53 protein-coding genes (1 of these 53 running past the window's edge) are annotated in these 57,671 nt (G+C 52.1%); 20 read left to right on the top strand and 33 right to left on the bottom strand.

Features of this window, described 5'->3' with window-relative positions:
- Positions 1-292, bottom strand: partial view of a DNA-binding transcriptional regulator HcaR gene (hcaR, locus tag D9736_RS17965; protein ID WP_130214633.1) — the start only. 599 nt of this gene lie to the left of the window's left edge; 292 of the gene's 891 nt are visible here — the first part of the coding sequence; it begins with the start codon at positions 290-292; its stop codon lies beyond the left edge, outside the window.
- 135 nt (positions 293-427) lie between these two features.
- Between hcaR and hcaE the strand changes: the two genes are divergently transcribed.
- The 6 genes from hcaE to D9736_RS17935 all read left to right on the top strand — a co-directional run bounded on the left by hcaE (position 428) and on the right by D9736_RS17935 (position 5,164).
- Complete coding sequence (gene hcaE / locus D9736_RS17960) at positions 428-1,789, top strand: 3-phenylpropionate/cinnamic acid dioxygenase subunit alpha (protein WP_130258868.1); 1,362 nt, start codon at positions 428-430, stop codon at positions 1,787-1,789.
- Positions 1,786-2,304, top strand: coding sequence for a 3-phenylpropionate/cinnamic acid dioxygenase subunit beta (gene hcaF, locus D9736_RS17955; protein ID WP_130222044.1), 519 nt, complete (start codon positions 1,786-1,788; stop codon positions 2,302-2,304). The genes hcaE and hcaF overlap by 4 nt, the downstream gene beginning before the upstream one ends.
- Positions 2,304-2,624 carry a bifunctional 3-phenylpropionate/cinnamic acid dioxygenase ferredoxin subunit gene (locus D9736_RS17950; RefSeq protein ID WP_001080102.1) on the top strand — a complete coding sequence of 107 codons (321 nt, stop codon included), beginning with the start codon at positions 2,304-2,306 and terminating at the stop codon, positions 2,622-2,624. Before hcaF ends, D9736_RS17950 begins: the two co-directional genes overlap by 1 nt.
- On the top strand, positions 2,621-3,433 hold the full coding sequence (gene hcaB, locus D9736_RS17945; protein ID WP_130258867.1) for a 3-phenylpropionate-dihydrodiol/cinnamic acid-dihydrodiol dehydrogenase: 813 nt from the start codon (positions 2,621-2,623) through the stop codon (positions 3,431-3,433). The genes D9736_RS17950 and hcaB overlap by 4 nt, the downstream gene beginning before the upstream one ends.
- Before the next feature lie 9 nt (positions 3,434-3,442).
- A complete protein-coding gene (hcaD, locus tag D9736_RS17940; protein WP_130258866.1) occupies positions 3,443-4,645 on the top strand; it encodes a phenylpropionate dioxygenase ferredoxin reductase subunit in 1,203 nt (400 codons plus the stop codon).
- Between the two features lie 96 nt (positions 4,646-4,741).
- On the top strand, positions 4,742-5,164 hold the full coding sequence (locus tag D9736_RS17935; protein WP_001087245.1) for a DoxX family protein: 423 nt from the start codon (positions 4,742-4,744) through the stop codon (positions 5,162-5,164).
- A 249-nt stretch (positions 5,165-5,413) separates the two neighbouring features.
- Here the strand turns inward: D9736_RS17935 and D9736_RS17930 are convergent, their stop codons facing one another.
- The 6 genes from D9736_RS17930 to D9736_RS17905 all read right to left on the bottom strand — a co-directional run bounded on the left by D9736_RS17930 (position 5,414) and on the right by D9736_RS17905 (position 14,343).
- A complete protein-coding gene (locus tag D9736_RS17930) occupies positions 5,414-6,286 on the bottom strand; it encodes an aldose 1-epimerase (RefSeq protein ID WP_130258865.1) in 873 nt (290 codons plus the stop codon).
- An 11-nt stretch (positions 6,287-6,297) separates the two neighbouring features.
- The gene (locus tag D9736_RS17925; protein ID WP_000700812.1) at positions 6,298-7,392 is read right to left on the bottom strand and encodes a zinc-binding dehydrogenase; all 1,095 of its coding nucleotides are present in this window, start codon (positions 7,390-7,392) and stop codon (positions 6,298-6,300) included.
- A 32-nt stretch (positions 7,393-7,424) separates the two neighbouring features.
- Entirely contained in the window at positions 7,425-8,423 is a 999-nt protein-coding gene (locus D9736_RS17920; protein ID WP_001276664.1) for an ABC transporter permease, read from the bottom strand.
- A 24-nt stretch (positions 8,424-8,447) separates the two neighbouring features.
- Positions 8,448-9,959, bottom strand: a complete 1,512-nt coding sequence (locus D9736_RS17915) for a sugar ABC transporter ATP-binding protein (RefSeq protein ID WP_130222049.1) — start codon at positions 9,957-9,959, stop codon at positions 8,448-8,450.
- A 22-nt stretch (positions 9,960-9,981) separates the two neighbouring features.
- Entirely contained in the window at positions 9,982-10,965 is a 984-nt protein-coding gene (locus D9736_RS17910) for a substrate-binding domain-containing protein (protein WP_130258864.1), read from the bottom strand.
- 96 nt (positions 10,966-11,061) lie between these two features.
- Positions 11,062-14,343: a DUF5107 domain-containing protein gene (locus tag D9736_RS17905; RefSeq protein ID WP_130258863.1), complete on the bottom strand. Its 3,282-nt coding sequence runs from the start codon at positions 14,341-14,343 to the stop codon at positions 11,062-11,064.
- A 117-nt stretch (positions 14,344-14,460) separates the two neighbouring features.
- Between D9736_RS17905 and D9736_RS17900 the strand changes: the two genes are divergently transcribed.
- Positions 14,461-15,654, top strand: coding sequence for an ROK family protein (locus tag D9736_RS17900; protein WP_130258862.1), 1,194 nt, complete (start codon positions 14,461-14,463; stop codon positions 15,652-15,654).
- 197 nt (positions 15,655-15,851) lie between these two features.
- On the opposite strand, the gene glyA is transcribed toward D9736_RS17900, so the two are convergent.
- Positions 15,852-17,105 (bottom strand): serine hydroxymethyltransferase, encoded by a 1,254-nt coding sequence (gene glyA / locus D9736_RS17895; protein ID WP_000919159.1) that lies wholly within the window; start codon positions 17,103-17,105, stop codon positions 15,852-15,854.
- 330 nt (positions 17,106-17,435) lie between these two features.
- Between glyA and hmpA the strand changes: the two genes are divergently transcribed.
- Positions 17,436-18,626, top strand: coding sequence for an NO-inducible flavohemoprotein (hmpA, locus tag D9736_RS17890; RefSeq protein ID WP_130258861.1), 1,191 nt, complete (start codon positions 17,436-17,438; stop codon positions 18,624-18,626).
- 43 nt (positions 18,627-18,669) lie between these two features.
- Here the strand turns inward: hmpA and glnB are convergent, their stop codons facing one another.
- The 5 genes from glnB to purL all read right to left on the bottom strand — a co-directional run bounded on the left by glnB (position 18,670) and on the right by purL (position 27,181).
- Positions 18,670-19,008: a nitrogen regulatory protein P-II gene (glnB, locus tag D9736_RS17885; RefSeq protein ID WP_000717691.1), complete on the bottom strand. Its 339-nt coding sequence runs from the start codon at positions 19,006-19,008 to the stop codon at positions 18,670-18,672.
- Positions 19,009-19,068: 60 nt separating this feature from the next.
- A complete protein-coding gene (glrR, locus tag D9736_RS17880) occupies positions 19,069-20,403 on the bottom strand; it encodes a two-component system response regulator GlrR (protein WP_130258860.1) in 1,335 nt (444 codons plus the stop codon).
- Complete coding sequence (gene qseG / locus D9736_RS17875; RefSeq protein ID WP_130258859.1) at positions 20,393-21,106, bottom strand: two-component system QseEF-associated lipoprotein QseG; 714 nt, start codon at positions 21,104-21,106, stop codon at positions 20,393-20,395. Before qseG ends, glrR begins: the two co-directional genes overlap by 11 nt.
- A 163-nt stretch (positions 21,107-21,269) precedes the next feature.
- Positions 21,270-22,697, bottom strand: a complete 1,428-nt coding sequence (qseE, locus tag D9736_RS17870) for a two component system sensor histidine kinase QseE/GlrK (RefSeq protein ID WP_130214661.1) — start codon at positions 22,695-22,697, stop codon at positions 21,270-21,272.
- A gap of 596 nt (positions 22,698-23,293) precedes the next feature.
- On the bottom strand, positions 23,294-27,181 hold the full coding sequence (gene purL, locus D9736_RS17865; RefSeq protein ID WP_130258858.1) for a phosphoribosylformylglycinamidine synthase: 3,888 nt from the start codon (positions 27,179-27,181) through the stop codon (positions 23,294-23,296).
- A gap of 257 nt (positions 27,182-27,438) precedes the next feature.
- Here purL and mltF point away from each other — a divergent pair, with 257 nt between their 5' ends.
- Positions 27,439-28,995 carry a membrane-bound lytic murein transglycosylase MltF gene (gene mltF, locus D9736_RS17860; RefSeq protein ID WP_130214665.1) on the top strand — a complete coding sequence of 519 codons (1,557 nt, stop codon included), beginning with the start codon at positions 27,439-27,441 and terminating at the stop codon, positions 28,993-28,995.
- Here the strand turns inward: mltF and tadA are convergent.
- Together tadA and yfhb are read right to left on the bottom strand one after the other, a co-directional pair.
- Positions 28,992-29,495, bottom strand: coding sequence for a tRNA adenosine(34) deaminase TadA (gene tadA, locus D9736_RS17855; RefSeq protein WP_240779354.1), 504 nt, complete (start codon positions 29,493-29,495; stop codon positions 28,992-28,994). The genes mltF and tadA overlap by 4 nt on opposite strands.
- A 57-nt stretch (positions 29,496-29,552) precedes the next feature.
- Complete coding sequence (yfhb, locus tag D9736_RS17850) at positions 29,553-30,188, bottom strand: phosphatidylglycerophosphatase C (protein WP_130214667.1); 636 nt, start codon at positions 30,186-30,188, stop codon at positions 29,553-29,555.
- 207 nt (positions 30,189-30,395) lie between these two features.
- Between yfhb and D9736_RS17845 the strand changes: the two genes are divergently transcribed.
- Together D9736_RS17845 and yfhL are read left to right on the top strand one after the other, a co-directional pair.
- Positions 30,396-31,244 (top strand): MurR/RpiR family transcriptional regulator, encoded by an 849-nt coding sequence (locus D9736_RS17845; protein WP_130207550.1) that lies wholly within the window; start codon positions 30,396-30,398, stop codon positions 31,242-31,244.
- Positions 31,245-31,299: 55 nt separating this feature from the next.
- Positions 31,300-31,560, top strand: a complete 261-nt coding sequence (gene yfhL, locus D9736_RS17840; protein ID WP_001196283.1) for a 4Fe-4S dicluster ferredoxin YfhL — start codon at positions 31,300-31,302, stop codon at positions 31,558-31,560.
- A gap of 193 nt (positions 31,561-31,753) precedes the next feature.
- Here yfhL and shoB read toward each other — a convergent pair whose 3' ends face one another.
- From shoB to rseD, 13 genes are all read right to left on the bottom strand, one after another.
- Positions 31,754-31,834, bottom strand: a complete 81-nt coding sequence (gene shoB, locus D9736_RS17835) for a type I toxin-antitoxin system toxin ShoB (protein WP_130214702.1) — start codon at positions 31,832-31,834, stop codon at positions 31,754-31,756.
- A gap of 419 nt (positions 31,835-32,253) precedes the next feature.
- The gene (gene acpS, locus D9736_RS17830) at positions 32,254-32,634 is read right to left on the bottom strand and encodes a holo-ACP synthase (RefSeq protein ID WP_064526159.1); all 381 of its coding nucleotides are present in this window, start codon (positions 32,632-32,634) and stop codon (positions 32,254-32,256) included.
- Positions 32,634-33,365: a pyridoxine 5'-phosphate synthase gene (pdxJ, locus tag D9736_RS17825; RefSeq protein ID WP_130258856.1), complete on the bottom strand. Its 732-nt coding sequence runs from the start codon at positions 33,363-33,365 to the stop codon at positions 32,634-32,636. The genes acpS and pdxJ overlap by 1 nt, the downstream gene beginning before the upstream one ends.
- A gap of 11 nt (positions 33,366-33,376) precedes the next feature.
- Positions 33,377-34,105, bottom strand: a complete 729-nt coding sequence (gene recO / locus D9736_RS17820) for a DNA repair protein RecO (RefSeq protein ID WP_130258880.1) — start codon at positions 34,103-34,105, stop codon at positions 33,377-33,379.
- A 131-nt stretch (positions 34,106-34,236) separates the two neighbouring features.
- Positions 34,237-35,142: a GTPase Era gene (gene era / locus D9736_RS17815; RefSeq protein WP_000020738.1), complete on the bottom strand. Its 906-nt coding sequence runs from the start codon at positions 35,140-35,142 to the stop codon at positions 34,237-34,239.
- Positions 35,139-35,819: a ribonuclease III gene (rnc, locus tag D9736_RS17810; RefSeq protein ID WP_001068343.1), complete on the bottom strand. Its 681-nt coding sequence runs from the start codon at positions 35,817-35,819 to the stop codon at positions 35,139-35,141. Before rnc ends, era begins: the two co-directional genes overlap by 4 nt.
- Positions 35,820-36,091: 272 nt before the next feature.
- Positions 36,092-37,066, bottom strand: a complete 975-nt coding sequence (gene lepB, locus D9736_RS17805) for a signal peptidase I (protein WP_000002532.1) — start codon at positions 37,064-37,066, stop codon at positions 36,092-36,094.
- A 15-nt stretch (positions 37,067-37,081) separates the two neighbouring features.
- The gene (gene lepA, locus D9736_RS17800) at positions 37,082-38,881 is read right to left on the bottom strand and encodes a translation elongation factor 4 (protein WP_000790173.1); all 1,800 of its coding nucleotides are present in this window, start codon (positions 38,879-38,881) and stop codon (positions 37,082-37,084) included.
- Between the two features lie 197 nt (positions 38,882-39,078).
- Positions 39,079-39,558 (bottom strand): SoxR-reducing system protein RseC, encoded by a 480-nt coding sequence (rseC, locus tag D9736_RS17795; protein ID WP_130214671.1) that lies wholly within the window; start codon positions 39,556-39,558, stop codon positions 39,079-39,081.
- Positions 39,555-40,511 carry a sigma-E factor regulatory protein RseB gene (gene rseB / locus D9736_RS17790; protein WP_130258855.1) on the bottom strand — a complete coding sequence of 319 codons (957 nt, stop codon included), beginning with the start codon at positions 40,509-40,511 and terminating at the stop codon, positions 39,555-39,557. Before rseB ends, rseC begins: the two co-directional genes overlap by 4 nt.
- Positions 40,511-41,161, bottom strand: a complete 651-nt coding sequence (gene rseA / locus D9736_RS17785; protein ID WP_130214673.1) for an anti-sigma-E factor RseA — start codon at positions 41,159-41,161, stop codon at positions 40,511-40,513. The genes rseB and rseA overlap by 1 nt, the downstream gene beginning before the upstream one ends.
- A gap of 32 nt (positions 41,162-41,193) precedes the next feature.
- Complete coding sequence (gene rpoE / locus D9736_RS17780) at positions 41,194-41,769, bottom strand: RNA polymerase sigma factor RpoE (protein WP_001295364.1); 576 nt, start codon at positions 41,767-41,769, stop codon at positions 41,194-41,196.
- On the bottom strand, positions 41,766-41,921 hold the full coding sequence (rseD, locus tag D9736_RS17775; protein WP_130258854.1) for a rpoE leader peptide RseD: 156 nt from the start codon (positions 41,919-41,921) through the stop codon (positions 41,766-41,768). Before rseD ends, rpoE begins: the two co-directional genes overlap by 4 nt.
- 255 nt (positions 41,922-42,176) lie before the next feature.
- On the opposite strand from rseD, the gene nadB reads away from it, so the two are divergent.
- Entirely contained in the window at positions 42,177-43,799 is a 1,623-nt protein-coding gene (nadB, locus tag D9736_RS17770) for an L-aspartate oxidase (protein WP_130258853.1), read from the top strand.
- Here the strand turns inward: nadB and trmN are convergent.
- Positions 43,784-44,521, bottom strand: coding sequence for a tRNA(1)(Val) (adenine(37)-N(6))-methyltransferase TrmN (gene trmN / locus D9736_RS17765; protein ID WP_130214677.1), 738 nt, complete (start codon positions 44,519-44,521; stop codon positions 43,784-43,786). The two genes, nadB and trmN, sit on opposite strands and share 16 nt — an antisense overlap.
- Before the next feature lie 131 nt (positions 44,522-44,652).
- Between trmN and srmB the strand changes: the two genes are divergently transcribed.
- Positions 44,653-45,987, top strand: coding sequence for an ATP-dependent RNA helicase SrmB (gene srmB, locus D9736_RS17755; protein WP_000219193.1), 1,335 nt, complete (start codon positions 44,653-44,655; stop codon positions 45,985-45,987).
- A gap of 31 nt (positions 45,988-46,018) precedes the next feature.
- Here the strand turns inward: srmB and D9736_RS17750 are convergent, their stop codons facing one another.
- Complete coding sequence (locus D9736_RS17750) at positions 46,019-46,900, bottom strand: LysR family transcriptional regulator (RefSeq protein WP_130258852.1); 882 nt, start codon at positions 46,898-46,900, stop codon at positions 46,019-46,021.
- A 102-nt stretch (positions 46,901-47,002) separates the two neighbouring features.
- On the opposite strand from D9736_RS17750, the gene eamB reads away from it, so the two are divergent.
- A complete protein-coding gene (gene eamB / locus D9736_RS17745) occupies positions 47,003-47,590 on the top strand; it encodes a cysteine/O-acetylserine transporter (protein ID WP_130214681.1) in 588 nt (195 codons plus the stop codon).
- 55 nt (positions 47,591-47,645) lie between these two features.
- On the opposite strand, the gene grcA is transcribed toward eamB, so the two are convergent.
- A complete protein-coding gene (grcA, locus tag D9736_RS17740; protein WP_000627804.1) occupies positions 47,646-48,029 on the bottom strand; it encodes an autonomous glycyl radical cofactor GrcA in 384 nt (127 codons plus the stop codon).
- A 304-nt stretch (positions 48,030-48,333) separates the two neighbouring features.
- Between grcA and ung the strand changes: the two genes are divergently transcribed.
- Positions 48,334-49,023, top strand: coding sequence for a uracil-DNA glycosylase (gene ung / locus D9736_RS17735; RefSeq protein ID WP_130258851.1), 690 nt, complete (start codon positions 48,334-48,336; stop codon positions 49,021-49,023).
- A 47-nt stretch (positions 49,024-49,070) separates the two neighbouring features.
- On the opposite strand, the gene D9736_RS17730 is transcribed toward ung, so the two are convergent.
- Positions 49,071-50,108 carry a tRNA/rRNA methyltransferase gene (locus tag D9736_RS17730; RefSeq protein ID WP_130222059.1) on the bottom strand — a complete coding sequence of 346 codons (1,038 nt, stop codon included), beginning with the start codon at positions 50,106-50,108 and terminating at the stop codon, positions 49,071-49,073.
- A 206-nt stretch (positions 50,109-50,314) separates the two neighbouring features.
- Here D9736_RS17730 and trxC point away from each other — a divergent pair, with 206 nt between their 5' ends.
- From trxC to D9736_RS17705, 5 genes are all read left to right on the top strand, one after another.
- The gene (gene trxC, locus D9736_RS17725; protein WP_001098726.1) at positions 50,315-50,734 is read left to right on the top strand and encodes a thioredoxin TrxC; all 420 of its coding nucleotides are present in this window, start codon (positions 50,315-50,317) and stop codon (positions 50,732-50,734) included.
- 68 nt (positions 50,735-50,802) lie between these two features.
- Positions 50,803-51,501 carry a tRNA-uridine aminocarboxypropyltransferase gene (gene tapT, locus D9736_RS17720; RefSeq protein WP_130258850.1) on the top strand — a complete coding sequence of 233 codons (699 nt, stop codon included), beginning with the start codon at positions 50,803-50,805 and terminating at the stop codon, positions 51,499-51,501.
- A gap of 31 nt (positions 51,502-51,532) precedes the next feature.
- Entirely contained in the window at positions 51,533-54,193 is a 2,661-nt protein-coding gene (gene pat / locus D9736_RS17715; protein WP_130258849.1) for a protein lysine acetyltransferase, read from the top strand.
- Positions 54,194-54,306: 113 nt separating this feature from the next.
- Entirely contained in the window at positions 54,307-55,662 is a 1,356-nt protein-coding gene (pssA, locus tag D9736_RS17710; RefSeq protein ID WP_130258848.1) for a CDP-diacylglycerol--serine O-phosphatidyltransferase, read from the top strand.
- 43 nt (positions 55,663-55,705) lie between these two features.
- Positions 55,706-56,029 (top strand): YfiM family lipoprotein, encoded by a 324-nt coding sequence (locus D9736_RS17705; protein WP_130214696.1) that lies wholly within the window; start codon positions 55,706-55,708, stop codon positions 56,027-56,029.
- Here D9736_RS17705 and kgtP read toward each other — a convergent pair.
- Positions 56,026-57,324, bottom strand: a complete 1,299-nt coding sequence (gene kgtP / locus D9736_RS17700) for an alpha-ketoglutarate permease (protein ID WP_130214698.1) — start codon at positions 57,322-57,324, stop codon at positions 56,026-56,028. The genes D9736_RS17705 and kgtP overlap by 4 nt on opposite strands.
- Positions 57,325-57,671 lie beyond the last annotated feature (347 nt).

Genomic DNA, 57,671 nt, shown 5'->3' with positions numbered 1-57,671 from the left:
GCACAAAACCGATAGTTAAATGCTTATCTTCCTGAACAATTTTCCGCGCCCGTTGTTTGGCATTTTCCGCTTGTTCGAGAATCGCCTGCGCGTCCTGGAGAAAACATTCTCCCGCCGCCGTCAACGCGACTTTGCGCTTATCCCTCACCAGTAACGGAACACCGACACAGTTTTCGAGATCGCGGATCTGGCTGCTTAACGAAGGTTGTGATGTATGCAGTTTTTCCGCCGCACGAGTGAAGTTCAGCGCCTGAGCTACTGCGACGAAATAGCGTAAATGCCGTAGTTCCATCACCTTCCCCTTGTTATCGAAAAAACGTCTCAGTTGGTAGAAATTAACTATTTCACACATTAGCAACCAACCTGCAACATCCTTATGGCACAAAAATAGAAGGTCAATACATCTTATCTTTCAGGATTAAAAAATATGACCACACCCTCAGATTTGAACATTTACCAACTGATTGACACCCAAAATGGTCGGGTCACTCCGCGTATTTATACCGACCCGGACATTTACCAACTGGAGCTTGAGCGTATTTTCGGTCGTTGCTGGCTATTTCTCGCCCACGAAAGCCAGATCCCAAAACCTGGTGATTTCTTTAACACCTACATGGGGGAAGATGCGGTTGTCGTGGTGCGCCAGAAAGACGGCAGCATTAAGGCGTTTCTCAACCAGTGCCGCCACCGGGCCATGCGCGTGAGCTATGCCGATTGCGGCAATACTCGCGCCTTCACCTGCCCATATCACGGCTGGTCTTACGGCATTAACGGCGAATTGATCGACGTACCGCTGGAACCTCGCGCCTACCCACAAGGTCTGTGTAAATCCCACTGGGGATTAAACGAAGTTCCCTGCGTAGAAAGTTATAAGGGGTTGATTTTTGGCAACTGGGACACCACTGCACCGGGCCTGCGTGATTATCTTGGTGACATTGCCTGGTATCTGGATGGCATGCTGGATCGTCGCGAAGGCGGCACCGAAATTGTCGGCGGTGTACAGAAATGGGTGATCAACTGCAACTGGAAATTCCCGGCGGAGCAATTCGCCAGTGACCAGTATCACGCTCTGTTCAGCCACGCTTCTGCCGTTCAGGTATTAGGAGCAAAAGATGATGGCAGTGATAAACGCCTCGGCGATGGACAAACCGCTCGCCCGGTATGGGAAACCGCCAAAGATGCGCTGCAATTTGGTCAGGACGGTCACGGCAGCGGTTTCTTCTTTACTGAAAAACCGGATGCTAATGTTTGGGTTGATGGCGCAGTTTCCAGCTATTACCGCGAAACCTACGCCGAGGCGGAACAACGTTTAGGTGAAGTTCGCGCCCTGCGCCTGGCAGGTCATAACAACATCTTCCCGACACTCTCCTGGCTCAACGGCACTGCCACGCTCCGCGTCTGGCATCCGCGCGGCCCCGACCAGGTAGAAGTGTGGGCGTTCTGTATCACCGACAAAGCCGCCTCCGATGAAGTTAAAGCCGCTTTTGAAAACAGCGCCACCCGCGCTTTTGGTCCGGCTGGTTTTCTCGAGCAGGATGACTCGGAGAACTGGTGTGAAATCCAGAAATTGCTGAAAGGTCACCGCGCCCGCAACAGCAAACTGTGTCTGGAGATGGGGCTCGGTCAGGAAAAACGTCGCGACGACGGCATTCCAGGTATTACTAACTATATCTTCTCAGAAACGGCCGCACGTGGAATGTACCAACGCTGGGCCGATCTCCTGAGCAGCGAAAGCTGGCAGGACGTGCTCGATAAAACCGCCGCTTACCAGCAGGAGGTGATGAAATGAGTGCCTTAGTTTCGCTGGAGTTACATCACCGTATCAGTCAGTTTCTCTTTCACGAAGCCAGTTTACTGGATGACTGGAAATTTCGTGACTGGCTGGCGCAGCTCGACGAAGAGATTCGTTACACCATGCGCACCACAGTTAACGCGCAAACACGCGACCGCCGCAAAGGCGTCCAGCCGCCGACAACCTGGATTTTTAATGACACCAAAGACCAGCTGGAGCGGCGAATCGCCCGTCTGGAAACGGGCATGGCCTGGGCGGAAGAACCGCCGTCACGCACCCGCCACTTAATCAGCAACTGCCAGGTAAGCGAAACCGACATACCAAACGTATTTGCCGTGCGGGTGAATTATTTGCTCTACCGGGCTCAAAAAGAGCGCGATGAAACGTTCTATGTTGGAACGCGTTTCGACAAAGTTCGCCGTCTGGAAGACGGGAACTGGCGCTTGCTGGAACGGGATATCGTCCTGGATCAAGCGGTCATCTCCTCCCATAACCTGAGTGTACTGTTCTGATGAATCGAATTTATGCGTGTCCCGTTGCGGATGTGCCGGAGGGTGAGGCTCTCCGGATCGATACCTCGCCCGTCATCGCCCTGTTCAACGTCGGCGGCGAGTTTTATGCCATTAACGATCGTTGCAGCCATGGTAATGCGTCGATGTCAGAAGGGTATCTGGAAGATGACGCAACGGTGGAATGCCCACTGCACGCCGCCAGTTTTTGCCTGAAAACGGGGAAAGCGTTATGTCTGCCCGCCACCGACCCGCTAACCACGTATCCAGTACACGTTGAAGGTGGTGACATCTTCATCGACTTACCAGAGGCGCAGCCATGAGCGATCTGCATAACGAATCCATTTTTATTACCGGCGGCGGCTCGGGATTAGGCCTGGCGCTGGTCGAGCGATTTATCGAGGAAGGCGCGCAGGTTGCCACGCTGGAACTGTCGGCGGCAAAGGTCGCCAGTCTGCGTCAACGATTTGGCGAACATATTCTGGCGGTGGAAGGTAACGTGACCTGTTATGCCGATTATCAACGCGCGGTCGATCAGATCCTGACCCGTTCCGGCAAGCTGGATTGTTTTATCGGCAATGCGGGCATCTGGGATCACAATGCCTCACTGGTTAATACCCCGGCTGAGGCGCTGGAAACAGGCTTCCATGAACTGTTTAACGTCAACGTACTCGGTTATCTGCTGGGCGCAAAAGCCTGCGCTCCGGCGTTAATCGCCAGTGAAGGCAGCATGATTTTCACACTGTCAAATGCCGCCTGGTATCCTGGCGGCGGTGGCCCGCTGTACACCGCCAGTAAACATGCCGCAACCGGACTTATTCGCCAACTGGCTTATGAACTGGCACCGAAAGTGCGGGTGAATGGCGTCGGCCCGTGTGGTATGGCCAGCGACCTGCGCGGCCCACAGGCGCTCGGGCAAAGTGAAACCTCGATAATGCAGTCTCTGACGCCAGAGAAAATTGCCGCCATTTTACCGCTGCAATTTTTCCCGCAACCGGCGGATTTTACGGGTCCGTATGTGATGTTGGCATCGCGGCGCAATAATCGCGCATTAAGCGGGGTGATGATCAACGCTGATGCGGGTTTAGCGATTCGCGGCATTCGCCACGTAGCGGCTGGGCTGGATCTTTAAGGAAGCACGATGAAAGAAAAAACGATCATTATTGTCGGTGGCGGGCAAGCGGCGGCAATGTTTGCGGCCTCGCTACGCCAACAAGGATTCACTGGTGAGCTGCACCTGTTTTCCGATGAGCAACATCTTCCTTATGAACGCCCCCCGCTCTCGAAAACCATGTTACTGGAGGATTCCCCGCACTTGCAGCCCGTGTTACCCGCTATCTGGTGGCAGGAAAACAACGTTCATCTGCATTCTGGCGTAACCATCAAAACATTGGGACGCGACACACGGCAGTTAGTGTTAGCCAACGGCGAAAGCTGGCACTGGGATCAGCTTTTTATAGCAACGGGCGCGGCAGCCCGACCACTGCCGTTACTTGATGCACTGGGAGAACGCTGCTTTACCCTGCGCCATGCCGGTGATGCCGCCAGACTACGGGAAGCACTACAAGCTGAACGGTCAGTAGTGATTGTCGGTGCCGGAACTATTGGTCTGGAACTGGCTGCCAGCGCCACGCAGCGCGGTTGTAAGGTGACAGTGATTGAACTGGCAGCAACCGTCATGGGCCGCAATGCGCCGCCGCCCGTGCAACGCTATCTTTTGCAGCGCCATCAGCAGGCTGGCGTGCGCGTCTTGCTCAACAATGCCATTGAGCATGTGGTCGATGGTGAGAAAGTAGAGCTGACGTTGCAAAGCGGCGAAATGCTTCAGGCCGATGTAGTGATTTACGGTATTGGTATCAGCGCCAACGACCGCCTGGCACGTGAGGCCAACCTTGATACGGTAAATGGTATTGTCATTGACGAGGCTTGCCGCACCAGCGATCCAGCCATTTTTGCCGGTGGCGATGTGGCAATCACTCGTCTTGATAATGGTCTGCTGCACCGCTGCGAAAGCTGGGAAAACGCCAATAACCAGGCGCAAATTGCCGCAGCCGCAATGCTGGGGCTACCGCTTCCGCTACTGCCGCCACCGTGGTTCTGGAGCGATCAGTACAGTGATAACTTACAGTTTATTGGCAATATGCGTGGCGATGACTGGATTTGTCGTGGCAACCCGGAAGCCCAGAAAGCGATTTGGTTTAATCTGCAAAGCGGTGTGCTTATCGGCGCGGTAACGCTGAATCAGGGACGTGAGATTCGCCCAATCCGCAAATGGATCCAGAGCGGTAAAACGTTTGATGCGAAACGGCTGACAGATGAGAACATCGCCCTTAAATCACTGTAACCAGGATAATTAGCGAATATCTCAACGCCTGGGGCGTGGCGAGGTGCAAGAGTGTGTATTACGTTTAAATCACATTATCTTGCAAAGGGATTGGTTATGAACTCACTACGTTATTTTGATTTTGGTGCTGCCCGCCCCGTTTTGTTATTAATTGCCCGTATCGCCGTCATCTTAATTTTCATTATTTTTGGTTTTCCCAAAATGATGGGCTTTGACGGAACGGTACAATATATGGCCTCGCTGGGCGCACCGATGCCGATGCTGGCGGCAGTTATTGCGGTGATTATGGAAGTACCCGCCGCGATATTAATCATACTTGGCTTTTTCACCCGTCCGCTGGCGGTGCTGTTTATTTTCTACACGCTGGGAACTGCGGTGATTGGTCATCATTACTGGGATATGACTGGTGATGCGGTTGGGCCAAATATGATTAATTTCTGGAAGAATATCAGCATTGCTGGCGCATTCCTGCTGCTGGCAATTACCGGGCCGGGGGCTATTTCTCTCGATCGGCGTTAGGAAAGATGCCGGATGCGGCGTGAACGCCTTATCCTGCCGACCGTTCCGGCACCGATTGTAGGCCTGATAAGACGCCGCAAGCGTCGCATCAGGCATCGTGCGCCAAGTGTCGGATGCGGCCTGAACGCCTTATCCTGCCTACTGTTCCAACACCAATTGTAGGCCTGATAAGACGCGGCAAGCGTCGCATCAGGCATCGTGCGCCGAGTGCCGGATGCGGCGTGAACGCCTTATCCGGCATTTTATAAATTACAGCCACTCTACCCGCAACGACATCTCTGAGGTTGTTGATTCCCCTGGTGCAAGCGCAATGAGGTCACCCCCTTCCGGGCGATGATGGTCATCCGGCGCATGGCTCATCGGCTCCAGACAGAAGAAATCAAACGCATACCCTTTATCAAACGCGGGATCGGAGACAAAGATGAAATAGCACGGCGCAGGCGGCGTCGTTTCCATGATGACGGCGTAACCCTCCAGCGGCTGCTCGATGCGGGCCTGACCATTCCATCCGGCAAAACCATTGTTCACCCACTGGCGCGGCAGCGGCGCGAGCTGGTTGAAATCCAGTTCCTGCGGTAGCTGCTCGCAAAACTCACCCGCCAGCCACTGCTCCCGCTCCAGCCAGTAACCGCTCGCCTGTGCCTGAATCCGCGTTTGCGGCGACAACGGAAAATAAGGATGCCAGCCGGTACCAAATGGCAGCGTCTCTGCCCCTTGATTGGTGACAGCGAGCGTCACCGTCAGAGTATCCGCCGTTAAATGAAACGCCTGACTTACCCGATAGTGATAGACACCGCTGCGATGTTCATACACCAGACACAAACTATCATCGCTGTGCGAGACACATTGCCACTCGCCCAACCAGCCATCGCCGTGTAGATAGTGCGCATCCCACTCAACATTCGGTTGCAGTTGATACTCACGCCCCTGCCAGACAAAACGGTTGCCGCTCACCCGGTTTGCAAATGGCACCAGCGGAAAACAAGAGGCATCGGTTGCCACACCGCTTTTTTTACCAGGACGTAGCAGCGGCGTCGTATCGCGCCAGAAGCCTTCGATTACGCCGCCCTGGTCAGAGACATCCAGCTTTAGCGGCCCGTGAGATAAGGTATAGATGGTCATCCGCTAACTCCTTAATCCGGGAAGTTAATCACAACTTTCCCGCATTTGCCGCTCGCCATCAGCGCATAGGCATCACCTGCCTGTTCCAGCGTGAAGCGGTGGGTAATAGCGTTACGCGGCCACAGTTTCCAGTCAGTCAAATCGTGGGCGCATTTTTCCATATGGAACAGACTGGTCACCCAGGAGCCAATAATCCGCCGTTGATGATGCATCAGATCGGCGCTGACCTCGAATTCCACTTTTCCGGTTTCACCAATGTAAACCACCCGTCCCCAGTCGGCGGTGGATTGCAATGCCAGCAAGCGCCCCGCAGCATTACCGGAACAATCGAGCGCAACATCCGCGCCGCCGTGGGTAAGTTCAGCGATTATCTGCGGCAAGCCCTCGGTCGTCGCTAAATAACCGTGATCCATCACCCCTAACTGCTTCGCCATCGCCAGACGTTCCGGCAACATATCAACGCCAATGATCCTTTTTGCACCACGACCTTTCGCCAGCATCATCGCCATCATGCCGACCGGCCCCAGACCGACCACCAGCACGTTATCGCTGCCGGAAACTTCGCCGCGCAAAATCCCTTCATAGGCCGTGCCAACGCCGCAACTGATAAACGCACCATCTTCGTAGCTCAGCGCATCCGGCAGGAGGATCAGATCTTTTTCTTCCGCCAGCAGATATTCGGCATGACCGCCGTCACGCTGCCAGCCGTAAGCCGCTTTTCCTTTGCCAGTACAAGAGATAGGAAAGCCGCGGCGGCAGTTCGGGCAAAAACCACAGCCAGAAATGTGATACACCAGAACGCGATCACCCTCTTTAAAATGGCGACAGCCTTGCCCCATCGCCACAATTTGCCCGCACGGCTCATGACCGTTGATAAAGCCCTGGTATAACGGTTTATCGGGCGCCGCCGCCGTGGCGCGGTGTTGATGGTAGATATAGTGGACATCGCTTCCGCAAATCCCGGAGGATTTCATTTTGATCAGCACCTGGTTAATCCCCGGCGTCGGCACCGCAACTTCCCGCAGATCGACGGTCGAATTTCCTGGTAAATAAGCTGCCAGCATCGTTTTCATAAATCCCTCATTAACAATACGATTAATTTTCATCCCTGCCGCACCCGCGCCAGGGGCGTTAAGGTTTAGCGTTTCGCTTTACTGCTTCGCTGGGTCAGCAAGATATTCGCCAGCACCGCCACCACGATGATGACGCCGCGTACCACCTGCTGGAAAAAGGAGTTAATCCCGAGCAATACCAGACCGTTACCGATTAGCGTAATCACCAGCACACCAAGCAATGTACCGAACAGGGAACCGCGACCGCCGGAAAGTGCCGTACCGCCGACCACGACCGCGGCGATGACGTCAAACTCCAGACCGTTTGCCGCACCTGCGTTACCAGAACCGAGGCGCGCCGCCAACAAAATGCCGGTCACCGCCGCTAATAATCCCGAAAGGGTAAAGATAAGAATGCGCACCCGACGAACGTTGATGCCGCACAACTGTGCCGCCGTAGCATTACCGCCAACGGCAAAAACCGAGCGCCCGAAGGCGGTTTTGCGGCTGATGAACACAAACAGCGCAAACAACACCATCATGATCAGCGCGGATACCGGCACCCCGAGAAATTGTCCACCCAGCCAGTCCAGTACCTCGTTTTCGTCAATCGGCACTGGCAGTGCGTTCGTCATAAACAGCCCCATTCCGCGCAGGGCGCTCCACAGCCCCAGCGTGGCAACGAAACTTGGCACGTTAAACACGCCGCGCAGTACCCCGGCCAGCGTTCCCATCAGCGCGCCTAACAGCAACACCAGCAGACAAGCAATCGCCAGCGGAACTTCAAATTGCAGCAAAAATGCCAGGCACACCGAGACAAAAGCCACCATCGGCCCAACGCTGACATCAATTTCACCGGAGATAATAATCAGCGTCATCGCCCAGGCGGCGATCCCGATGGTGGCGGCATCGCGCAGCACGTTCATTTGGTTATTCAATGAGATAAAGCCAGGCGCGTTCAGGGAGAAGACCAGATACAAAATGGCAATCACCACCAGCAAACCGATCTCATTAATATGGCGACTGACAAATTGTTTGAGCGAGACGCTCTTGCCCTGCGGCAATGGTAATGACGAAGCAGACATCTTCAGGTTCCTCGGTAAAATTCATCAGTGCACAGACAGAATGGCGGACATCAGCTCATCCACATTGACCGGAGAGTGAAACTCCTGCGAGAACGTACCGTGCTGTAACAACAGAATGCGGTCGCACACCAGCGGTAACTCCTCCACTTCACTGGAGATAAACACCACGCTTTTTCCTTCGGCAGCCAGCTCGCGGACAATACGGTAAATCTGCTGTTTGGCTTCGATATCGACGCCGCGCGTTGGCTCGTCGAGCAACAAAATCTGGCTGGCGGCATAGACCCAACGACCGATCACCACTTTTTGCTGATTACCGCCAGAAAGCGTGCCGATGGGTGTTTCGCTACTGGCAGCCTTGACCGTCATCCGCTGCATCACCTCTTCGGTCAGGCGGCGGATGGTGGACCATTGCAGTACGCCGTTGGCGCTGATTTTTTGCCGATTGGTCAGCACTGTATTTTCGTCAACGCCCAGCCAGGGAATGATCCCCGCTTCTTTGCGGTTTTCTGGCGTATAGCCAATGCCGCGTTTCAGCATGTCGCCGTAATCGGGGCACGTGATTTTCTCGCCGTTGATAACAATTTCGCCCTGTTCATACGCTTCCAGCCCAACTATCGCTTTCAGCAATTCACTGCGCCCTGCCCCCAGCAGGCCGGCAATGCCGAGCACTTCGCCACGACGCAGTGAAAAACTGATCTCCGTAAGTTTTGGTCTGTGGCGTAACGCGCGAACTTCCAGTACGGTCTGGTCCGCAATCTCCTGAGCTGCAACCGGTGCAATATCAACGTGATCGCGTCCGAGCATCAACGACACAATATGGCGAGTTGAGGTGTTTTCGAGCATCACATCGCCCGCCACCTGCCCGTCGCGCATGACGGTGGCACAGGAAGCGATACGGCGGATTTCCTCCATCCTGTGGCTGACGTAAATCACCGCCACGCCCAGTGCCGACATTTTTTTCACGGCGCTGATCACCAGTTCAACTTCCGCACTGGCAAGCGAGCTGGTGGGTTCATCAAGGATGACCACGCGCGGCTCGCCCTTCATCACCCGCGCAATTTCCACCAGTTGCTTTTGCGCCGGGCTTAGCGTTGAAACAAGTTGTTCAGGACTAACGTCAACGCCCAGCGCCTGTAAGCAACGTTGGGCATCCTGCGCCATTTGCAGGTAATCAATCATGCCGTTGCGGCGAGGCCATTGACCAAGGCAGAGGTTTTCTGCCACCGTCAGCCCTTCCACCAGACTTAACTCCTGATAAACCGCGCGTACCCCCAGTTCAGCGGCACGGCGAGTCAGCGTAGCTTCGTCGCCTTCCAGTCGCGTCTCGCCAATCCAGATATCACCGCTATCCGGACGTTCGCTACCGGTAAGCATTCGAATGAGGGTCGATTTTCCCGCACCGTTTTTGCCTAACAGCGCGCGAACTTCGCCTTTATTGAGCGTGAAGTTAACGTTATCCAGCGCAACGACGCCGGGGTAACGCTTATTTCCTGCCACCACTTTTGCTACCGGGACTGCCTCTGTTGCCGTGAACATAGGGACCTCTGCGAATCAGCTATTAGGGCAGACCATCAACGTGCGTTGCCAGCCACTGTTTACCGTCTTCAGTTTTGGTATAGAGATCGATTGGCACCTGAATCACTTTTTCACCGTCGGCTTGTTTATTGATAACCTTCAATGTTTGCGCGAAAACAGCATTGCCCATTTTCTTACCGGAAATATCCACTACCGCTTTCAGCACCTGGTTGTTTTCCAGCTCCTGAGCAATTTCAGTGGTCATGTCCGAACCGAAAACGGCAATTTTTCCGGCCTGATTTTGATTGCGTACCGCTTTTACCGCGCCGAGTGTCGCTCCGCCCGATTCCCCCATAATGGCGTTGAGATCTGGCGTGGAGATAATCAGTTTTTCACCGACAGAAATCGCTTTATCTAAAACAGTCCCTTCCTGATTAGCGACAATTTGCGCGCCGGGAACGCGGGCTTTTAATACTTCTTCAAACCCTTTACGTCGTTGCACACAAACTTCAAAGGCTTCGCAATTGATGACGGCAATTTTCGGCTGGTCAATTTTGTTGGCAATAAAATAATCGGCGGCAGCGTTACCCAGTTTTTTACCAAATTCCAGCGGGTCACCAACCAGATATGCCGAGACATATTTATCGACACCCTTTTGATTAATACAGGTGTTGTAGCAAACCACCGGAATACCCGCTTCACTGGCGCGACGAACGGTACGGCTACTGCCATTTTCAGACACTGCCGATAAAATAATGGCATCGACATTACGCGCCACGAGGGTATCTACAAAAGTACTTTCTTTCGAAATATCGCCCTGGGCGTTAGTTTCAATTAACTGTACCTGTACTGAAGAATCTTTTGCCGCATCCTGAACGCCCTGACGCACTCCAGCGTAATATCCCTGGGTATCAAGGTATATTGCACCAATGGTCATTTCTTTATCCGCAGCGTTGGCAAATAGTGCGCTACCTAATAGCGTAGCCATTAATAATAGATTACGGGTTGTTCTCATTTTTTTAGGCATAGTGCCTCCTGTAGGGTTTTTATTTACAACGGCTTATTTTAATTATTTGAGCGTGAGCGGCAGCGCGTGCCGCTCAAATATTACAGTTAATAGGGTTTAGTGAACGCGGTTAAAAATAAAAGGCATCACGGTGGTGAATAATGCCGCTTTCGGCCAGGCTGGATTAATCGCCGTCAATTCAGCGCGAGCAGATTCATATTGCGCAATCTCGCCTAGTCCCGCGGCCGCTAGCATCGCCACCATCAGGCATTTTTCTTTATGCTGCTGTTGTAAATCGCCATACAGCGACAACAAGTCAGGTTGCGAGACGGCAAAGAAATCCGCTTCGATACTGGTTTTCGCCATCTCTTGCGCCCACAGTTTCATTTCACTAAACAGTTGCTGTGCGGTGTGTTGTTCGCCCAGCAGTCGCAGCGCCATTCCTTGCCAGAAGAGATAATCAACCGGCTGATCGTTGTAATAACTGTGGATGTTAATGGTGCGATCGCCAGTCGCCGCCAGACGTAAACAACGCGTCGCTTCAGTTTCATCGCCCAGGGCTTTGGCGCATATCGCCTGCCAGAACCAGATGTCGTTGTCAGTTTGCCCCGGTAAACGGCCTTCGCTTAAATTCTCCGGATAATGCAACGCGGCATGAAGCAGTTCGCTGGCCTGCTGCGGCTGTCTGGCATCAAGATGCTGCCAGGCGCGTAACAATTGGTTAAGGATAAACTGACTGGTGACCTTCCCTTCCCCGCCTTCCCACGGGTGGAATTTGCGCGTAGCGAGAATATCCGCCGCTTTGTCGGCCTGACCTGTGAGATGCCACAAATTGAGCAGTTCTGCGGTCATGTCGTCGCGTTTCAGCGCAATTTCCAGATTATTTTCCAGACGCGCCAGTCGTTTCTCCGGTGTGGCTCCGGTTAACTTATCCAGCAAATCCCGTTCGAAAAGCAGACGTGCATCCTGCGGCGCAAGCTGATAAGCATCATCAAGATAGCGCGCGGCCAGCTCATAATCGTGTTGCTTATTCCATGCATGGATCGCCAACCCGCGCCAGCCGTCGGCAAACTCCGGTGACATCTCTACGCAACGCTGCCATAAAGTAATGGCTTTGTTGTAGCTACGCTTGTTGTAGTAGAAGCAGGCCAGTAAATGACGGGCAAACCAGCACTCTTCAAGACTCTCCAGCGCCGCCACTTCTTCCAGCGTATTCGGGAAACGGACAAACTGCGGGAAGACATCAATGGCTTTTGCGACCAGTTCGCCGCGTTCGGCTTTCGGCAGCAAGCTGGCTTGCAGGTAAAGTGGCAGCGTGCGCTGACAGTCCAGTGCGTTCAGCATCTCTGCCGCCAGGGCGGGCATGCCCCAGTTAATCAGTTGCCCGGCGGTCATCAGGGCGTTAACGTCGCGTCCCTGACACAGACCGCGCCACTGCGCGAGGGCTGATTCGCTACGACCATCGAACCAGTTCAGCCACCACAGAGTGGCGTTCAGCGGATAATCACGCAGCAGTTTCTCGCGCTGCAAACGCGCGTTGTCCTGACGACCACTTAACACCAGCAGCAGGTTATACAGGCAAAGCACTTCCTGATTGGTTGGGCAGGCGCGAAGACTTTGTTGGCAAAAATCCAGACCCGCGTCGAAGTTACCATTACGCGCCGCCAGGCGTGCCAGACCATAATAGCCACCCGCTTTGCTGTTCCCGCTCCAGACCGCGCGCCAGAAATCCTCTTCGGCTTGTTGATATTGTCCCTGACGTTCGTAAGCACTGGCGCGAATCAAACTTGCCTGTCCGCACTGCGGGTTTTTGTTCAGCGCATGTGCGCGTTTCAGCGCCTGGCTGGCATACGCCACCGCTTGCGGGAAATCGGCGCGGTTATATTCCAGCATCGCCAGCGCCAGGTTGCAGCGATAATCCAGCGGGTCCAGCGCCACGCCGCGCAGGTAGTAATCGAACGGTGAACGGCTGGCGTGATGATATTGCTCCAGATGCTGACCGATAAACCAGGCTTCATCTGTACTGGTAATGTCTTGTGCTGCCAGTGGCGCTTTGGCGACGTCCGGCAACGGCAACTCTTGCGGCTGATGTTCCTGATAACTCAGTACGATATTGCCGTCGGCATCGGAGAGTTCAATGGTCAGTCTGTCAGGATTGATACCGTGCAACACGCCCTGGATGGCGGTCGCTGGCATCAGGGTCACGGCATCATCGAGTAACGCGTTGCATTTGCCGATTTCGCGGATCGCCAGACGGTATCCTTTCAACGGGGAGATGGCATACAGCCCCCACTCAATCCCCCGCTCGCTACGCTGGAGTTTTATCACCGCATCGCGGGAGGCATTTTGCACCATGCCCAGAGAATGATAAGGCAGGAAATACTGCTCGAAACGCTTCTCTTCGTAAGCATCAAGCCAGGTAAAATCGGGCTGGTTATCGGCAAAAATACCGGTCATCAGTTCGATATACGGGCCGTTATTGTCAGTCAGACTCTTATCCCACGCCTGGCCAAATTCACTGTGTCCCCAACTCCACTGTTTTTTACCTGGCGCAATATGGTGGTTGGCAACGTGCAGCAAACCGCCATCTTCATCGTGACACCACGCGCCGACAAAATCGTACTGCGATTTTTCGGCCATATATGAGGTTGGAACAGGCACATTTTTATAGCGAGAAATGTCCACTCCGGCGGAGTAGTCCACTTTATAATAAGTGCCAGTAGCGATAGGGAAAGCTGAAACAGCCCGTTTGCCGTGATCAAACACCGCAGTCACATCCGGCGGGAAAACGCTCTGATGCCCTTCACCACCTTTCACTGCCGGGTTGGCCCACCACAAGAAATGACGCGGCGTGGCGTTGCCGTTATAGACGCGGCTGGCGATTTCCAGCGCCGCCCGGTCAGGGCGCAGTGTGAAACCAGTCATCACTTGTAAACCGTGCATCGGCTCCGTTTCGCCGACCCACACCGTCTGTGCGCCGTCGTCATGGGCTTCGAGGGTGAAATCAACGGGCATAAAGGTGGTCGGGCGATGGTGTTGTGGCCAGTTAAACTCAATCCCGCCCGAAATCCACGGCCCCAGCAGCCCCACCAGCGCTGGCTTAATGACTTCATTGTGATAGACAAAATCGCGCTGTTTCACTTTATCCCATGCGCGATGCACGCGACCGCCCAGTTCCGGCAGGATCATCACTTTGATGTAGTCGTTTTCCAGCCACACCGCCTGCCAGGATTTCAGGGTTTTCTGCTCACTCAGCGTATCGGTCACGCCATAGGGATAAACCGCGCCGGACGATCCCTGATAAACGCGATTTTCCAGGAACATGGGATGTATATCCTGCGGCCCGGTTTCATAGGTCGGGATCTCAACGCGCTCTTGCCACACTTTTACTGGAGTCATGGTGCCCTCAATATTAACAAGACATACTGAATTAAAAGATTTGTGGCAGTGTATTGAACAATCTGGCAATGTTTTCGCGGAATAATCACGCAATTAACTAAACAAGGTTTAGTGAAGATGAGAGCCTGCATTAACAATCAACAGATCCGCCACCATAACAAATGCGTGATTCTGGAACTGCTGTACCGGCAAAAGCGCGCCAACAAGTCGACGCTGGCCCGGCTGGCGCAAATTTCAATTCCGGCGGTCAGTAATATTTTGCAGGAACTGGAAAACGAAAAGCGGGTGGTGAATATCGACGATGAAAGCCAGACGCGTGGGCATAGCAGCGGCACATGGCTGATTGCGCCGGAAGGTGACTGGACGCTGTGCCTGAACGTGACGCCCACCAGCATTGAGTGCCAGGTCGCTAACGCTTGTTTAAGTCCGAAAGGCGAATTTGAATATTTTCAGATTGATGCACCGACACCGCAGGCACTGCTGTCCGAAATCGAAAAATGCTGGCATCGTCATCGCAAACTGTGGCCGGACCGTACCATCAACCTGGCGCTGGCAATCCACGGGCAGGTTGATCCGGTGACCGGCGTATCGCAAACCATGCCGCAAGCGCCGTGGACAACGCCAGTTGAGGTGAAGTATCTGCTGGAAGAGAAGCTGGGCATTCGGGTGATGGTCGATAATGACTGCGTGATGCTGGCGCTGGCGGAGAAATGGCAAAATAATTCGCAGGGACGTGATTTCTGCGTGATCAACGTTGATTACGGCATTGGCTCGTCGTTTGTGATTAACGAACAAATTTATCGCGGCAGTTTGTATGGCAGCGGGCAGATTGGTCACACCATTGTGAATCCCGATGGCGTTGCCTGCGACTGTGGACGTTATGGCTGCCTGGAAACCGTCGCCTCGTTAAGCGCATTAAAAAAACAGGCTCGAGTATGGCTAAAATCACAACCTGGCAATACTCAACTTGATCCAGAAAAACTGACTACCGCGCAATTAATCGCTGCCTGGCAGAGTGGAGAACCGTGGGTCACCAGCTGGGTTGACCGCAGTGCCAACGCCATTGGTTTGAGTCTGTATAACTTCCTCAACATCCTCAATATTAATCAGATTTGGTTGTACGGTCGCAGTTGTGCCTTTGGTGAGAACTGGCTTAATACCATTATTCGCCAGACAGGATTTAACCCGTTTGACCGCGACGAAGGACCGAGCGTGAAAGCGACGCAAATTGGCTTCGGGCAATTAAGCCGCGCACAACAGGTGCTGGGGATTGGCTATTTGTATGTTGAGGCGCAGTTACGACAGATTTGATGGCGCGATAACGTAACAAGGCTTCCCGAAGGAAGCCTTGACGATCACAAACGTAAGATTGCCTGATGCGCTACGCTTATCAGGCCTACACGGATATTGCAATATATTGAATTTGCAAAGTTTTGTAGGCCGGATAAGGCGTTCACGCCGCATCCGGCATGAACAACGAGCACGTTGTCAGCAAATCACCGTTTCTCTTATGCGTAAACCGGGTAACGTGCGCAGATGTCGAGAACTTTACCTTTGATGCGCTCGATAACCGCTTCATCATTGATGCTGTCCAGCACGTCACACATCCAGCCAGCCAGTTCTTTCGCTTCTGCTTCTTTGAAGCCACGACGCGTAATCGCCGGAGTACCTACACGAATACCAGAAGTTACAAACGGGCTCTTCGGATCGTTTGGTACGCTGTTTTTGTTGACGGTGATGTTGGCACGGCCCAGAGCTGCGTCTGCTTCTTTACCGGTCAGGTTTTTATCTACCAGATCAACCAGGAACAGGTGGTTATCAGTACCGCCGGAAACCACTTTGTAGCCGCGTTCCAGGAACACTTCTACCATCGCTTTAGCGTTTTTAGCAACCTGCTGCTGGTAAGTTTTGAACTCAGGCTCCATCGCTTCTTTCAGCGCTACTGCTTTACCCGCAATAACGTGCATCAGCGGACCGCCCTGACCACCAGGGAAAACGGCAGAGTTCAGTTTTTTGTACAGTTCTTCGCTACCGCCTTTCGCCAGGATCAGGCCGCCGCGCGGACCCGCCAGGGTTTTGTGAGTGGTGGTAGTCACTACGTGAGCATGAGGAACCGGGTTCGGGTAGACGCCAGCAGCAACCAGGCCCGCAACGTGCGCCATATCAACGAACAGGTAAGCACCGATGCTGTCAGCGATTTCACGCATTTTCGCCCAGTCAACCACGCCGGAATATGCAGAGAAACCACCGATGATCATTTTCGGTTTGTGTTCTTTGGCTTGTTTTTCCAGATCTGCGTAGTCGATATGGCCAGTTGCATCGATACCGTAAGGAACGATGTTGTACAGTTTACCGGAGAAGTTAACCGGAGAACCGTGAGTCAGGTGACCGCCATGCGCCAGGTTCATACCCAGAACGGTATCGCCTGGTTCCAGCAGCGCGGTATAGACCGCAAAGTTAGCCTGGGAGCCGGAGTGCGGCTGGACGTTAGCGTAGTCAGCGCCGAACAGCTCTTTCGCACGATCGATCGCCAGTTGTTCAACAATATCAACATACTCGCAACCGCCGTAGTAGCGCTTGCCCGGATAACCTTCAGCATATTTATTGGTCAGCTGAGAACCCTGCGCCTGCATTACGCGCGGGCTGGTGTAGTTTTCGGAGGCGATCAGTTCGATGTGCTCTTCCTGACGTACTTTTTCCTGCTCCATAGCCTGCCACAGTTCGGCATCATAATCGGCAATGTTCATTTCACGCTTTAACATCCGCATCTCCTGACTCAGCTAACAATAAAATTTTTTCGCCTAATTTTGGCGGTCCTGATGGACAACGGCGAACAGTATAACCGAATCATTGTGCGATAACAGGTCTTGACAAAGGAATTTACGCAAACGATTACCTTCAAGCTGTGCAAGGCTTTGGAGAATAAAGGGCCTGCAACCGGAAACGGATTTCTTTTCAGGTTTGTGATGCAAATTTTTCACTTCATCACATTCTTGATGAAAAACACCAAAAGAACCATTTACAGTGCAGGGCTATTTTTTATAAGATGCATTTGAGATACATCAATTAAGATGCAAAAAAAGGAAGACCATATGCTTGACGCTCAAACCATCGCTACAGTAAAAACCACCATCCCTTTACTGGTAGAAACAGGGCCAAAGTTAACCGCCCATTTCTACGACCGTATGTTTACTCATAACCCAGAACTCAAAGAAATTTTTAACATGAGTAACCAGCGTAATGGCGATCAACGTGAAGCCCTGTTTAACGCGATTGCCGCCTACGCCAGTAATATTGAAAACTTGCCTGCGCTGCTGCCAGCGGTAGAAAAAATCGCGCAGAAGCACACCAGTTTCCAGATCAAACCGGAACAGTACAACATCGTCGGCGAACACCTGTTGGCGACGCTGGACGAAATGTTCAGCCCAGGCCAGGAAGTGCTGGACGCGTGGGGTAAAGCCTATGGCGTACTGGCTAATGTATTTATCAATCGCGAGGCGGAGATCTATAACGAAAACGCCAGCAAAGCCGGTGGCTGGGAAGGTACTCGCGATTTCCGCATTGTGGCTAAAACACCGCGCAGCGCACTGATCACCAGCTTCGAACTGGAGCCGGTCGACGGTGGCGCAGTGGCAGAATACCGTCCGGGACAATATCTCGGCGTCTGGCTGAAACCAGAGGGTTTCCCGCATCAGGAAATTCGTCAGTACTCTTTGACTCGTAAACCTGATGGCAAAGGCTATCGTATTGCGGTGAAACGCGAAGATGGCGGGCAGGTATCCAACTGGCTGCACAATCACGCCAACGTTGGCGATGTCGTGAAGCTGGTCGCTCCGGCGGGTGATTTCTTTATGGATGTGACAGATGACACGCCGGTAACACTGATCTCTGCGGGTGTAGGGCAAACGCCAATGCTGGCAATGCTCGATACGCTGGCAAAAGCAGGCCATAACGCCCAGGTAAACTGGTTCCACGCGGCAGAAAATGGCGATGTTCACGCCTTTGCTGATGAAGTTAAGGAACTGGGGCAAGCACTACCGCGCTTTACCGCGCATACCTGGTATCGCCAGCCGAGCGAAGCCGATCGCGCTAAAGGTCAGTTTGATAGCGAAGGTCTGATGGATTTGAGCAAACTGGAAGGTGCGTTCAGCGATCCGGCCATGCAGTTCTATCTCTGCGGTCCGGTTGGCTTCATGCAGTTTGCCGCGAAACAGTTAGTGGACCTGGGTGTGAAGCAGGAAAACATTCATTACGAATGCTTTGGCCCGCATAAAGTGCTGTGATTTGATGTTGCCGGATGGAGACATCCGGCAACCCTGACGCGGTTTAAATCGCCGCGTCGTCCTCTTCGCCGGTACGGATACGAATGACCCGTGCCACGTCGAAGACGAAGATTTTACCGTCACCGATTTTGCCGGTTTGCGCCGTACGAATAATCGTGTCTACGCAGATATCGACAATGTCGTCCGGCACGACGATCTCAATTTTCACCTTCGGCAGAAAATCCACCATATATTCCGCACCGCGATACAGCTCAGTGTGGCCTTTCTGGCGGCCAAAGCCTTTCACTTCGGTCACGGTCATGCCGGTAATACCGACTTCGGCCAGTGCTTCACGGACATCGTCCAGCTTGAAGGGTTTAATAATCGCATCAATCTTTTTCATGCTATTCCTTGAAAAGGTCGCCTGTCTTTTGATCTGCTAAACGTAACACATTACACCGATTCATTCCTTGAAATCGTTTGCATCCAGCTCGTGTCGGGAAAGCAGTTTATAAAATTCTGTCCGGTTGCGCCCCGCCATTCTCGCCGCGTGAGTGACGTTGCCTTTGGTGATTTGCAGCAACTTGCGCAAGTAATTGAGTTCAAACTGGTTACGTGCCTCAACAAAGGTGGGCAGCGCCGTGTTTTCGCCCTCCAGCGCCTGCTCTACTAATGCATCGCTAATCACCGGAGATGAGGTCAGCGCCACGCACTGTTCAATCACGTTGACCAACTGACGCACATTTCCCGGCCAGCTGGCAGTCATCAGGCGTTTCATCGCATCGGTTGAGAACGCGCGGACAAACGGTTTATGTCGCTCTGCCGCCTGGCGCAATAAGTGGTTTGCCAGTAGCGGAATGTCTTCCGTGCGCTCCGCCAGTGCCGGAATTTTCAGGCTGACGACATTGAGGCGGTAATAGAGATCTTCGCGGAATTCCCCGCGCGCCATCGCTTTTGGTAAGTCGCGGTGGGTCGCAGAAATAATCCGCACGTCGATATCAATATCGCGGTTACTGCCCAGCGGACGGACTTTTCGCTCCTGCAATACGCGCAGCAATTTGACCTGTAACGGCGTAGGCATATCGCCAATCTCATCGAGAAACAGCGTACCGCCTTCCGCCGCCTGGAATAAACCTTCGCGATTGCTGACGGCACCAGTAAACGCGCCGCGTGCATGACCAAACAGCTCCGACTCCAGCAACTGCTCGGGCAATGCGCCACAGTTAATGGCAATAAACGGCTTGCTGTTACGCGGGCTGGCGTTGTGGATAGCCTGGGCAAAAATCTCTTTCCCGGTGCCGCTCTGACCGTTAATCAAAACGCTAACGTCTGATTGCGCCACCAGCCGGGCCTGTTCCAGCAAGCGCAGCATCAGCGGGCTGCGAGTGACAATCGCCTCGCGCCAACGTTCGTCGGTGGCTGGGGCAGATTGCTCCAGCGCATCGTCAATTGCCTGATATAGCGCGTCTTTATCGACGGGCTTAGTGAGGAAACTAAACACGCCCTGCTGTGTCGCGGCAACGGCATCGGGAATGGAGCCATGCGCGGTGAGGATGATTACCGGCATACCTGGCTGCACTTTCTGGATTTCAGCAAACAGTTGCATACCATCCATTTCATCCATCCGCAGGTCGCTGATGACTAAATCCACTTTTTCACGATTCAGTATCCGCAGCCCCTCGGCACCACTTTCTGCCGTGACCACGCTGTAGCCTTCGCTGGTCAGGCGCAGGCCAAGTAATTTCAGTAATCCCGGATCGTCATCGACCAATAATAAATGCGCAGGTTTATGGCTCATCAGGGGTGACCTCATTGGTGGATGGCGCGTTTTTTTCACTCTCGTGCGGCGTGTCCGGTGGGAAATTTCCGGCCGGTTTGCGAGTCGAGAGTTGGCGTTCAATATCCGTCAGGTTCTCCAGCTTGCGGGTGGTAAGTTCCAGTTGTTGCTGTAGAACGTGATGTTGCTGGCGCAGGGCGTCCAGTTCGCTGTCGCAGGATTGCTGGAGTTTACTGTAACGTTGGCGCTCTTCCGCCAGTTGCAGTTGCAGCGCCTGTCCGTCGCGCCAGAGTTGATACAACGGGCGAACCTGCGCCGGGATCTCAGTACTTAACGCATCAATGCGCGCGACCAGTTGGCGGCGCTCAAAAGGCGTGATTTTGGCATCGGCAAGCAAAATCCCCTGCTTAAAGGTATTTTGCCAGCTGCCATCACCATACTTGCGCGCTTCCTGACGCGACTGCGCTGGCATTAAGCGGTTGGCGCAATCCATCGCCCGTAGCCAGTAAAGCGGGTTAGTTTCAGTTGATTTACCTTGCAGCGCCCAGATGTCGCTACATTCAGTAGGAAGATAATCAGCCAGTTGATAAACCGGGATTTTTTCTTCTACTGGCGCATTAATGGCTGGCTTATTGTGATTCTGCACGCAGCCCAGCAGCGCCAGACAAGGCAACCCCGCCAGCCACAGCCGTCGGGATAAAAATCGTTGAAAAATGTGTCGCATATTCACCAGACTCAGAGCCTATCCCAGTGGGCGTAATTGTTGCAGGCAGTTTGGACACGGACAGCGCGGAGAAACCGGAGCGTACACGTAGTACGTGAGGATTTCGAGCACTGCCCGGGGCCGAACTGGCAAATAAAATAGCCTGATGGGATAGGCCTTAACATTATTTCGTGTTTTTCGACGAAGGCAATTCAATGCGGAAGCAAACGTCTTGCCCGCTCTCGTCGACCAGATACAGTTCCCCCTGCATACGGCGAATACAATCCCTGGCAATGCTTAATCCCAGACCGCTCCCCTTCACCGCCCCTTTTCGCTGGTGACTTCCCTGAAAAAAGGGTTCGAAGATCATGGCGCGTTCCTCTTGCGGAATGGGCGTGCCTGTATTGATGACATCAATATAAACCCGTGCGCCATGTAAACTGCTGCGAAGGCAAATGTTACCGGATTCAGCCCCGTAGTGCACCGCATTGGAGTAAAGATTATCCAGCACACTCATCAGTAGCATGGGTTCCGCCAGGCATGCTGTTGCCTTGAGATCAACGTCGGTATGCATCATTTTAGTCCGAGCTGGCAGACTGTGAGCGGAAACTACCGTCTCCACCAACGGTGCTAACTCAACATTCTCCAGTTCCACCGCGCCATCTGCCTGTTTACGGTTGTAATCAAGCAGTTGTTCTATCAGTTTTTGCAAATTGCGGCTGCTGCTATCAAGGATGCTCACCACCTCTTTTTGCTCTGGCGTAAGCGGCCCGACAACCTGGTCAGCCAGTAATTCAGTGCCCTCGCGCATACTCGCCAGTGGCGTTTTTAATTCATGAGATAAATGTCTTAAAAATTGATGGCGCTGGGATTCCAGCCATGACAGGCGTTCACTTAACCAAAGAATACGTTGCCCTACCGAGCGTAACTCGCTCGGTCCACTAAACGAGACGCTATTACCCAGTGAGCGTCCTTCCCCCAGACGGTTGATCATCCGCTCGATATTTTTCACCGGACCAATAATCATTCGGGTGAAAAGCAGCACCATTATCAGACTCACCAGAAACAACACCAGTGACTGCCAGCCGAAATACTGTCCGCGTTCTGCTATCTCTCGCTGGAGTTGCTGCCCGCGTGAAAACACCACGGTGCGCGTGGCCTGTACCATTTCGGCATTGGCATTGGCAAAAGCTTCCAGACGCGCGGCAGCCGCCGCATCCGGCCCACTGTTGTTACACTGGAGTTGGGCAAGATTGTTCAAATCCTGACGCAATGCCTGGTAAAGTTTATCGTCCGGCAGCACGCCAGCGTGGGCATCGAGCATTTCGCTGTAACGTTTACGCTGGCTTTGATAGACCTTCGCCAGGGTTGAGTCGTCCAGCACGCAATACTGACGGTAGCTACGCTCCATCTCCAGTGCCGCATTAGTCATTGCCTCACTGCGCCGGGCGTCAATAAGCGTTGTGCGATTGACCAGCGCCGCCTGATCGCTAAGCGCATTAAGGCTTTGCCAGGCTTGCCATGCCAGTACCAGCAGAGGCAGCAGAATCAGCAAGAATGCCAGCATGACTAATTGTCGTAATGAACGGGGAAAAACGGGCCAGCGTTTCAAGGTGTTACTCTCGTCAGACGCGAATAGCCTGATGCTAACCGAGGGGGAGTTCAGATACAACAAAGCCGGGAATTACCCGGCTTTGTTGTGGAATAAGGCGGTGCCTAACTCGACGTTTCGCCCGATGGTTGATATAGCTACGCTGATATCAGAAGTTGGACGGCAGGCACCTTGTTGTGCGTCATTCGAATTTTATGTAGCACGTCCCGAAGGGGCTGACATAAGTGGGTGAATGAGCCACTGGTTATTATTATGCAGTAACTGTGCCAATAAATAAAATGGTTTGATAACGTACTGATAAAACATAGCTTTAATGAATTAATGGTTGTTCCACTGGTTGGCTATAAATCAGCCAGTGTGTCGCTTAAAAGAGACGCCCAAAGCTTAAATTATTCGTTTTAAATTAAATCAATAAGTTATATGTCACCTATAAGCGACACGGCAAACCACCCATTGTCGTGATTTACAGACACAAAAAAAGCTCCCGGAGTTGGGAGCTTATAATTGTTGGCTAAGTGGTTGTGTGTAATGCCGGATGCGGCGTGAAAGCCTTATCCGGCCTACAAAACAATGGGTTGCGTGGAATTTCCGCAGCCTTACCCCAGCTGCTTACGCGCATTACGGAAAATACGCATCCATGGGCCATCCTCGCCCCAGTTTTCCGGATGCCAGGAGTTGCTGACAGTACGGAAAACACGTTCCGGATGCGGCATCATAATGGTGACTCGACCGCTTTCAGTCGTGACCGCCGTGATGCCATTCGGAGAACCGTTCGGGTTAGCCGGGTAGGTTTCGGTGACTTTGCCGAAATTATCGACATAGCGCAGCGCAACCAGCCCTTTGCTTTCCAGTGCCGCCAGATGCGCCGCGTCGCGTACTTCAACGCGCCCTTCACCGTGAGACACAGCAATCGGCATCTGCGAGCCCACCATCCCCTGCAACAGCAGAGACGGGCTTTGGGTCACTTCAACCAGGCTGAAACGCGCTTCAAAGCGATCGGAGGTGTTACGCACGAAACGAGGCCACAGCTCGCTACCTGGGATCAGCTCACGCAGATTAGACATCATCTGGCAACCGTTACATACCCCCAGCGCCAGCGTTTGCGGACGATGGAAGAAGGTTGCAAACTCATCGCGTACACGGTTGTTGAACAGAATAGACTTCGCCCAACCTTCACCGGCACCCAGCACATCACCGTAGGAGAAACCACCGCACGCGACCAGGGCGTGGAAATCCTCCAGACCAGTGCGTCCAGCCAGCAGATCGCTCATATGCACGTCGATAGCGTCGAAGCCCGCACGATGGAAAGCTGCCGCCATTTCAACATGCGAGTTCACGCCTTGCTCACGCAGTACGGCAACTTTCGGGCGCGCGCCAGTAGCGATAAACGGAGCTGCCACATCTTCGTTGATATCGAACGACAGTTTCACATTCAGGCCCGGATCAGCATCGTTGGATTTCGCCTGATGTTCCTGATCGGCGCACTCCGGGTTGTCACGCAGGCGCTGCATCTGCCAGGTGGTTTCCGCCCACCAGACACGCAACGTGGTGCGGCTTTCGCTGAATACAGTCTGCCCGTTGGCGGTAATCACAAAACGATCGCCAGAAACCGCCTGGCCGACATAATGGACGCACTCAGCAAGGCCATGCTGTGCCAGTACCGCTTCGACCGCTTCACGGTCAGCGGCACGCACCTGAATCACCGCACCCAGTTCTTCGTTAAACAGCGCCGCCAGGTGATCGTCGCCCAGAGAAGCGATATCCGCTTCAATGCCGCAATGACCGGCAAATGCCATTTCCGCCAGGGTTACCAGCAGGCCACCGTCAGAGCGGTCGTGGTACGCGAGCAGCTTACGCTGTGCAACCAGTGCCTGAATCGCGTCATAGAAACCTTTCAGTTGCGCGACGTCGCGCACATCAGCCGGTTTGTCGCCAAGCTGACGATAAACCTGCGCCAGTGCCGTTGCGCCCAGCGCATTATTGCCAAGGCCCAGATCAATCAGCAGCAGTGCGTTATCTTCGGTAGAAAGCTGCGGCGTGATGGTGTGACGCACATCTTCCACGCGGGCAAATGCAGAAATAACCAGCGACAGCGGCGAGGTCATTTCGCGCTCTTCGCTACCTTCCTGCCAGCGGGTTTTCATCGACATTGAATCTTTACCCACCGGGATCGTCAGGCCCAGCGCCGGACAAAGCTCTTCGCCCACGGCTTTAACGGCTTCATACAGGCCCGCATCTTCACCAGGGTGGCCTGCCGCCGCCATCCAGTTAGCGGAAAGTTTAATGCGTTTGATATCGCCAATCTGTGTTGCGGCAATATTGGTTAACGCTTCACCGACAGCCAGACGGGCAGAAGCGGCGAAATCCAGCAGCGCAACTGGCGCACGTTCGCCAATTGCCATCGCTTCACCGTAGTAGCTGTCGAGGCTGGCAGTAGTGACCGCACAGTTAGCGACCGGCACCTGCCACGGGCCAACCATCTGATCGCGCGCCACCATGCCGGTTACGCTACGGTCGCCAATGGTAACGAGGAAAGTTTTTTCCGCCACGGTCGGCAGATGCAGCACACGTTTCACCGCGTCAGCAATGGTGATCCCTTCACGGGCCAGCGCATCGCCTTTCGCTTTCAGTGTTTGCACATCGCGGGTCATCTTCGGCGTTTTGCCCAGCAGTACGTCCAGCGGTAGATCGATCGGCTGATCATCAAAATGACGATCGTGCAGAGAAAGATGCAGTTCTTCGGTCGCTTCACCAATCACCGCGTAGGGCGCGCGTTCACGCTTACACAGTTCGTCAAACAGTGGTAACTGATCGGCAGCAACCGCCAGCACGTAGCGTTCCTGGGACTCGTTACACCAGATTTCCAGCGGGCTCATACCCGGTTCGTCGCTCAGGATATCGCGCAGTTCAAATTTACCGCCGCGCCCGCCGTCGCTCACCAGTTCCGGCATGGCGTTAGAAAGACCGCCTGCGCCGACGTCGTGGATAAACAGAATCGGGTTCGCATCGCCAAGCTGCCAGCAACGGTCGATCACTTCCTGGCAACGACGTTCCATTTCCGGGTTGTCGCGCTGAACAGAAGCAAAGTCGAGATCCGCATCAGACTGACCAGACGCCATAGAAGACGCCGCGCCGCCGCCAAGACCGATGTTCATTGCCGGGCCGCCGAGAACGACCAGCTTCGCACCAACGTTGATCTCGCCTTTTTGTACGTGATCGGCGCGAATGTTGCCGATCCCGCCCGCCAGCATGATCGGTTTGTGATAACCGCGCAGCTCTTCGCCGTTGTGGCTGTTCACTTTTTCTTCATAAGTACGGAAGTAGCCGTTCAGTGCCGGACGACCAAATTCGTTGTTAAACGCCGCGCCGCCCAGCGGGCCTTCGGTCATGATGTCCAGCGCGGTGACAATGCGCTCAGGCTTACCGAAATCTTCTTCCCACGGCTGTTCGAAGCCAGGAATTCGCAGGTTGGAAACGGAGAAACCAACCAGACCGGCTTTCGGCTTCGCGCCGCGCCCGGTGGCACCTTCATCGCGGATTTCACCGCCGGAACCGGTCGCCGCGCCCGGCCACGGAGAAATTGCCGTCGGGTGGTTGTGAGTTTCGACTTTCATCAGAATATGCGCCGGTTCCTGATGGAAATCGTAGCGGCCCGTTTCGTGGTCAGCAAAGTAGCGGCCCACTTCAGAACCTTCCATCACCGCGGCGTTATCTTTATACGCAGAGAGAACGTGATCCGGCGTGGTTTCGAAGGTATTTTTGATCATCTTGAACAGCGATTTCGGCTGCTGTTCACCGTCGATAATCCAGTCGGCGTTAAAAATTTTGTGGCGGCAGTGCTCAGAGTTCGCCTGGGCGAACATATACAGCTCGATGTCGTTCGGGTTACGACCAAGCTTTGTGAAAGCATCTTGCAGATAGTCAATTTCATCTTCCGCCAGTGCCAGGCCAAGACGCAGGTTAGCGTCGATCAGCGCCTGGCGGCCCTGCCCCAGTAAATCAACGCTGGTGACTGGAGTCGGTTGATGATGCGCAAACAGCTGCTCTGCATCATCTAAAGCAAAAAAGACCGTTTCCATCATGCGGTCGTGCAGTTCAGCGGTAACCTGCTGCCACTGTTCATTGGTCAGCGTACCGGCTTCTATATAGTAAGCAACGCCGCGCTCAAGGCGGTTTACCTGTTGCAGCCCGCAGTTATGAGCGATATCGGTCGCTTTCGAAGACCAGGGAGAGATGGTGCCAGGACGCGGGGTCACCAGCAGTAATTTGCCTTCCGGGGCATGGCTGGCGAGTGCCGGACCATATTTCAACAGGCGTTCAAGTTGCGCGTGCGCTTCTTCGTTTAACGGCGCATTGAGGTCAGCAAAATGGACATACTCGGCGTAAATGTTGTGAACCGGGAGCCTGGCAGCCTGAAAACGCGCCAGCAGTTTATTGATTCGGAATGCCGACAGTGCAGGCGAACCACGCAGAATTTCCATCATAAGTCTCTCGTCTTCTAAGCTTTCGGTGTACCCAAGGGGGGGAAACGGGCGTCATTATAAAGAATCTGATGCGCTGACGAAACCGTTTGCGTGGAAATAAAATCACCATCGTGAATTAGCAACGCGTGCCGCCAATGGCTGTAATAAGTTGCCAACTGGCACAGGTTTACGCAAAATGCCGCTCATTGATGATTATACCTTTGTTTAGCATATCGTTTTTTCAAGCCAGGACACGAACGACACAGAGAATTAACTAATTGAAAAAATTAAAGATTAATTATCTGTTCATTGGCATTCTGGCACTGCTTCTTGCGGTAGCTCTCTGGCCGTCTATTCCGTGGTTTGGTAAAGCCGACAACCGTATCGCCGCCATTCAAGCGCGGGGAGAATTGCGCGTGAGCACCATTCATACTCCCCTCACCTGGAATGAGATTAACGGTAACTCTTCCGGGCTGGATTATGAGTTGGCCAAACAATTTGCCGACTACCTCGGTGTGAAACTGAAAGTGACCGTACGGCAGAATATCAGCCAGTTGTTTGACGATCTCGACAACGGCAACGCCGACCTGCTGGCAGCAGGTCTGGTTTATAACAGTGAGCGGGTAAAAAACTATCAACCTGGTCCTACCTATTATTCCGTTTCACAACAACTGGTTTACAAAGTGGGTCAATATCGCCCACGCACGCTGGGCAATTTGACGGCGGAACAGCTCTCCATCGCTCCAGGACACGTCGTCGTTAACGATCTACAAAGATTGAAAGAAACTAAATTCCCGGATTTAAGCTGGAAGGTGGACGACAAAAAAGGCTCCGCGGAATTACTGGAAGATGTCATCGGAGGTAAGCTGGATTACACCATTGCTGATTCTGTCGCCATCAGCCTGTTCCAGCGAGTTCACCCGGAACTCGCCGTGGCACTCGATATCACCGATGAACAACCAGTGACCTGGTTTAGCCAGTTAGATGACGATAATACCCTTTCCGCAGCTCTGCTCGACTTCTTCAACAAAATGAATGAGGACGGCACGCTGGCACGCATTGAAGAGAAATACCTGGGGCATGGCGATGATTTTGATTATGTCGATACGCGCACATTTTTACGCGCCGTCGATGCGGTGCTGCCACAATTAAAACCTTTGTTTGAGAAATACGCCGAGGAAATTGACTGGCGTTTGCTGGCGGCTATTGCTTACCAGGAATCACATTGGGACGCGCAGGCCACCTCGCCGACCGGTGTGCGCGGCATGATGATGTTGACCAAAAATACCGCGCAAAGCCTGGGCATTACCGATCGTACCGATGCTGAACAAAGCATCAGCGGCGGCGCGCGTTATTTGCAGGATATGATGAGTAAAGTGCCGGAAAGCGTGCCAGAAAATGAACGGATTTGGTTTGCGCTCGCTGCTTACAATATGGGTTATGCGCATATGCTGGATGCTCGCGCCCTGACGGCAAAAACCAAAGGTAATCCAGACAGCTGGACCGATGTTAAACAACGTCTGCCTTTACTTAGCCAGAAACCCTATTACAGCAAGCTGACTTACGGTTATGCGCGGGGACATGAAGCTTACGCCTATGTCGAGAATATCCGTAAGTATCAGATTAGTCTGGTGGGGTATCTGCAAGAGAAAGAAAAGCAGGCAACAGAAGCGGCGATGCAACTGGCTCAGGATTATCCGGCAGTGTCGCCAACAGAATTGAGTAAAGGGAAATTTCCTTTTCTCTCGTTTCTTTCACAGTCGTCATCTAACTATCTGACACACTCCCCTTCGCTGCTGTTTTCCAGGAAGGGAAGTGAAAAGAAGCAAAATTAATCCGTAGAAGATTGCGCTTTTTTCTGCGCTTTGATTTCCTGACGGCGCATGCGAAAGAAGTCGCTGAGCAGCGCTGCACACTCTTCTGCCAATATCCCTTCCGTGATTTCCACCCGGTGATTCATGCCCGGATGGTGCAACACATCCATTAATGAGCCGGCAGCCCCCGTTTTCGCATCACGTGCACCAAAAACTACACGACCAATCCGGCTGTGAATCATCGCTCCGGCGCACATTACACATGGTTCAAGCGTGACATATAATGTGGCATCGATCAGGCGATAATTTTGCATCACCAGACCGCCCTGACGCAGGGCCATGATTTCAGCGTGCGCGGTAGGATCATGCCGACCAATCGGACGATTCCAGCCCTCGCCGATTACCCGGTTGTTATGCACTAATACCGCGCCGACCGGTACTTCCCGCTCGTCCCAGGCACGCTTTGCCAGCGTCATGGCATGGCGCATCCAGTATTCGTGACTAAATTCGACTTCAGACAAAAAGAAAACTCCGGTTATAAAAGCGCGGCGCATTATACACGGACGCTATGCTTTACTCTATTCCAGTTGCTGGAGTTCACCGCGCGGGGTTACTCGCCAACGATGCTGGCAGAAATAAAGCAGCGGGTTGTCCTGATTACTGTCGCTGTAACCACTGTACAACCGCAGTGGCGTGCCGATTTTGCGTTCCAGTTGCGCGACCTTCTCATGCCCGAGGCAACGCATTGTCAATACCCAGCCGCCATAACCACGCTGAATTTGGCTGGCGATAAGATTCACCCGCGGTAACCAGGGCGTATCGAAATAGACCGCTTCAACCAGCGGCTGTGGAGAACCGGTAATCAACCAGATATCAGCATCAGAACTGAGCAAGTAGGTGGTCAGGCGCTCTTGCACCAGCGGAAAGGCAGTCACATTGTCGCGAAACCAGTGTACAAAATCGGCTTGTAATGCCTGTAAACGCGCTTCGCTGTGACCAAAAGTGCATCCCCACAATAGCAGACTCATCGGCCAGCGCGCAGCACGGCCTTTTATCAATAATGCCATGACAATAACCGGCAATAGCGGCAGGACAAGCAGTGTATTCAGCGGTTGGCGACGCAGTAAGTAGCGCAGAAAACTACCGAACATATCCTGTTGATGCAATGTTCCATCTAAGTCAAAAAACACCACACGACGCTCGTGAGTTGCCAAACCATACTCCTCTGGACTGAAACATCCTGATTAATCATCGCTACTACATAGCCTAACAGATAGATCATCACTTTTCCGGCAACAATCTACCGTATAATGCTGAATGGAATTTTTAATTCATAGATCTTACAAGCTATGGAATATAATATTCACTCGCTTGTGTCTCATATTGCCTGTTGTCGCCATTATTTTATCGCGAGGAAAGATATGAACGGCTTACTTCGTATTCGTCAGCGTTACCAGCAGCTTGCCCAGAGTGATAAAAAACTGGCGGACTATCTCCTGCTACAACCTGATACGGCGCGCCATTTAAGTTCGCAGCAATTGGCCAACGAAGCTGGTGTCAGTCAATCCAGCGTAGTGAAATTCGCACAAAAACTCGGCTATAAAGGTTTTCCAGCCTTAAAACTGGCGTTAAGCGAAGCTCTGGCGAGCCAGCCGGAATCCCCTTCTGTCCCCATTCATAACCAAATTCGCGGTGATGATCCGCTGCGACTGGTGGGTGAAAAACTCATAAAAGAAAACACGGCTGCCATGTATGCGACACTGAACGTTAACAGTGAAGAGAAATTGCATGAATGCGTGGTGATGCTGCGTTCTGCGAGGCGGATTATTTTGACTGGCATTGGCGCTTCGGGTCTGGTAGCGCAAAACTTTGCCTGGAAACTGATGAAGATTGGTTTCAATGCTGCCGCAGAACGCGATATGCATGCGTTGCTCGCTACTGTACAGGCATCTTCACCGGACGACCTGTTATTAGCCATCTCTTACACTGGTGTACGACGTGAGTTAAATCTCGCGGCAGATGAGATGCTGCGCGTGGGTGGAAAGGTGCTGGCAATTACCGGTTTCACGCCGAATGCTCTGCAACAACGAGCGTCCCACTGCCTGTATACTATTGCCGAAGAACAGGCGACGAATAGTGCATCGATCTCCGCTTGTCATGCTCAGGGAATGCTTACAGATTTGCTGTTCATTGCGCTAATCCAGCAGGACCTGGAACTGGCGCCTGAGCGCATTCGCCACAGCGAAGCACTGGTGAAAAAACTGGTTTGAGCAAAGAATGCGCGTATAATGCCCGCCCGGTTTGTGTTGTTTTGAGAGTTTCCTTATGGCGCTGTTAATCACTAAAAAATGCATCAATTGTGATATGTGTGAACCTGAATGCCCGAATGAGGCGATTTCAATGGGAGATCATATCTACGAGATTAACAGCGATAAGTGTACCGAATGCGTAGGTCACTACGAGACGCCAACCTGCCAGAAGGTGTGTCCGATCCCTAATACTATTGTGAAAGATCCGGCGCATGTCGAGACAGAAGAGCAGTTGTGGGATAAATTTGTGCTAATGCATCACGCAGATAAAATTTAATATTCTGATCTGGAAGTAGAGTATTAATTATTTATAGACAAAAGCTTAACGCTATTATATTTATTCAAATGATGACAACAGCATAATCATTCACCAAATGAATTCATATAATATCTGCGCAGACATTTATTTATAATTATTAAAGGCGCGCCTGGCTGGTTAACCTGACGCGCCTTAAGTACGTTTCCTTGTGTTATAAGAACAGAAGGATCAGCTGTAAAACAGCAATGATGACTTTAATGACCCGTTTAAACAGGTATCGACAATCAGTCATTCGTTTTTCCTTAAACAAGGAATGCAGCTGTTCAGATTAGCCCTTACATCTCCCCAAAACTGAACGTGCGAGTTATTGAGGATGCATGCTGCACTCCACACCAGAGCTTTGACGACACCACTCGTTTCAATGGGGGAATTCAGTGGCATGGTGTAAAGCACAGCAAAATCGCCAATAACGAAGCCAATTTTAATGTACTTACGAATTTGCAGTCACGTTAATATTTCCATCAATATCGCTTTCTTCGTAAAGGCTCGAGTTTTTATGATAAAGATTGCAAGTTGCTTGTAAAAGATAACCACCCTGATCCATAATCGCTGTTGTTGAGGGTGCATGCTGCACAAAATTAAAGTTATGAAGTAAAACCCCCGTTCCTTACCAGTTCGGGGGTTTTACTTTATAAAGAGAACGGTATTATTTTAACTTTCAATAATTACCGTGGCGCAAGCATAGTGACGTTCATCTGCCAGCGTCACATGCATATGTGCGACGCCCAGCTTTTCCGCGAGTTTTAATGCCTCGCCCCACAGTCGCAACCGTGGCTTACCAAGCTCATCATTGAACACTTCAAACTGATTAAACGCCAGACCATTGCGGATCCCGGTTCCAAACGCTTTTGCCGCCGCTTCTTTCACTGCAAAACGCTTCGCCAGAAAACGCACTGGCTGTTGGTGCGTTTTCCAGATTTCCCATTCGTTATCGCTTAATACGCGGCGAGCCAGGCGCTCACCGGAACGGGCGATCACCGCTTCAATGCGAGCGATCTCCACGATATCCGTGCCTAAACCTAATATTGCCATTAGCCACGCACTTCCAGCATCAGACGCTTCATTTCTGCCACCGCATCTTTCAGTCCGGTCATCACTGCACGACCAATAATGGCATGGCCGATATTCAGTTCATGCATCTCAGGAATGGCGGCAATGGCTTTCACGTTGTGATAGGTCAGACCGTGTCCGGCGTTAACTTTCAGGCCGAGGCTTGCGGCAAAGGTCGCGGCTTTGGCGATGCGCGCCAACTCTTGCGCCTGTTCAGCATCAGTTTTGGCATCGGCATAACAACCGGTGTGGATCTCGATAAACGGGGCGCCTACCTCTGCTGCAGCTTTGATCTGCTCTTCATCTGCGTCGATAAACAGAGAAACCTGAATCCCGGCATCCGCCAGACGTTTACAGGCATCGCGCATTTTGTCACGCTGACCTGCGACGTCCAGGCCACCTTCGGTTGTCACTTCCTGGCGCTTTTCCGGTACCAGGCAGCAAAAATGAGGCTTCGTCTCAATGGCAATCGCCAGCATCTCTTCGGTCACCGCCATTTCCAGATTCATGCGGGTATCCAGCGTCTGACGCAGGATGCGCACGTCGCGGTCAGTAATGTGGCGACGATCTTCACGCAAATGCACGGTAATGCCATCCGCGCCAGCCTGCTCGGCAATAAACGCGGCCTGCACCGGGTCGGGGTAAGCAGTACCACGTGCATTACGCAGCGTTGCGATATGGTCAATGTTGACGCCCAACAGTAATTCAGCCATGACAATCCTCATCAGTCATTATGTGTTTGCACTGTTCGCTTAGGTATAAACTGCCGGAACAGTTCCCTGCTCTTTAAAGGTTTACCGCCAAGATACGGCTTAAGCGCCATGCGGGTAAAGCGTTTCGCGGCACGCAATGTGTCTGCGTCAGGAAATTCCCGCGAGTGTAACGCTTTCAACTGCCTCCCGGTGAAGGTTTTATTGTCGATAACGACGCTTGCGATAAACCCTTTTTCTTCGCGATAACGATACGTCATGGTGTCATCCACCGGTTCGCCGCTACCTGCACAATGGGTAAAATTGACGCCATAACCCAGATGCCCGAGCAATGCCAGTTCGAAGCGGCGCAACGCGGGTTCCGGTGTGCCTGTGGCTCCAGCCAGAGACTGGATGCAGTGCAAGTAATCGAAAAAGAGTTCCGAGAAGCGCGTCTCGTATTCCAGCACGCGGGAGAGAAGTTCGTTGATGTACAGACCGCTGTAAAGCGTGATACCGCTTAATGGCAGCGCCAATGAGACAGCTTCAGCACTGCGCAGTGTTTTGACTTCACCGCGCCCACCGAAGCGAAGCAAGAGAGGCGTGAAAGGCTGTAATGCACCTTTCAGGGTAGAGCGTTTAGAGCGTGCGCCTTTGGCAACCAGACGCACGCGACCCGACTCCTCCGTGAAGACATCCAGCATCAGGCTGGTTTCGCTCCACGGGCGACTATGCAGGACAAATGCGCGCTGCCAGCCTTCCATCATACTCGTCGCCTTTCAAGTTGCAGGTGCCTTGGCTGCACCCGTTCCCCCTGGTCACTTACTTTAGTAAGCTCCCAGGGATTCACGGTCTTGCCGCCTTCCTGCACCTCGAAAGTCATAGAGTATGCTAATTAAAGATCGTCAACGTAACCGAGACTACGCAGTGCGCGTTCGTCATCAGCCCAGCCGGATTTCACTTTCACCCACAGCTCAAGGTGGACAGGCGCTTCGAACATTTCCTGCATGTCTTTACGCGCTTCAATACCGATGGTTTTGATCTTGGCCCCTTTGTTGCCAATGACCATCTTCTTCTGCCCTTCGCGCTCAACGAGAATCAAACCGTTGATGTCATAACCACCACGTTCATTGGTGACAAAACGTTCGATCTCCACGGTCACGGAGTACGGCAGTTCTGCGCCGAGAAAACGCATCAGTTTTTCACGGATGATTTCAGACGCCATAAAACGCTGCGAGCGATCGGTGATGTAATCTTCCGGGAAGTGATGGGTCGCTTCAGGCAGATGCTTACGCACGATTGCCGCAATAGTGTCGACATTCAGCCCGGTTTCGGCAGAGATCGGCACAATATCGAGGAAGTTCATCTGGCTTGCCAGGAACTGCAGATGCGGCAGCAGATCGGCTTTCTCCTGCACGTTGTCCACTTTGTTCACCGCGAGGATCACCGGCGCTTTGCCATCACGCAGCTTGTTGAGCACCATTTCATCGTCCGGTGTCCAACGGGTGCCTTCAACGACAAAAATCACCAGCTCAACGTCGCCAATGGAGCTGCTCGCCGCTTTGTTCATCAGGCGGTTAATAGCACGCTTCTCTTCCATATGCAGGCCCGGGGTGTCGACGTAGATCGCCTGATACGCGCCTTCAGTATGGATACCCACAATGCGGTGACGAGTTGTCTGCGCTTTGCGGGAAGTGATGGAGATTTTCTGCCCCAACAGTTTGTTCAGCAGCGTGGATTTGCCAACGTTCGGGCGTCCGACGATGGCAATAAATCCGCAATAACTTTTATCGATGCTCATTCCAGCTCCAGTTTTTTCAACGCCTGTTCGGCGGCAGCCTGCTCAGCCTTACGACGGCTTGAACCTGTGCCAACCACCGGTTCACTCAGGCCGCTGACCTGGCAGTGGATTGTAAATTCTTGATCGTGCGCTTCGCCACGGACTTGAACTACCAGATAAGTCGGCAGCGGCAGATGGCGACCCTGCAAATATTCTTGCAAGCGCGTTTTCGGATCTTTTTGTTTATCGCCTGGGCTAATTTCGTCCAGACGGGTTTGATACCAGTTAAGGATTAACTTCTCGACAGTTTGAATATCACTGTCGAGGAATACGCCGCCAATTAATGCTTCGACGGTGTCGGCGAGAATTGACTCGCGACGAAATCCACCGCTTTTAAGTTCACCCGGCCCTAAACGCAAGCACTCACCTAACTCAAATTCGCGTGCCAGTTCTGCCAGCGTATTGCCACGGACCAGCGTGGCGCGCATCCGGCTCATATCGCCTTCATCCACACGCGGGAAACGGTGATACAGCGCATTGGCGATAACGTAGCTCAAGATTGAGTCGCCTAAAAATTCTAAACGCTCGTTATGTTTGCTGCTGGCGCTGCGGTGAGTTAATGCCTGCTGCAGCAGTTCCTGATGATTAAAAGTGTAGCCCAGCTTCCGTTGAAGCCGATTAATTACGATGGGGTTCATGCGATACCAATAAATAAATGCGTCAACAATTCAGCACACGAAACAGACCTGATACACATAGGCTCAGTTAACCGCTTTGTCGCGGATTCATTACGCCATATATGGAAACCAACGCTGTTTCGTGTGCCGTGGCAACCAGAAGGCGCCAACCTTAAACTTCGGGGGAATATTCTATACACAACGATAAGGGATGTCGTTAGCCTGGGGAGATTTATCTCATAAATAATTCACGTTGCCGCCAGAATGACGACAACGTGAACGAGAAGCAGCAATTAATGGATGCCACCAATGCGACTTAAGCGCACACCTGTCGGCCATTCACCTTCTTGCTTATCGAAACTCATCCAGATTGCCGTTGCCCGACCTACCAGATTCGCTTCCGGCACAAAGCCCCAGTAACGGCTGTCCGCGCTGTTGTCGCGGTTATCACCCATCATGAAGTATTGACCCGGCGGGACAATCCAGGTTGCCAGTTGTTGTCCTGGTTGCTGGTAATACATCCCTACCTGATCCTGGGCGATTGGCACAGTCAGGATACGATGCGTTACATCGCCCAGCGTCTCTTTACGTTCGGAAAGACGAATACCATTTTCTTTGGTTTCGTTTTTCGGCACTTCAAAGAAGCCACTGGTCGCTTCCCCGCCGTTACGACGCGAGAAGGTCTGTACGAAATCGCTCGGTTCAACGTTGGAATAAGTTACCGGCAGCGCGTTTTCACACGCCTGACCAGAACTGCATCCAGGTTGAATGGTCACTTCTTTCGCGACCGGATCATAAGTGACTTTATCGCCCGGTAAACCTACCGCTCGCTTGATGTAATCAAGCTTCGGATCTTCCGGGTATTTGAAGACCACGATATCGCCACGTTTCGGATGACCGGTTTCGATCAATGTTTTCTGGTAAATAGGATCTTTAATGCCGTAAGCAAATTTCTCTACCAGAATGAAGTCACCGATTAACAGAGTCGGCATCATCGAACCTGACGGGATCTGGAACGGTTCATAAATAAATGAACGCACAATCAATACGATAGCCAGCACCGGAAATACAGAAGCCCCGGTTTCCAGCCAGCCTGGCTTCGGCGCAACCTTTTTCAGTGTTGCTTTATCCAGTGAATCCCCGGCAGCCGCTTGCGCCGCTGCCTGACGTTCCCGTCGTTTAGGTGCGAAAAAGAATTTATCCACGCACCATAAAATGCCCGTCACCAGTGTGGCAATCACCAGAATCAGGGCAAACATATTCGCCATGCCAACTCCTAAGGGTTATTTGTTGTCTTTGCCGACGTGCAGAATGGCAAGGAACGCTTCCTGCGGCAGCTCAACGTTACCGATCTGCTTCATACGTTTCTTACCTTCTTTCTGTTTCTGCAGCAGCTTTTTCTTACGGCTGATATCACCACCATAGCATTTAGCCAGTACGTTTTTACGCAGCTGCTTCACGGTAGAACGCGCAATGATGTGCGTTCCAATCGCTGCCTGAATAGCGATATCAAACTGCTGGCGTGGGATCAGATCTTTCATCTTCTCCACCAGCTCGCGACCACGGTTTTGCGAATTATCACGGTGGGTGATCAATGCCAGCGCATCAACACGTTCACCGTTGATTAAGACGTCAACACGCACCATGTCAGAAGCCTGGAAGCGTTTGAAGTTGTAATCCAAAGACGCATAACCACGCGAGGTAGATTTCAGTCGGTCGAAGAAATCAAGCACCACTTCCGCCATCGGGATCTCGTAGGTCAGCGCTACCTGGTTTCCGTGATAGACCATGTTGGTCTGTACACCGCGTTTTTCCACGCACAGGGTAATGACGTTACCGAGATACGCTTGCGGCAGCAGCATGTGACACTCTGCAATCGGCTCGCGCAGTTCGTAGATGTTATTTACCGCTGGCAGCTTGGATGGGCTGTCGACGTAGATAACTTCTTTTGCCGTAGTTTCAACTTCATACACTACTGTCGGTGCTGTGGTAATCAGGTCAAGATCGTATTCACGTTCCAGACGTTCCTGAATGATCTCCATGTGCAACAGGCCGAGGAAGCCGCAGCGGAAACCAAAGCCCAGCGCAGTTGAGCTTTCTGGCTCATAGAACAGTGAAGCGTCGTTCAGGCTGAGTTTGCCCAACGCGTCACGGAAGGCTTCATAGTCGTCGGAACTTACCGGGAACAGACCGGCATATACCTGCGGTTTAACTTTCTTAAACCCAGGCAACGCTTTTTCTGCCGGATTACGCGCCAGCGTTAAGGTATCGCCTACCGGTGCACCGTGGATGTCTTTGATCGCACACACCAGCCAGCCTACTTCGCCGCATTTCAGTTCAGTACGATCAACCTGTTTCGGCGTGAAGATCCCCAGGCGGTCGGCGTTATAGGTCTGCCCGGTGCTCATAACTTTCACTTTGTCGCCCTTACGCAGGGTGCCGTTTTTAATACGGATAAGTGAAACCACGCCCAGGTAGTTATCGAACCAGGAATCGATAATCAGCGCCTGTAGCGGACCTTCTGGATCGCCTTCCGGCGGCGGAATGTCACGCACCAGACGTTCGAGAACATCCTGCACGCCAACGCCGGTTTTCGCGGAGCAGCGCACCGCATCGGTGGCGTCGATACCAACAATATCTTCAATTTCTTCCGCCACGCGTTCAGGATCGGCTGCCGGCAGGTCAATCTTGTTCAGTACCGGCACCACTTCGAGATCCATCTCCATCGCGGTGTAGCAGTTCGCCAGAGTTTGCGCTTCTACGCCCTGCCCGGCGTCGACCACCAGCAATGCACCTTCACAGGCAGCCAGCGAACGGGAAACTTCATAGGAGAAGTCTACGTGGCCCGGGGTGTCGATAAAGTTAAGCTGATAGGTTTCACCGTCAGACGCTTTGTAGTCCAGCGTCACGCTTTGCGCTTTGATGGTAATGCCACGCTCACGCTCAAGATCCATGGAATCGAGAACCTGCGCCTCCATTTCACGGTCAGACAGGCCACCGCAGATCTGGATAATACGGTCAGACAGCGTCGATTTACCGTGGTCAATGTGAGCTATGATCGAAAAGTTACGTATATTCTTCATAAAGTATGATTATTGTGCCTTAACGCCCGGTTAACCAGGCTTTTAGAAGTCGCTGTTCTGAGCTTAACGTCTGTATTAATAGAAAGGCCGCATTCTACACTACAACATTGAGGCGAGGAAATGTTCATACCGTATGGATTGTGGTATCTGGAAACGTCCTCGCATTTGTTATGCAAAATGCAACAAAGCCAGTGAAATCACTGGCTCGCGTCTTCCGAAGATGTTTCAAACCGCACAAGGCCTGGCGGCAATGCCACGCTTAAGATGATCGGTTGCCATTCAGCCCGGGCAGCAAACTTTCGCGAGTAGCCGCGCGCAATCAGGAATCCACCAACGCCACCAAGAATTGCGCCGCATAACGCCGCGATGTCTGAAGCAAAGAGTAGCTGAAATAACGAGGCAACAAGGAATAATCCCAACAGTGGCGACATATAAACCAGTAATGCGGAACTAAGCAGGCTACCTTCAGCGATTCCTAATTCCACTTTTTGCCCCGGCACTAACGGCTCATCACAGGGTACGACGATGGTATGTGTGGTTTGCGGACCAAGTTTATTCAACACGCGACTGCCGCAGCCAGCGCGGGAAGCGCAGCTGCTGCATGAGGCTTTGACATCACAACTGACCAGCGCCTGCCCGTTTTGCCAGGAGACGACGGTAGCCCACTCTTTGATCATTGCGCGGCCCCGAACTTAATGTTCTCGGCAATGCGTTTCGCCGTTTGCGGCGGTAGTTCACCAACAATAGTGATTTCCGCGTTGTCACGTATGCTGGTGCTGACTGTCCGGCGTCCGGTACGCAACATCTGATCGGTGCTCGATGGCGTCGCGCGATTAACGTTTACCGAGAAGCTGAACAAGCCGTCTGAATAGAGACGTGATTCGATGGGCATATTGTCCATCGTGGGCAACGGGCGTCGGCTACTGGAGACTTCGCTAAACCCCTGCGGCAACCAGGTTGGAGTCCAGTTGAATTTGGCTTTTTCACCTACAGGAACAGAAAGCAGTGGCGGCAAGTTCGCCTTCGCCAGCGTCTGCATACTGCTGCTGATATCCTGATTGACGTTAAAAGCAATCACGCGAAATTGTTCCAGCGTTTCACCATCGCGATCAAGGAGATCAACCCGCATCGGTAATTTCGATTCGGTGTCCATCCACACAATGTAGCTGTAGCGTGTGCCATCACGGGCGACTACGCGAATGACTTCGCAAAGACGATCAGCAATACGCGTGCGTCCCACGGAGATAAAGTCGTAGTAAGGAGAAAGGCGTTTGAAATCGGTATAAATGAGCGATGGCAGAGAATCAACAATGTAATCGCCATTAAGCGTGAACGGTTCAAGGCCCGGCTCAAAGTAGCTGATTTCATTGCCGCGCTGTACCACTTCCCGGCGCGGGCCATCCATTTGCAACAGCTGTGCAAGCGGACGGTTATCGAGGCGTGCATGTCGATAACGCAGAGACTCAACACCCTGTTTATTGATGCTGATGAATGACAGCTCGTAATTCAGTGACTGGCTGGCCAGGTTCATCTGCTGTAATAACGCCCCGGACGCGGGAGTGGCCAAGGCGTTAGCAGAGAATAACAGGCTACCTGTCACTAATGACATGGCAAACCAAAGTTGCTTCATTACTGCGATTGCGTTCCTAAAGTTTGAATTCCTGGCACCTGTACAGCGGCTTGCTGTGTTTGTGCCTGCTCAAACTGAAGCTGTTCAGAGTGGAGTCGACGTTGCAGTTCGTAATCCTGCAACATGGCATTAATGCGACGACGCTGCTCCTGTACCTGCTGCTGTTGACCATTGTTTGCGGTCGCTTCAGAAGGTACTCCCAGACTTACCGGACTGGCTTTCCCCATCATCGGCAGAGTATTAAATACCGGTGTTTCGGGCTGCTGGGACGTTTCAGATTGTCCATTATAGTGCTGGACGCCAACGATAACTGCAAGCGATACACATGCCGCTACGCCCATTTGGGTAAGCTGTGCCGCCCATGGACGTACTTTCTGCCAGAATGGCATTTTCTGCCATTGATGCGGCGCAGGCTGGGCCTCTGGGATCAATGTCGTCGGTTGACGAACGGGCTCTTCTTCAATGGCGGCCATCACGCGTGATGAAATATCGAAATGAAGCAACTCAGGAGTATCACCCCGCATAGAGTCACGGATTAAGTGATAGCTTTCCCAGGTTTTCTGCATTTCCGGGTTGTGAGCCAGTTCGTTAAGCAGCTCACTATCCAGCGTTTCGCCATCCATTAAAGCGGAAAGTTGTTCTTTCTGCATGCCTAATACCCTTATCCAGTATCCCGCTATCGTCAACGCCTGATAAGCGGTTGAACTTTGTTATCAATAGCTTCCCTCGCTCGGAAGATACGTGAACGCACCGTACCTACCGGACAATCCATGATAGCGGCTATCTCTTCATAGCTCAGGCCATCCAGCTCCCGCAAGGTTATTGCCATGCGTAAATCTTCCGGGAGGGACTCAATAGTTCGGAAAACTATCTGTCTCAGTTCTTCTGACAACATTAAGTTCTCAGGGTTCGAAATTTCTTTCAGCGCGCCGCCACTTTCGAAGTTTTCTGCTTCAATGGCATCCACATCACTGGAAGGTGGACGACGCCCCTGAGCAACCAGGTAATTTTTCGCTGTATTTACAGCAATCCGATACAGCCATGTATAAAAAGCACTATCTCCCCGGAATGAATCCAGCGCACGATAGGCTTTAATAAAAGCTTCTTGTACCACATCGGGAACATCACCCGACGGCACATAGCGGGAAACCAGGCTCGCCACTTTATGCTGATAGCGCACTACCAGTAAGTTAAAAGCTTTCTGATCTCCCTTCTGGACCCGTTCAACCAGGACCTGGTCCGTTAACTGCTCGCTCATCCGAGGTAAAGTCTCCCCAAACCAAATTTCCACGCGCTATCGAAACGCCACTCCATTAGCTGCAATTTGAGCAAGCAAAACGTTAGAGTGTCTCGTTTTTGTAAAGTTCCGTAACGCATCTGTTTTTGTTTGTCATGCTGTAGACGGCTCATTATCTATCATTATAAGTCTACAGAATCTGAACATCGCATTATCTGTGTAGAAATGCCCATTTAACTGCCTGAAGAGTACCCCAACGGCCTTTTTATTTCACCACCTAATCCTCCGCCGACGAGCAACTTCTCTTTTTTCCACCGCCCAAGCTTTCCCTGTTTAGCCATTGTAACAAATATTAAAATAGCAGGTGTTTAATTACACAATGTGATGCTATGCTGACCAAACCGTGTTTAGTAAATTAAACAAATAAAATGAATACTTTTCCCGAACATTCTTGCGATGTGTTGATTATCGGTAGCGGCGCAGCCGGGCTTTCACTAGCACTACGTCTGGCTGACCAGCATCAGGTCATCGTTCTTAGCAAAGGCCCGGTAACAGAAGGCTCAACATTTTATGCCCAGGGCGGAATCGCCGCCGTGTTTGATGAAACTGACAGCATTGACTCGCATGTAGAAGATACATTAATTGCTGGCGCCGGTATTTGCGATCGCCATGCGGTTGAGTTTGTCGCCAGCAACGCGCGTTCTTGCGTGCAATGGCTAATCGATCAGGGAGTGTTGTTTGATACCCATGTGCAGCCAAATGGCGAAGAAAGCTATCATCTGACTCGTGAAGGTGGGCATAGTCACCGTCGTATTCTTCATGCTGCCGATGCCACCGGTAGAGAAGTAGAAACCACGCTGGTGAGCAAGGCGCAGAACCATCCGAATATTCGAGTGCTGGAACGCAGCAATGCGGTTGATCTGATAGTTTCTGACAAGATTGGTCTGCCTGGAACGCGACGGGTTGTCGGCGCGTGGGTGTGGAACCGTAATAAAGAAACCGTGGAAACTTGCCATGCTAAAGCGGTGGTGCTGGCAACTGGCGGCGCATCGAAGGTTTATCAGTACACCACCAATCCGGATATTTCCTCTGGTGATGGTATTGCCATGGCCTGGCGTGCTGGTTGCCGGGTTGCCAATCTCGAATTTAATCAGTTTCACCCTACCGCGCTGTATCACCCACAGGCACGGAATTTCCTGTTAACGGAAGCCTTACGCGGCGAAGGCGCTTATTTGAAACGCCCGGACGGCACACGTTTTATGCCTGATTTTGATGAGCGCGGCGAACTGGCCCCGCGCGATATTGTCGCCCGCGCCATTGACCATGAGATGAAACGCCTCGGCGCGGATTGTATGTTCCTTGATATCAGCCATAAGCCCGCCGAATTTATTCGCCAGCATTTCCCGATGATCTATGAAAAGTTGCTCGGGTTGGGTATTGACCTCACGAAAGAACCGGTGCCGATTGTGCCTGCTGCGCACTATACCTGCGGCGGCGTAATGGTTGACGATCATGGACGTACGGACGTTGATGGCCTGTATGCCATTGGCGAAGTGAGTTATACGGGCTTACATGGTGCTAACCGCATGGCCTCTAACTCCTTGCTGGAGTGTCTGGTCTATGGCTGGTCGGCAGCGGAAGATATTACAAAACGTATGCCTTATGCGCGTGGCGTCAGTACGTTACCGCCGTGGGATGAAAGCCGTGTTGAGAATCCTGACGAACTGGTGGTGATTCAACATAACTGGCACGAGTTACGCCTGTTTATGTGGGATTACGTCGGCATTGTGCGCACAACAAAACGTCTTGAGCGCGCTCTGCGGCGTATCAATATGTTGCAACAGGAAATAGACGAATATTACGCCCACTTCCGCGTATCAAATAATTTGCTGGAACTGCGTAATCTGGTGCAGGTTGCCGAGTTGATTGTTCGCTGTGCAATGATGCGTAAGGAAAGTCGGGGGTTGCATTTCACGCTGGATTATCCGGAACTGCTCACGCATTCCGGTCCATCGATCCTTTCCCCCGTCAATCATTACATAAATAGATAAAAAGCCTGGGTCAGCGCCGTATACGCTTCGGAATAGTTCTGGTCTGGCCCACGAATGACTAAGCGATCGCAAAAGCACTCCCCCGCCAGTGGGGAGAATGCCAGCAGCACCCGATGCGGCAATCGCGCTTCGTTTTCTGCCACATCCGTTCGCAAACGTAAATGCCACCCCATGCTTAATGCCAGCTCCGTAAAACTATTACCGATTTGCTCTGGCAACACCACGCAGAAAAATCCCTCTTCGGTAATGCACTCTGCCGCGCAAGTCAGCAAGGATTGATGATCCAGCGTGGTGGTATAGCGCGCCTGTTCCCGCTGCGGTGTCGCACACTCCACTCCCTGCTGATAATACGGCGGGTTGCTGATGATTAAATCGAAGCGTGCTGTCTGCTGTGTGATCCACTGCTGAATATCTGCCGTATGGACATTAATCCGCTCTGCCCACGGAGACTGGTTAATATTCTCCTGCGCCTGAGCTGCAGCTTCACTTTCCAGTTCAACTGCATCAATCATCACGCTGTCATCGGTTCGCTGCGCCAGCATCAGTGCCAACAACCCGCTACCAGTGCCGATATCAAGGCAGCGTTTTACCCCTGCCACCGGAGCCCATGCGCCAAGCAAAATTCCATCCGTTCCCACTTTCATCGCACATCGTTCGTGGCCGACAAAAAACTGTTTAAAAGTAAATCCATTACGACGAAGCACGGATGTAGACTGTGACATGTAAATAAAACCTTGCTGAAAAAACGGCGATAGCACCGGGTAAGAACAATACCTGAGAAGCGATATCCATACAAACAGATGAAGATTGCAGCCGTAACGTCTATAATCAGCGCCCCACACAGAGGTAGAACATGACTGTAACGACTTTTTCCGAACTTGAACTCGACGAAAGCCTGCTGGAAGCCCTCCAGGATAAAGGTTTCACTCGCCCGACCGCCATTCAGGCTGCCGCCATTCCGCCTGCGCTCGATGGCCGTGATGTACTCGGTTCTGCGCCGACAGGCACCGGTAAAACGGCGGCGTATCTGCTGCCAGCGTTGCAGCACCTGCTCGATTTCCCACGTAAGAAATCCGGTCCGCCGCGTATTTTGATCCTCACCCCAACTCGCGAGCTGGCGATGCAGGTGGCCGATCATGCCCGCGAACTGGCGAAACATACGCATCTGGATATCGCCACTATCACCGGCGGCGTGGCCTATATGAACCACGCAGAAGTTTTCAGCGAAAACCAGGACATCGTGGTCGCCACGACCGGACGTCTGCTGCAATACATAAAAGAAGAGAACTTCGATTGCCGCGCAGTTGAAACGCTGATCCTCGACGAAGCTGACCGGATGCTGGATATGGGCTTCGCTCAGGATATCGAGCATATTGCTGGCGAAACGCGCTGGCGTAAACAGACCCTGCTCTTTTCCGCAACGCTGGAAGGCGATGCGATTCAGGATTTTGCCGAGCGTCTGCTGGAAGATCCGGTGGAAGTTTCTGCGAATCCGTCTACCCGTGAGCGCAAAAAAATTCATCAGTGGTATTACCGCGCCGATGATCTTGAGCATAAAACCGCATTGCTGGTGCATCTGTTAAAACAGCCTGAAGCGACTCGCTCAATCGTATTTGTGCGTAAGCGTGAGCGTGTGCATGAGCTGGCAAACTGGTTGCGCGAAGCAGGCATCAACAACTGCTATCTCGAAGGTGAGATGGTACAAGGCAAGCGTAATGAAGCGATTAAACGCCTGACCGAAGGTCGCGTTAACGTGCTGGTTGCAACCGACGTTGCCGCACGCGGTATTGACATTCCTGATGTCAGCCACGTCTTTAACTTCGATATGCCGCGCAGTGGCGATACTTATTTGCACCGTATCGGGCGTACCGCGCGCGCCGGTCGTAAAGGCACCGCAATTTCGCTGGTGGAAGCTCATGACCATCTGCTGCTGGGCAAAGTTGGCCGTTACATTGAAGAGCCGATTAAAGCTCGCGTAATTGATGAGTTACGCCCGAAAACGCGTGCGCCAAGCGAGAAGCAGACCGGCAAGCCATCGAAGAAAGTACTGGCAAAACGCGCCGAGAAGAAAAAAGCTAAAGAGAAAGAGAAGCCGCGGGTGAAAAAACGCCATCGCGATACCAAAAATATAGGTAAGCGCCGTAAACCAAGCGGAACGGGCGTGCCACCGCAAACAACAGAAGAGTAATCATAATGCCGGGTTTAAGTCCGGCATTTTTTTATCCAGCCACAAAACACTCTTCAACACACTGAATAAAAGTGTGCATCGCCGGGCTAACCGCTTTTCCAGCATGGTGTGCGCACATTGCCGTAATGGTCTGCGACTGTTCGCCAAAAGGCAATTCAATTAATTCTCCGCTCTCAAGCTCTTTTGCCACCGCAAAGCGGGGCAAGTAACTGACACCGATATTCGCCGCGACACAACGTTTGATGCTTTCGATACTTATAAGCTCAATGGTGTTTTCCACCGTGATCCGCCGCTGGCGCAGCGTGCTCTCAAATATCTGCCGGAAGACACATTGCGGTTCGTTGATAATAAAGCTACAGGCGTTATGTCTTCCCGACTCAGTAAAATCGACATCTGCAATTTGCGGTGAAGCCACCAGCACCAGCGATTGTTCACCCAACTCACGTCGGTTCAGTGCATCATCATTCCCTACGCGATAAAAGATGCCGACGTCTGCCTCATCATTCAGTAGTGCATCACGAATAACGTAACAGTTCAGTGACTGCAATGATAAACGCACTTTTGGTGCGCGTTGCCGAAAACGCTGCAACACCTGCGGCATTCGGTAAGAGAGCAACGTTTCGCCCGAAACAACGCGTAGTTCTCCGTCCGGATCCGACTCTTTTTTGGCAGCTTCGCGAAGTGTATCCATCACTCTGGTGAGTTCATAGATGTGCGGAAGCAGCTTTTTGCCTTCGCGAGTGAGGCACATCCGTCGACCAATTTTCTCAAACAACTGGACCGAGAACTCCTGTTCAAGCTGCTGAATATGAAAAGTCACCGTCGACTGTGTGCAACACAATTTTTGCGAAGCTCGCAAAAAAGAACCCTCTTCCACCACGGTTTTTAGGGTAATAAAACGGCGCAGATCCATAATCCCAAACCTATCGAAAATATCGAATTTAGAATGTGAAAACATTCATTTTTTTAAATGTTTTGTGTCGGGTACTGTCTACCAAAACAGAGGAGATAACAAGTGACACCGACCCTTTTAAGTGCTTTTTGGACCTACACCCTGATTACTGCCCTCACGCCAGGACCAAACAATATTCTCGCCCTTAGTTCTGCCACGTCGCATGGGTTTCGTCAGAGTACCCGCGTACTGGCGGGGATGAGTCTGGGATTTTTAATCGTCATGCTACTGTGCGCGGGAATTTCGTTTTCACTGGCTGTTATTGACCCGGCAGCAGTGCATCTGTTGAGTTGGGCGGGGGCGGCATATATTGTCTGGCTGGCGTGGAAAATCGCTACCAGCCCAACAAAGGAAGACGGGCTTCAGGCAAAACCGATCAGCTTTTGGGCAAGCTTTGCGCTACAGTTTGTGAACGTCAAAATCATTTTGTACGGCATTACGGCACTATCGACGTTTGTCCTGCCGCAAACGCAGGCGTTAAGTTGGGTGGTTGGCGTCAGCGTTTTGCTGGCAATGATTGGGACGTTTGGCAATGTGTGCTGGGCGCTGGCGGGGCATCTGTTTCAGCGATTGTTTCGCCAGTATGGTCGCCAGTTAAATATCGTGCTTGCACTGTTGCTGGTCTATTGCGCGGTACGCATTTTCTATTAATGAAAAAAAGCGGAAGAGGTCGCCCTCTTCCGCTTAGTAACTTGCTACTTAAGCCTTACAGGCTTTCAGTAAAGGTACGAGCGATAACGTCGCGCTGCTGTTCCGGAGTCAGAGAGTTAAAGCGAACTGCATAACCGGATACACGGATGGTCAGCTGCGGATATTTTTCCGGATGCTTAACTGCATCTTCCAGAGTTTCACGACGCAGAACGTTTACGTTCAGGTGCTGACCACCTTCTACGCGAACTTCTGGTTTAACTTCTACTGGAACTTCACGGTACTCAATGTCACCCAGTTTGCTTACTGCAACCACTTCGTCTTCTGCAAAACCTGCTTTCGCAACGATGCAACGCGCTTCGCCTTTTTCGCTGTCCAGCAGCCAGAAAGAGTTCAGCAGATCGTCGTTAGCGGCTTTAGTAATCTGGATACCTGTAATCATGTGATGCCTCCCCGGCAAAATTATTTGATTTGTTCAGCCTGTCGCGGCCAATTGGTAAAACCATTGTTGCTTGAGTGTATATATACTCCTCAAAGACCCCTGATTCTTTGATTTAAATCAATAAAAAACACACACAAAGTGTAGCGACAAGTGGATTTTATTGTTTTACATCAACTTATGCGGGTGTGAAATTTTACCAATTTACATTTTTTTACAGTCGATTATGTCTATAAAATGAGCTTGATTTTGTTCTGTAGAAAGAAGCAGTTAAGCTAGGCGGATTGAAGATTCGCAGGAGAGCGAGATGGCTAACGAATTAACCTGGCATGACGTGCTGGCTGAAGAGAAGCGACAACCCTATTTTCTTAATACCCTTCAGACCGTCGCCAGCGAGCGGCAATCCGGCATCACTATCTATCCGCCGCAAAAAGATGTCTTTAACGCCTTTCGTTTTACCGAGTTAGGCGATGTCAAAGTTGTGATTCTCGGCCAGGATCCTTATCACGGCCCCGGACAGGCTCACGGCCTGGCGTTTTCTGTTCGCCCCGGTATCCCCACTCCGCCATCATTACTGAATATGTATAAAGAGCTGGAAAACACCGTTCCAGGCTTTACCCGCCCGGCGCATGGCTATCTCGAAAGCTGGGCGCGTCAGGGCGTTCTGCTGCTCAATACCGTATTGACGGTACGCGCAGGTCAGGCGCATTCCCACGCCAGCCTCGGTTGGGAGACGTTTACTGATAAAGTCATCAGCCTCATAAATCAGCATCGCGAAGGCGTTGTGTTTTTGTTGTGGGGATCTCATGCGCAAAAGAAAGGGGCGATTATAGATAAGCAACGCCATCACGTACTTAAAGCACCGCATCCGTCACCGCTTTCTGCGCATCGTGGATTCTTTGGCTGTAACCATTTTGTGCTGGCAAATCAGTGGCTGGAACAACGTGGCGAGACGCCGATTGACTGGATGCCAGTATTACCGGCAGAGAGTGAGTAAATTTGCGGGAAAATGCCGGATGGCAGAGTTGCCACCCGGCTGATTTATCAGGCTTTATTCTGACGCCACCATTCGCCAAGCAGAACGCCAGTTGCGACAGAAATATTCAGTCCAGCAACGTTGCCAGTACCGTCAATCTTCACGCGCAAATCGTTCGGATCGCGTGCGGCATCCGGTAACCCTTCATATTCCTGCCCCAGCACCAGCACCATTTTTTCTGGCAGACTGGTTTTGAACAGCGGTTTACCTTGCTCGCTGGAAGTGGTCACCACGGTGTAGCCCGCCTGACGGAAATCATCCAACACGTCAACAATGTTGTCGCCAGTAATCGGCTGAACGTGCTCTGCGCCGCCTTCTGCGGTACGGATAGCCGCACCAGACTCCAGCAGTGCCGCATCCTGCACCACAACGCCTTTCACGCCGAAGTGCGCGCAGCTACGCATCATGCCACCCAGGTTATGCGGGTTAGATTCGTTTTCCAGCGCCAGTACACAATCCTGCGCACCTGCCTGGCTTACCCACTGCTGCACGGTTGTACCGTTACGCTTTTTGATCAGGAAGCACACGCCGCCGTGATGTTCCGTGCCTGACGCTTTTGTCAGTTCCGCTTCATCCACCACATGGTACGCTTTGCGGTTTGCCGCCATCCAGCGCAAGGCTTCTTTAAAACGTGGCGTTACGCTCTGGATAAACCAAGCGCGAACAATAGCTTCCGGACGGCTCTGGAACAGTGCCTGACATGCGTTTTCGCCGTAGACGCGGGTTTCTTCCGCACGCTGACGACGCAACACTTCCGGATCAATAAAACTTTTACCACTGATGCCACCGTGATCGGCCTTTTCCGGCGCATCATCACCAGGCGCGCGGGAAACTGTGCGCCACGGCGACTCTTCCCACTTGCGGTCACGGGGCTGACTCTGTTTGTCATCGCGGGCGGGGCGACGGCCACCGTCGGCACGAGATTTTCCTGGACGCCCGCCCCCTTTCCCGGTACGCGGGTTATGGGTACGTTTATCAGAATCATCATCACTGCGGACATACATCACTTTGACCTTGCCGCTTTTACCTTTCATTTCATCGTTCATGCTTTTCTCCACCAGCGCTGCGCGAAGCGCGCAGATTACCCGAAGTGCGCGCGGTTCGCCATGATTTCGTTCCAAAGCCTGCGTCTATCATACCCATTGAATAAAACAGATTGTTGTCTGGAACAATGTCCCCGATAATATGTAACATATTAGAAACATACCGGCGTCGTTGCCGATAAGTCTCCTTACTCATCCCGAGGTTAGTTATGAATACCGTTTGTACCCATTGTCAGGCCATCAATCGCATTCCCGACGATCGGATCGAAGATGCGGCAAAATGCGGACGCTGCGGTCACGACTTGTTTGACGGAGAGGTGATTAATGCGACCGGTGAAACGCTCGACAAATTGCTGAAAGATGATCTACCTGTGGTGATCGACTTCTGGGCGCCGTGGTGCGGCCCCTGCCGTAACTTCGCGCCAATTTTTGAAGATGTTGCGCAAGAGCGTAGCGGTAAAGTGCGCTTTGTGAAAGTGAATACCGAAGCTGAACGTGAATTAAGCAGCCGCTTTGGTATTCGCAGTATTCCGACGATCATGATTTTCAAAAACGGTCAGGTCGTCGACATGCTTAATGGCGCAGTGCCGAAAGCGCCGTTCGATAGCTGGTTGAACGAATCTCTTTAATCTTACCGGGGCGCATCTTGTGCCCCGTTTTCTCCTCTGCGACAATGGCGTTTTTTCGACGCTCTCTTATGACCGAAAACGCTGTTCTCCAGTTACGCGCCGAACGTATTGCGCGCGCAACACGTCCTTTTCTTGCCCGCGGTAATCGCGTTCGTCGCTGCCAACGCTGTCTTTTGCCAGAGAAATTATGTCTCTGTTCGACAATCACGCCAGCGGAAGCAAAAAGTCGCTTCTGTTTGCTGATGTTCGACACCGAGCCAATGAAGCCAAGTAACACCGGGCGTCTGATTGCTGATATTTTGCCTGATACCGTTGCGTTTCAATGGTCGCGTACCGAACCCTCGCAAGATTTGCTGGATCTGGTACAAAACCCGAACTATCAGCCAATGGTGGTCTTTCCCGCCTCATATGCTGATGAGCAACGGGAAGTGATCTTCACCCCGCCTTCCGGTAAGCCACCGCTGTTTATCATGCTCGATGGCACCTGGCCGGAAGCGCGCAAGATGTTTCGTAAAAGTCCGTATCTGGATAATCTCCCCGTCATTTCCGTCGATCTTTCCCGGCTTTCTGCCTATCGCCTGCGTGAAGCCCAGGCTGAAGGCCAATATTGTACCGCTGAAGTGGCTATCGCACTTTTAGATATGGCGGGCGATACCGGGGCTGCGGCCAGCTTAGGCGAGCATTTCACTCGCTTTAAAACACGCTATCTGGTAGGAAAAACGCAACATCTGGGTAGCATCACAGCAGAACAGTTAGAAAGCGTTTAAAATCATTCGGTCACTTCTGCGGGAGACCGGTATGAGTCAGCGAGGACTGGAAGCACTACTGCGACCAAAATCGATTGCGGTAATTGGCGCATCGATGAAACCCAATCGCGCAGGTTACCTGATGATGCGTAACCTGCTGGCGGGAGGCTTTAACGGACCGGTGTTACCGGTGACGCCGGCCTGGAAAGCGGTACAAGGCGTACTGGCCTGGCCGGATATCGCCAGTCTGCCCTTTACGCCCGACCTTGCTGTGCTGTGTACCAATGCCAGCCGCAATCTGGCGCTTCTGGAAGAACTCGGCGAAAAAGGCTGTAAAACCTGCATTATTCTTTCTGCCCCGGCATCGCAACACGAAGATCTCCGAGCCTGCGCCCAGCGTCATAACATGCGCCTGCTTGGACCAAACAGTCTGGGATTACTGGCGCCGTGGCAAGGTCTGAATGCCAGCTTTTCGCCCGTACCAATTAAGCGCGGCAAGCTGGCGTTTATTTCGCAATCGGCTGCCGTCTCCAACACCATCCTCGACTGGGCGCAACAGCGTGAGATGGGGTTTTCCTACTTTATTGCGCTCGGCGACAGCCTGGATATCGACGTTGATGAATTGCTCGACTATCTGGCGCGCGACAGTAAAACCAGCGCCATCCTGCTCTATCTCGAACAGTTAAGCGACGCGCGACGCTTTGTTTCGGCGGCCCGTAGTGCGTCGCGTAATAAACCGATTCTGGTAATTAAAAGCGGACGTAGCCCGGCAGCACAGCGACTGCTCAACACGACGGCAGGAATGGACCCGGCATGGGATGCAGCTATTCAGCGTGCCGGTTTATTACGAGTGCAGGACACTCACGAACTGTTTTCGGCAGTGGAAACCCTTAGCCATATGCGCCCATTGCGTGGTGACCGACTGATGATTATCAGCAACGGTGCAGCGCCCGCTGCGCTGGCGCTGGATGCCTTATGGTCACGCAATGGCAAGCTGGCAACGCTAAGCGAAGAAACCTCTCAGAAACTACGCAATGCGCTGCCAGAACATGTAGTAATCTCTAACCCGCTCGATCTGCGCGATGACGCCAGCAGTGAGCAATATATTAAAACGCTGGATATTCTGCTCCACAGCCAGGATTTTGATGCGCTGATGGTTATTCATTCGCCCAGTGCTGCTGCTCCCGCCACAGAAAGCGCACTGGCATTAATTGAAGCGGTAAAGCATCACCCTCGCAGCAAGTATGTCTCTCTGCTGACGAACTGGTGCGGCGAACACTCCTCGCAAGAGGCACGACGATTATTCAGCGAAGCCGGGCTGCCGACCTACCGCACCCCGGAAGGAACCATCACCGCTTTTATGCACATGGTGGAGTACCGACGTAACCAGAAGCAACTACGCGAAACGCCGGCACTGCCCAGCAATCTGACCTCTAATACCGCAGAAGCGCATCTTCTGTTGCAACAGGCGATTGCCGAAGGGGCAACGTCACTCGATACCCATGAAGTACAGCCAATCCTGCAAGCGTATGGCATGAACACGCTTCCCACCTGGATTGCCAGCGATAGTACCGAAGCGGTGCATATTGCTGAACAGATTGGTTATCCGGTGGCGCTAAAATTACGCTCGCCGGATATTCCACATAAATCGGAAGTTCAGGGCGTCATGCTCTACCTGCGTACAGCCAATGAAGTCCAGCAAGCCGCGAACGCTATTTTCGATCGCGTAAAAATGGCCTGGCCGCAGGCGCAGATCCACGGTCTGCTGGTGCAAAGTATGGCTAACCGTGCTGGCGCCCAGGAGTTGCGGGTAGTGGTCGAGCAGGATCCCGTTTTCGGACCGTTGATCATGCTTGGTGAAGGCGGTGTGGAGTGGCGTCCAGAAGATCAAGCCGTCGTCGCATTACCGCCGCTGAACATGAACCTGGCCCGTTATCTGGTCATTCAGGGAATAAAAAGTAAAAAGATTCGTGCGCGCAGTGCACTGCGTCCATTGGATGTTACAGGCTTGAGCCAGCTTCTGGTGCAGGTTTCCAACTTGATTGTCGATTGCCCGGAAATTCAGCGTCTGGATATTCATCCTTTGCTGGCTTCTGGCAGTGAATTTACCGCGCTGGATGTCACGCTGGATATCGCGCCGTTTGAAGGCGATAGCGAGAGTCGGCTGGCAGTGCGCCCGTACCCACATCAGCTGGAAGAGTGGGTGGAATTGAAAAACGGCGAACGCTGCTTGTTCCGCCCGATTTTGCCAGAAGATGAGCCACAGCTTCAGCAATTCATTTCACGAGTCACTAAAGAAGATCTTTATTATCGCTACTTTAGCGAGATCAACGAATTCACCCATGAAGATTTAGCTAACATGACGCAGATCGACTACGATCGGGAAATGGCATTTGTAGCGGTACGACGAATTGATCAAACGGAAGAGATCCTCGGCGTCACGCGTGCGATTTCCGATCCTGATAACATCGATGCCGAATTTGCTGTCCTGGTTCGCTCGGATCTCAAAGGGTTAGGCTTAGGTCGACGCTTAATGGAAAAGTTGATTACCTATACGCGAGATCACGGACTGCAACGTCTGAATGGTATTACGATGCCAAACAATCGTGGCATGGTGGCGCTGGCCCGCAAGCTCGGGTTTAACGTCGATATCCAGCTCGAAGAGGGGATCGTTGGGCTTACGCTAAATCTTGCCCAGCGCGAGGAATCATGAGTAAGGTACTGGAAATGTTGACCACTTAATCGGGACTGGTGTTATTATTGCCCGCTTATGTCGTCTGCATTGCACAGAGGACCCTTCAATGAACAGAGAAGAAATGCACTGTGATGTTGTCAAAATTTAAGCGTAATAAACATCAACAACACCTTGCCCAACTACCCAAGATTTCTCAATCAGTTGATGATGTCGATTTCTTTTACGCTCCCGCCGACTTCCGGGAGACGCTGCTGGAAAAAATAGCCAGCGCGAAGCAGCGCATTTGCATTGTCGCCCTGTATCTCGAACAGGATGATGGTGGCAAAGGCATTCTGAGCGCACTATATGAGGCTAAACGGCAGCGTCCGGAACTGGATGTGCGGGTGCTGGTCGACTGGCATCGTGCGCAACGTGGACGCATTGGCGCTGTGGCATCTAACACTAATGCTGACTGGTACTGCCGCATGGCGCAGGAAAATCCGGGCGTAGATGTTCCGGTTTATGGCGTACCCATCAATACCCGTGAAGCCCTGGGCGTTCTGCATTTTAAAGGCTTTATCATCGACGATAGCGTACTTTATAGCGGTGCCAGCCTGAACGATGTTTATTTGCATCAGCACGATAAATACCGTTACGACCGTTACCATCTGATTCGTAACCGCAAGATGTCAGACATTATGTTTGAATGGGTTACGCAGAATATTATGAATGGTCGCGGTGTTAACCGTCTGGATGATGAACATCGCCCAAAAAGCCCGGAAATCAAGAACGACATTCGCCTGTTCCGCCAGGAGTTGCGTGATGCCGCTTATCATTTCCAGGGAGATGCCGACAACGATCAACTTTCCGTTACGCCGTTGGTGGGTCTGGGGAAATCGAGTCTGTTGAACAAGACCATTTTCCATCTGATGCCCTGTGCAGAACAGAAACTGACTATCTGTACGCCATACTTCAACCTACCGGCAATCCTGGTGCGCAATATCATCCAGTTGCTGCGTGAAGGGAAAAAGGTCGAAATTATCGTTGGTGATAAAACCGCGAACGACTTCTACATTCCGGAAGATGAACCATTCAAGATAATTGGCGCGTTGCCTTATCTTTATGAGATTAATTTGCGTCGCTTCCTGAGTCGTTTGCAGTATTACGTCAATACTGACCAGTTAGTGGTCCGTTTGTGGAAAGATGACGATAATACTTATCACCTGAAAGGAATGTGGGTTGATGATAAGTGGATGCTGATAACCGGTAATAACCTGAATCCACGTGCCTGGCGTCTGGATCTGGAAAACGCCATTTTGATCCACGATCCACAACTGGAGCTTGCTCCACAGCGAGAGAAAGAACTGGAGCTGATCCGCGAGCATACCACCATTGTTAAGCACTACCGCGATCTGCAAAGTATTGCCGATTATCCGGTAAAGGTTCGCAAACTTATCCGCCGTTTGCGCCGCATCCGCATCGACCGATTAATTAGCCGTATCCTGTAATCTGAACCCCGTCCTGTACGGGGTTTGTTTTTTGGAGGCCGCGTTGCGTATTCTTTTTATCTGTTTGCTATTGTTACTTTCTGGTTGCAGCCACATGGCTAACGATAGCTGGCAGGGGCAGGATAAAGCCCAACACTTTATCGCCTCGGCGATGCTTTCCGCCGCAGGAAATGAATACGCGCAACATCAGGGGATGAGTCGCGACCGCAGCGCGATGTTCGGGCTGATGTTCTCTGTAGGGCTGGGAGCGTCAAAAGAGCTTTGGGATAGCCGCCCTGAGGGGAGCGGCTGGAGCTGGAAGGATTTTGCCTGGGATATCGCCGGTGCAACTACCGGCTATACCGTCTGGCAAATAGCGCATCACTAAAGACGCATCCCCTTTCCTTTGCGGTGCAGCATCAAAGAAACCAGAAACGCTACCACGGCCATCAATGTCACATACCAGAAGAATGCCGTTTCCATTCCTATCGATTTCAGCGACAACGCTACGTACTCCGCCGAACCACCAAATATAGCATTGGCGACCGCATATGACAGACCAACACCTAATGCGCGAACCTGTGCCGGGAACATCTCAGCCTTCAGTATTCCACTGATTGATGTATAAAAACTCACTATCAGCAGGGCGCACATCACCAGACCAAAAGCGGCATAAGGAGAGGAGACGTTCTGTAATGCTGATAGTATGGGGACGGTAAAAATAGCGGCCAAAGAGCCAAAGCATAACATTGAGGTTCGGCGTCCAATCTTATCTGACAGCGCGCCAATGAGTGGTTGAATAAGCATGAATACAAACAATGCGGCAGTCATAATGCCGCTTGCCACGTTGGCGTGCATTCCCGCAGTATTTACCAGATACTTCTGCATATAAGTGGTGAAGGTATAGAAACAAAGGGAGCCCGCAGCGGTGAAGCCGAGAACCATGATGAATGCACGGCGATTGCGCCATAATCCCTTCATTGAACCCGCTTCTTTTAAAGCGCGCGTTTCTTGTTGCGAAGTTTCATCTAATTGACGGCGTAACCACAATGCTACAACGGCTAACACCGCTCCTAACGCAAAAGGAATGCGCCATCCCCACTCTCTAAGAGCAGAATCTTCCATAGTATGTTGTAGAACAACCACCACCAGTAAGGCCAGCAACTGACCGCCAATTAGCGTGACGTACTGGAACGAAGCATAGAACCCTTTGCGCCCCTCAACAGCAACTTCACTCATATAGGTGGCGCTGGTGCCATATTCTCCACCAACGGATAATCCCTGGAATAAACGCGCGAGAAGCAATAATGCCGGAGCCCAGGTACCGATAGTTTCATAACCTGGGAGGCAGGCGATAACCAGAGATCCGAAACACATCATACACACCGATAACAACATTGATTTTTTACGACCATGTTTATCGGCTATGCGTCCAAATAGCCAGCCACCTATTGGACGCATCAGAAAGCCCGCGGCAAAAACACCGGCTGTTTGCAGTAACTGAGTGGTAGTGTTACCAGAAGGGAAGAAGATGTGGGCGAAGTAGAGAGAACAGAATGAGTAGACATAAAAATCGAACCACTCGACCAGATTACCTGAAGAGGCCCCTACTATTGCCCAGATGCGGCGACGAGTATCACTACTTGTCAGTTTGCCGTCTGCCGTTACAGTGCTTTCTGCCATGCCAATATTTCTCCTGCCATAATCCGATGCTTTTGTCGGCCAATGTTGTTTATTATTTAGTAAGACGAATGTTATACATTTGTTACCGATGTTTATGCAACCATAACTGCGAATTTAGTTAGCATGGGAATGATTATTCTGGATGACCAGGAAGGATTTCAGGTGAGGTTGTCGTATGGAAATGGGCGAGCATCTGGCGTATACAAGGGAATGATAGGTTTTTTATTTCTTAGTCAGAACCACATCAGGTGGTTTTTACTGCCTACGCTATTCCGGACGGACGACAGATAAAACAAAAGGCCCAGTCTTCCGACTGAGCCTTTTGTTTTATTTGATGCCTGGCAGTT

This window comes from Escherichia sp. E10V10 (genome assembly GCF_004211985.1).
Classification (GTDB): Bacteria; Pseudomonadota; Gammaproteobacteria; order Enterobacterales; family Enterobacteriaceae; genus Escherichia.
The sequence above is the reverse complement of the archived record's forward strand: the minus strand, read 5'-3'. Positions and strand labels throughout refer to the sequence as shown.

Excerpts from the sequence above, each read along its gene's own strand:
- hcaE (WP_130258868.1), top strand. The coding sequence starts at position 428 with ATGACCACACCCTCAGATTTGAACATTTACCAACTGATTGACACCCAA.
- hcaF (WP_130222044.1), top strand. The coding sequence starts at position 1,786 with ATGAGTGCCTTAGTTTCGCTGGAGTTACATCACCGTATCAGTCAGTTT.
- D9736_RS17950 (WP_001080102.1), top strand. The coding sequence starts at position 2,304 with ATGAATCGAATTTATGCGTGTCCCGTTGCGGATGTGCCGGAGGGTGAG.
- hcaB (WP_130258867.1), top strand. The coding sequence starts at position 2,621 with ATGAGCGATCTGCATAACGAATCCATTTTTATTACCGGCGGCGGCTCG.
- hcaD (WP_130258866.1), top strand. The coding sequence starts at position 3,443 with ATGAAAGAAAAAACGATCATTATTGTCGGTGGCGGGCAAGCGGCGGCA.
- D9736_RS17935 (WP_001087245.1), top strand. The coding sequence starts at position 4,742 with ATGAACTCACTACGTTATTTTGATTTTGGTGCTGCCCGCCCCGTTTTG.
- D9736_RS17930 (WP_130258865.1), bottom strand. The coding sequence starts at position 6,286 with ATGACCATCTATACCTTATCTCACGGGCCGCTAAAGCTGGATGTCTCT.
- D9736_RS17925 (WP_000700812.1), bottom strand. The coding sequence starts at position 7,392 with ATGAAAATTAATCGTATTGTTAATGAGGGATTTATGAAAACGATGCTG.
- D9736_RS17920 (WP_001276664.1), bottom strand. The coding sequence starts at position 8,423 with ATGTCTGCTTCGTCATTACCATTGCCGCAGGGCAAGAGCGTCTCGCTC.
- D9736_RS17915 (WP_130222049.1), bottom strand. The coding sequence starts at position 9,959 with ATGTTCACGGCAACAGAGGCAGTCCCGGTAGCAAAAGTGGTGGCAGGA.
- D9736_RS17910 (WP_130258864.1), bottom strand. The coding sequence starts at position 10,965 with ATGCCTAAAAAAATGAGAACAACCCGTAATCTATTATTAATGGCTACG.
- D9736_RS17905 (WP_130258863.1), bottom strand. The coding sequence starts at position 14,343 with ATGACTCCAGTAAAAGTGTGGCAAGAGCGCGTTGAGATCCCGACCTAT.
- D9736_RS17900 (WP_130258862.1), top strand. The coding sequence starts at position 14,461 with ATGAGAGCCTGCATTAACAATCAACAGATCCGCCACCATAACAAATGC.
- glyA (WP_000919159.1), bottom strand. The coding sequence starts at position 17,105 with ATGTTAAAGCGTGAAATGAACATTGCCGATTATGATGCCGAACTGTGG.
- hmpA (WP_130258861.1), top strand. The coding sequence starts at position 17,436 with ATGCTTGACGCTCAAACCATCGCTACAGTAAAAACCACCATCCCTTTA.
- glnB (WP_000717691.1), bottom strand. The coding sequence starts at position 19,008 with ATGAAAAAGATTGATGCGATTATTAAACCCTTCAAGCTGGACGATGTC.
- glrR (WP_130258860.1), bottom strand. The coding sequence starts at position 20,403 with ATGAGCCATAAACCTGCGCATTTATTATTGGTCGATGACGATCCGGGA.
- qseG (WP_130258859.1), bottom strand. The coding sequence starts at position 21,106 with ATGCGACACATTTTTCAACGATTTTTATCCCGACGGCTGTGGCTGGCG.
- purL (WP_130258858.1), bottom strand. The coding sequence starts at position 27,181 with ATGATGGAAATTCTGCGTGGTTCGCCTGCACTGTCGGCATTCCGAATC.
- D9736_RS17845 (WP_130207550.1), top strand. The coding sequence starts at position 30,396 with ATGAACGGCTTACTTCGTATTCGTCAGCGTTACCAGCAGCTTGCCCAG.
- yfhL (WP_001196283.1), top strand. The coding sequence starts at position 31,300 with ATGGCGCTGTTAATCACTAAAAAATGCATCAATTGTGATATGTGTGAA.
- shoB (WP_130214702.1), bottom strand. The coding sequence starts at position 31,834 with ATGACTGATTGTCGATACCTGTTTAAACGGGTCATTAAAGTCATCATT.
- acpS (WP_064526159.1), bottom strand. The coding sequence starts at position 32,634 with ATGGCAATATTAGGTTTAGGCACGGATATCGTGGAGATCGCTCGCATT.
- pdxJ (WP_130258856.1), bottom strand. The coding sequence starts at position 33,365 with ATGGCTGAATTACTGTTGGGCGTCAACATTGACCATATCGCAACGCTG.
- recO (WP_130258880.1), bottom strand. The coding sequence starts at position 34,105 with ATGGAAGGCTGGCAGCGCGCATTTGTCCTGCATAGTCGCCCGTGGAGC.
- era (WP_000020738.1), bottom strand. The coding sequence starts at position 35,142 with ATGAGCATCGATAAAAGTTATTGCGGATTTATTGCCATCGTCGGACGC.
- rnc (WP_001068343.1), bottom strand. The coding sequence starts at position 35,819 with ATGAACCCCATCGTAATTAATCGGCTTCAACGGAAGCTGGGCTACACT.
- lepB (WP_000002532.1), bottom strand. The coding sequence starts at position 37,066 with ATGGCGAATATGTTTGCCCTGATTCTGGTGATTGCCACACTGGTGACG.
- lepA (WP_000790173.1), bottom strand. The coding sequence starts at position 38,881 with ATGAAGAATATACGTAACTTTTCGATCATAGCTCACATTGACCACGGT.
- rseC (WP_130214671.1), bottom strand. The coding sequence starts at position 39,558 with ATGATCAAAGAGTGGGCTACCGTCGTCTCCTGGCAAAACGGGCAGGCG.
- rseB (WP_130258855.1), bottom strand. The coding sequence starts at position 40,511 with ATGAAGCAACTTTGGTTTGCCATGTCATTAGTGACAGGTAGCCTGTTA.
- rseA (WP_130214673.1), bottom strand. The coding sequence starts at position 41,161 with ATGCAGAAAGAACAACTTTCCGCTTTAATGGATGGCGAAACGCTGGAT.
- rpoE (WP_001295364.1), bottom strand. The coding sequence starts at position 41,769 with ATGAGCGAGCAGTTAACGGACCAGGTCCTGGTTGAACGGGTCCAGAAG.
- rseD (WP_130258854.1), bottom strand. The coding sequence starts at position 41,921 with ATGAGCCGTCTACAGCATGACAAACAAAAACAGATGCGTTACGGAACT.
- nadB (WP_130258853.1), top strand. The coding sequence starts at position 42,177 with ATGAATACTTTTCCCGAACATTCTTGCGATGTGTTGATTATCGGTAGC.
- trmN (WP_130214677.1), bottom strand. The coding sequence starts at position 44,521 with ATGTCACAGTCTACATCCGTGCTTCGTCGTAATGGATTTACTTTTAAA.
- srmB (WP_000219193.1), top strand. The coding sequence starts at position 44,653 with ATGACTGTAACGACTTTTTCCGAACTTGAACTCGACGAAAGCCTGCTG.
- D9736_RS17750 (WP_130258852.1), bottom strand. The coding sequence starts at position 46,900 with ATGGATCTGCGCCGTTTTATTACCCTAAAAACCGTGGTGGAAGAGGGT.
- grcA (WP_000627804.1), bottom strand. The coding sequence starts at position 48,029 with ATGATTACAGGTATCCAGATTACTAAAGCCGCTAACGACGATCTGCTG.
- ung (WP_130258851.1), top strand. The coding sequence starts at position 48,334 with ATGGCTAACGAATTAACCTGGCATGACGTGCTGGCTGAAGAGAAGCGA.
- D9736_RS17730 (WP_130222059.1), bottom strand. The coding sequence starts at position 50,108 with ATGAACGATGAAATGAAAGGTAAAAGCGGCAAGGTCAAAGTGATGTAT.
- trxC (WP_001098726.1), top strand. The coding sequence starts at position 50,315 with ATGAATACCGTTTGTACCCATTGTCAGGCCATCAATCGCATTCCCGAC.
- tapT (WP_130258850.1), top strand. The coding sequence starts at position 50,803 with ATGACCGAAAACGCTGTTCTCCAGTTACGCGCCGAACGTATTGCGCGC.
- pat (WP_130258849.1), top strand. The coding sequence starts at position 51,533 with ATGAGTCAGCGAGGACTGGAAGCACTACTGCGACCAAAATCGATTGCG.
- pssA (WP_130258848.1), top strand. The coding sequence starts at position 54,307 with ATGTTGTCAAAATTTAAGCGTAATAAACATCAACAACACCTTGCCCAA.
- kgtP (WP_130214698.1), bottom strand. The coding sequence starts at position 57,324 with ATGGCAGAAAGCACTGTAACGGCAGACGGCAAACTGACAAGTAGTGAT.